This window comes from Paenibacillus sp. FSL H8-0034 (assembly GCF_038000305.1).
In the GTDB taxonomy this organism is placed as follows: Bacteria; Bacillota; Bacilli; order Paenibacillales; family NBRC-103111; genus Paenibacillus_S.
Map to the genome: position 1 here is coordinate 5,399,518 of NZ_JBBOBS010000001.1, position 57,671 is coordinate 5,457,188.

The following is a 57,671-nucleotide window of genomic DNA, read 5'->3' on the forward strand; positions in this document are numbered from 1 at the left end:
CCAGTTTATCGACAAGCTCCTGTGTAATTTCATAATCGGTTTGCTCGCTGCTCCATTCAAGACGTAAAGACATAGCTTTAGCTCCTTTTTTCTTTTTCTTGATTCTGTATCGTTGATGGCTGATTCCCCGCCGGAAGATTGGTTGGATATTCAATTCTTGAATGAAAAATACCTAATAAGGTTTCGTTTAAGGTTTTGGCTATTTGATCCAATTCCTTGGTTGTCAGATCGCAATCATTAAACTGTCCATCATCCAGTCGGCCTTTAATAATTTTGCGTACCATGGAGTCAATCTGTTCCATATTCGGACTGCGAAGGGAGCGTACTGCCGCTTCTACACAATCGGCAATACCAACAATAGCGACTTCCTTGGATTGTGCAAGCGGACCGTCATAGCGGTATTCCTGTTCATCAGGAACGGGCTCACCTGCTGCCTCGGCAATTTTCTTAGCTTTGTGATAAAAGAATTGCAGCAGTGTCGTGCCATGATGCTGCTCGGCGATATCGCGAATCTGCTTTGGAATGTGATATTCCTTCAGCATTTCGACGCCATCTCTCGCATGAGCTACAATGATCGACTTGCTAAGCTCAGGGTCCATCTTGTCGTGCGGATTTTCTATATTTGTCTGATTTTCGATAAAATAAGCAGGCCGCTTCGTTTTCCCGATATCATGATAGTATGCGCCTACTCTGCACAGAAGTCCATCCGCGCCGATCGCTTCCGCCGCTGTTTCTGCCAGATTGCCAACCATAATGCTGTGATGGTACGTTCCCGGAGTTTCCGTCAGCAGCTTTCGCAGCAGTGGATGGTTCGGATTGGACAGCTCCACCAGCTTCAAGGGAGATAAAATACCGAATGCCGTCTCAAAAAAAGGAAGAAGTCCAATGACGAATACAGCTGTAAGCAAGCCGCTGCCCACGATAAACGATAAGGCGAATAGCATATTCCGCTTGCTCTCATGATCTTCAATCAGCAGCAGAGAACCCATAAGCAGCATCCCCATCAAAGCCACGATAACCCCTGCCTTGAGAATGGTGGAACGCTGGCCTGCCCGCTGGATGGAGAAAATAGCCGCAAATGAGGTTGCCATTGTGACCAGTCCATAACGAAAATCAAACGACTGCAGGTGGTCCATGTTAAAAATCATGCTAGCCATCACGGCAAACAGCATAGCCCCCATAAAAGCTAGCTTTTCATCCAACAAAATGACAATAAGCATGACTCCCATTGCCGTTGGAGCCAGAAGTCCAATATAAGGGTAATCCAAATTTTGCACCAAGGAAAACAGCTTCATACCCAGTAAGTTAATGATGATGATAAGAAGCAGCATGACCAACTGCACGTTATTGCTGCTGATGGACAGTGTGCTTTGTTTGACAAACATAAATACAGCCAAGGCTAGCATCAGCACCATAATGATCAGCCCAATACGCGGCCAATAACTGGCTTCATCCTGCAGCATGTCAAGACTGCTCAGCCGTTGGTAAATATCAGCTGTTATCGGTTCACCTTTACTTACAAGCACGTCATTTTTGTTAACAAATACCGGTTTTACGTTATCCCTGGCATGACCCTTTGCGGTTTCGGTCCCTTTTTGGTCGAGAAATTTATTAGGCGTGATTGCAGCACGTACAATTTCCTGCACCATTTCCCTGGACATGCTTTTCGTCAAGGTCGAGCTGTTCACGAGCTCTGCTACCTTGGCCCGTACTGTCTGGGCCTCCATAATCTGATCATTCATCAATCGTGTCACGATCTCTTTAGCGACCGGTTCCATCAACGTGAGATCTTCCTTGGGCAAACGCGGCATCTTGTAAAAGGTTTCTTCCGGAATACGATACTGCTGCTCATTAATATTTTTACGCATTTCTTGTAATAATGCATCGTTATATTGACCGCTGATAGCGAAGCTCTGAATCTGCTTATCCACGTGATCCTGAGCTAGAATGGGGAACACGGATTTAAATATATTTACCTTATCCCCCAGTGTAACCTCCGAGTCGGCGTTGATTTGCTGCAGCTTTTCGAACATCGCTTCGATCAAAACCTCATTCTTTAAAGACACAATTCTGAACACAGGCTGTACGTGCTGTGCAGCATCTTCCTTGGCCTTCTCGGTCGCTATAGCGTTTTCAATGGCGCGTGGAGCCAGAATGTCCTTTTCGGCAGTAGTACCGACTTGAATATCATAGGTTTGCGGGATCATCCTGTTCGTCAGTGATGCATACAGTACGGCTGTAAGCAGAATAAACAGAAGAAAGCGCACCAGGGCGCTATATTTCCAGCCAACAAGCGGGTTTTGAAGTTTTCGTTGAATATTGTTCATTGCGAAAGGTCATCCCTTTCTATACACATCCTGATGGTTAAGTCGTATCAGGTTATTTGTCGTTTTGTTCGTTATAGGCAATAATGATTTTTTGAACCAGAGCATGTCTGACAACATCCGCTTCGGAAAATTGAATGAATCCGATCTCTTCGATTCCTTTCAAAATACGCTGTACCTCGATAAGACCCGAAGATTTGCCGCGCGGCAGGTCAATTTGTGTAACATCTCCGGTAATGACCATTTTCGAGCCAAAACCAAGACGAGTCAAGAACATCTTCATCTGCTCCGGCGTCGTGTTCTGCGCCTCATCCAAAATAATAAACGAATCATCCAGCGTCCGCCCGCGCATATAGGCAAGAGGTGCAATTTCAATCAAACCTCTTTCGAGCGATTTCAGCACCTGCTCAGGCCCGAGGACATCGTTAAGTGCATCATACAATGGGCGAAGATAAGGGTCAACCTTTTCCTGAAGATCTCCCGGTAAAAAGCCCAGACTTTCTCCAGCTTCGACGGCAGGTCTTGTTAACACAATCCGCTTCACTTTACCTTCTTTGAGAGCCGTAACCGCGATTACGACGGCCAGATACGTTTTCCCCGTACCCGCAGGCCCGATGCCAAATACAATATCTTTTTGTTTGATCGTAGACACGTACTGCTTTTGACCGATGGTTTTAACCCGGATAGGCTTTCCCTTATGCGTGGTTGCAATATCACCCTTGAACAAATCCAGAAGCTGATCAGCTTTCATATCCTTGGACAGCTCAATAGCATACAACACATCGCGTTCAGTCAATATGTAATTGTTTCGAACGAGTTCTAGCAGTACGTCAAATAGCTGTTGAAGCGAATCCATCTCACCGGCATTGCCCCTTATGACGATTTCTTCACCACGGGACTGAATGCTGGCACGGGTATGCTGCTCGATCAGCTGCAAGAACTTGTCCTGCGGACCAAAGAGAGCCAGCCCCTCAGCTGTATTCTTCAAAGCTACTTTTATAAAACGTGAGTGATCAGTCAACAGGCCTCTTCTCCTTATTGTTTGCGTAGCAAACTAGCATCGTTAGCATTTTCCTTCAAGCGAATGCGTTATGGTATAATTGCTTGCTCCTGGGCAATCGATTCTTCCACTTCCAAATGCACTTCCATATAAACTTTACCATTGTCCGTCTTTTCATGCAAAATTTTTTCATTTACGACCTTGGCGTCCCCACCAACAGCAGCTATAATTTCCAGCTTGGCCTGCTCCATACCAACTGCTCGTGCCTCCGGCAGCTCCATGGGGCGGTCGACAAGCTGGACCTCCATAATCCGCTCTCGCAGCCAACCAATGGGGAGCACATAATCTCTCCACTGCAGTGTCTTGCGTTCCGGTATCGTTTCATAGTTCTGAAAGCTCAGGGCGCCATAACCCGTAAGCTGCAGCGCTCGACTGCCCAATACCAGATAAGAACGGTTCTGCGTCGTACCTGTATAGGTCTTATACTGCCGCAGGAGAGGCACCTCCACTTGTGGTGTATACCATACAATTCCTTTTACTTGACCGCTTGCAACTACGGTTTGCCGATGCGTTTCATCACCCAATATACCTGATATGAGGATGTCCCCTTTTTTTACATACGTATTGATTTTGGCAACGGGCCTTCCCTTTTCAGCAAAAATGGATGTCACCATGGCACTCTTGGAGGCCACCAGATGACGAGGATTCAACAGCTGTGGCTTGTCAGGCAGAGTTGCTTCCACAACCTTGATTATGACCTGCGTGCCTTGGATTTCAACTCCTACCCACGCCGTTCCCGCAAGCTTTCCTTGCAGGTTTTTGGACATTACATCCGAATCCTTGAGCCGAAATTTCCACTGCAGCTTGTAAATCCCTTCCTGCCTGGCTGTCTGCAAAATATCCTGCGTACTGATCAATTCATTGCCTTCAACCCGCACCTGCCAAACTAGCGAGGACAGCAAATAAAGTCCAATGATAAATCCAATCAGACCCATCGCAAAAAACTTCCGCTTCTCCAGTCTATTTAGCAGAAAAGGGAAACCGAACCGCTCGAGGACATGGACCCGACAGCCTGTCTCTTTTAAAAGCGGGCGAAGCCCGAAAAAGTCTTTCAGTGACACATACAGCTTCGCATGACCCTCATAAAAACAAATATCCCAAGCCAATATTCGCTTTTCGACCAATTGATTAATGAATGACTCCAAGTGCTGTCCACGAACCTCGACCCTGACGTACCCTCTTACCGATAAAAAAATGGATGATTTCAAATCGGTGCACCTCTTTTACGGAATATATTTGAGCTCATGAACGATCCCTTCAATGTATACTTCCTCCGGATAAATAACCCGGATCACTAGCTCCTTCCCATGTACCTCAAGCTTTCCTTGGGATAAGCCAAGCCGCAGCAACTCACTTGAAACATGCTGAACACCGCGGTGATTTTCAATATATAGCTGCACATTGCCAATCATCGTTACACGGGGCAAGTCCGATGTGACATCCTGAGGAAGGTCCAGCATTTGGGAGGTAAGCTTATGAATACTTTTAGTAATACTTCGCATACTGTATCCCCCTTGAGAGCTTTTCGACGGATATTGTACTTCCTGAGAGTCTAGCGACTTATTGCGCTGCCCTTACTTAACCTTACTGAACCCACACATACTGTTTACAACATATGCGAATAAAACGCTGTTTATGAAAGCATGCAAAAGAACCTCTGACTCCACGATCTAGTGGCTTCAAAGGCTCCTCAAGTTCTCTGCATGTTGGGTTTAACTTCAATGAATGATTTCCTGTTGTTCTCGAACTCTTATTAAGGCTCCTTCTACCTGTACCACGACAACCAGCTTGTTCACGGGTATGAATTCGCCATAGGTTACAACATCCACTTGCTCATCAGCCACTGCTATCGTTCCTGAGGGCCGTAAAGGGGTGATAGCCAGGCCCGATTGTCCCAGCAGGTCTGTACGCTGCAAAGAGTAGCTGAGCGCTGAATCGACGTCTGGCTGCCCTTGAAGCGCAATGTCAATTTCTTTGCTGATTCGCTTGAACCGACGAATGGAAATCATCCCTATCATGATTACTGCGATTACAAATAGTAAACCCATCATCCAACGCGGAGACATCAAGATCGCTAAACCTTGTGACCACATGAATGGAATCGGAATCCATGGATGCATATCAGAACCTCCTTAGAGCTTCCAACGGAAGCTGTCTTCGTAAGCACTTTCTTTTCCCGAGCTTCACTAGAAAGCCATTTCTATAACAGTTTCTTCCTATCACAGCTTATGCATTTATGTTAGAGATGGCTATATGTAGTATTTAAAGCATATCGAACCCTGTTCAAACACAAAAAAACACTCCTAAAAGGAGTGTTTTTTTGCTGCTATGATAATAGCTGTTGAACGGCCTGATTGACAATCTTGCCATCGGCACGTCCCTTCACCTTTGGCATCAATGCACCCATGACTTTTCCCATATCCGCTTTAGAAGAGGCACCCACTTCTTGGATGGTCTGCTGTACAATGGATTTCACTTCTTCTTCAGTAAGCTGCTGCGGTAAGTACTCGATCAGAATTTCAATTTCAGCCTTAACGGTTTCCGCCAGATCATCACGACCGGCTTTTTCGAACTCTTGGAGGGAATCCCTACGTTGTTTTATCTCGCGACTTAGAACTTCAAGTACTTCTTGGTCATCTAAGGGTTTACGTTGATCTATCTCGATATTCTTGATAGAGGCACGAACCATACGGATTACGGAGAGTTTAAACTTGGCCTGGCTCTTCATCGCAAGCTTCATATCTTCATTGAGTTTTTCGCTTAAGCTCATCGTTTAAGCCCCCTAGAACTTTCTCTTACGAGCAGCCTCAGACTTTAACTTACGCTTAACGCTTGGTTTTTCATAATGCTTGCGTTTCTTTACCTCCGCTAACACGCCATCTTTTGCGATGGTGCGCTTAAAGCGACGAAGTGCAGCATCTATAGTTTCATTTTTGCGAACTCGAGTTTCTGACACCAGTTTTCCCTCCCTCCGAACAGACCGTCCAAGACAAAAAAAAGCAGTTTATCAACTACAATTATATTGCATACACAAACATAGGTCAACCTAGATGGCAAAAATTTATTTTGCGTTGAGTGCACCAAGCTTTTCACCAGCTAATAAATGGTAATGAATGTGGAAAACCACTTGTCCGGAGTCTGCGCCACAATTGTTAATCAACCTGTAGCCACTGTCGTAAACGCCTTCCTGTTTGGCAATTTCCTGGGCAGCCATATGTAAATCACCGATCAATCCGCGGTCATCCGCCTCGACATCATTCATCGTCGCAATATGCTTTTTCGGTATAATTAAAATATGTACAGGTGCAGCAGGCTGAATGTCGCGAAATGCCAATACTTGCTCATTTTCATACACTTTGCTGGAAGGAATCGATCCTTCTACGATTTTGCAAAATATACAGCTCACAGGTGGAAATCCTCCTTTATACTCAATGATCAGAATTACTTTTCTATCATACCGAATGCAGATCTGAAAATCCAGTCAGCGCTTGATGCTATCCGACAGAAAGTTGGTGGTTTTTTAAAAGCGCTGTCATTTCAAGAGCTGGTAATGGCTTGCTTAATAAATAGCCTTGAGCCTCGTTACAATTTCTGCTTTTCAAAAAGGCCATCTGTTCCTCTGTTTCCACACCCTCAGCCACAACCTCCAAGCCAAGTCTGCGGGCAAGCGCGATAATTGTTTTGGTAATAGCCGTGTCCTTAGGGGCAAGCGGGATATCTTTAACGAAAGAACGGTCAATTTTTAGTATATCAACCGGAAAATATTTTAAATAACTAAGCGATGAAAAACCGGTTCCAAAATCATCGATTGAAATCCGAATACCTTGATCTCTGAGCTGCTTCATCTTGGAGATCGCCTGGGGTACGTTAACCATCACAACACTTTCCGTCAGCTCAAATTCAAGCTTATTCGGATCAAAGTCGGACTCGGCAAGAATATCAGCAATCTCTTGAATAAAGTAGTCGCTCTGAAATTGAACACCTGAAATGTTAACAGCCATATTTACATCTGTTATCCCTTCCGATTGCCATTGGTTACTTTGCCGACAGGCAGTACGAAGCACCCACTCTCCGATAGGTTTAATTAAACCTGTTTCTTCGGCCAAGGGAATAAAAACCGCAGGAGCGACAAGTCCCAGCTCAGGATGATTCCAGCGGATAAGTGCCTCAACAGTCGTATAATGCCCACCCAGCAGCTGAATACGAGGCTGGTAATATAGCGAAAACTCGTTTCTTTCCAGGGCCATACGTAATTCCAATTCCATAGCTTGCTTTCTCTGAGCTTGCTCGTTCAGCAATGGATGATATAATTGGTACCCATTGCTGCCTTGTTTTTTGGCTACATACATGGACATATCCGCATTAGTCAATAGCTCCTGCAAGGTTTGTCCGTCAGAAGGATACACACTGATGCCGATACTTGCGGAAGCTTTCATTTCGTATGTATCGAGGGTAATGGGCTGATCCAATACGGTGAGCATCCGCTCTGCGATCGAAACCGCCTCTTCCTTGGACTCAATAAAGGGAATAATGGCTGTAAATTCATCACCACCCATTCGAAAGAGCTGACAGTTAGCGAACTGCTCGTCCGACAAGCGAACCGCTACGGTTTGAAGCAGCAGATCACCTGCTTTGTGACCCAACGTATCGTTCACGATTTTGAAGCGGTCCAGATCAATAAACAAAATAGCCAGCATTCGGTCTAATCGCTTGCCATCCCCAAGGTGTGCATGTAATTGCTCCTGAAAATTAACTCTGTTGGGTAAGCCCGTAAGCTGATCATGATAAGCACGATACTTCAGCTGCTCCTCATGTGCCTTTCTTTCACTCCATATACTTTCAAAAGCTTCTGCCATATGGTTATAGGCCGTGCCCACGGAAAGCAATTCATCCTGTGAATTCAGCCTAACTCTTGCTGTCAGATCACCTTCAGCCAGTCTGGAAGAGGCATCGTTCAAAGCATGTACAGAATGAATGACAGATCGATACAGTCCGAGAAACAAATAAGCCACAACCAGACAAGCAATCGTTAATATAGCCAAAAACATCATTCTTTGTCTGACCCATGCTTCTATGCGATCTTGAAGAAGATGGTCTATAATCGGGAGGCCGGTATGCTGAAGCTCAAATCCCATTTGAATGGATGAGGTACCTATTTCAAATATAGCTGGTGATGATATCTGTAAGCTGTTAGCATTCATAATTTCAGTATCCAGCCAATAAATGAATTGATTAATTCCTTGCTCAATAGCATCCATTTGCCGCTTAATGGGTTGTTTTAACGATGGGTCCTCCTCATAAATAATATTCAGGCTCCCTTTTACAATATCAAGAGCCGAACGAATCAATCCCCTCAAAACGGTTAATTGTGTCTTGAGATCTATTCCAAACTGCTTATCAGCAGCAATTCCGGAAGCGATACCTCTTGTTTGCCCCAAATGTTCAAGCATGACAAGGAGCTTGCCTATCAGCCCATCAACCAGGTTATAGCTTTCGTTGTGCCGATCCGTCTTCAACCCTGACGTGCTGCTGACATGTTCAGTTAATGCTATGGATTGAGAAATGATTTCACTATGTAAGGAAAAGCTTAAGTTGGCATCTGTCATTGACTTAATATCTTTGATAAGCTCCCAGTCATCCATCATTTGGTTAAAACGTGTCTCCGGCTGCAGTACCCCGCCATAGCGTTGGTTCAGTGCTCTGATTTGTTGAATATCTTTTTCGATATCCACACGCTTGCTTGTCAACTGCTGCTCAAACGAAGGGTCTCCGTGCAAGTAAGCATTTTTCATACCTCTGTGCAATTGTAAATCTTCAATAAAATGGCTGACACCCGTTATATATTCGAGCCCTTGTCTTTCTTTTATTAAGGATCCTATCTCCTTATTGATGTTCCCAATCAGCAAGGTAATAAAAAGTCCGCTTGGCAGTACTAACAGTAGGCCAATTAAAAAAAACTTTTGCATATAATTCAAACGATTCATTAACACCGTGGCCGGAAGCAACCAATTTTTCATTAAAGTCCTCCGTTGCTATATCTGCTGCAAATTGAAAAAACGTAGACAAAAATATTTCTTTTCTGTTAGAAATATACACCTTACTTTATAAATATTCAACAGATGTTTATACAAAATATTATGTTTTTATGGTTATTTCGGGGAAATACTCTATGTTTTTATGTACTTCCCCCGAAAAAACGTATAAAATCTATCGTTTCATTAATTATTGTTCGTTTTTCACGACACAGCCATGATCACATTTTTCCATGTAAGCAGAAAAGCAGCAACCAGCCTGCCAGACAAGCTCGTTGTAACTGTCTCGGATCGTTGATCATGCGGAGTGAGCAGCATCGACGTTGATGAAACCGGAGCCTGGGAGTCATGTAACATGGATGTTGTGGTAGAGGTTTTGATTATAACCTTGCGCGCCTTACTATCCCAATCCAATACACCACCAAAAGCCTCACCGATAAAACGGGCTGGTGCCATTGTGTATCCATTTATGAGCTGCGCTGGCACCTCCAGTTCTATAGTCTGACCATTTTTGATCACTTTACGCTCACCCACACGTAGAGAAACCGAAGTCCCACCCTTTCGACCTGTCGCAGTCTGAGTACTCGCATCCCAATCCACAGTGGCTCCCATGGATTCAAAAATCGCCCGCAGCGGAGCGAGTGTACTGCCCTCACGGATAACAGGAGCTTGTTCGTACTTTTGCAGCTTACCATCAATAGTAACAGATATATCAGCGGACAATGGATACGACTTGCTCGCAACCTGGTATCCAGCACGATTATAAATATTCAGCTGCAGCGTGGAGCCTTCAGGAACCTGGTCTGCATTCAGCTCAATGCCGAATGGCGGATTGCTCTGCGATTCGATGAGCTTACCATTAATGAAATAATCGATTTGATGGATATATAAGTCAGGTATTTTCACCCAAGGCGTGATCTGGGTTTTTCCTTGAAAACTATTCTGTTTATCATTCAGCTTTATATGACCAACGCTATCCGCAGGCTTGGAGCCCTGCTCAACCTTTTTTAAATAAAAAGGTGCAGTGATCATGCTGCTGTACAGATTTTTCATCGCTTCATTGTCACCAAGCAGATAGTTATTGCGGGACTCGCGATCCTTCAAATCGACATTAAAGTAATTGATCGATTTGAGACGCGGGTATTTAAGCGGCATGATTTGGTACAAACGATGCAAATTCAGCAGCCCGTAATCAGTAAACGATTCTTGCGGAATATGAGCAAAATGCGATACAGCCGTTTCACTGATCATAAGTGGCTTGCGATCCGAATAGGTTTTGTATAAATAATCCAGCCGTTCTATCGGACTCGTTGACTGCATATTGGCAGTTGCCGGATTCCCATTCTCATAAGGCTCTGTATACATATTCACTCCAACCCAGTCAACGTAATCATCCCCTGGATAGTATACATCCATCGAATAGGCCGGCACATCACCAGGACTCCAGACCATCGCAACATTGGGCGCTTCCTCCGCCATCACGTCATGCACAAGCCGGAATTTCTCAATATACTTCTGTGGATCTCCATGCCAAACTACCCAGTTGCCATTCATTTCACTGGCATAGCGTAAAAAAATTGGAATACCTGTTGCTTTAGCCGCGCGTGCCCATTCCCTTAAATGTGCATTATCCTGCACGGAATCCAGACCATTACTCGGTTCCCAGGCAATCTGCAGTCCCGCCCCCGCCTGCTTGGCATTAGTCGCATACTGCTTGGGGAACGGTGCATCGTATGGGGTATATGCTAAATAATGCGCGTGCTTGCTGCCATAAACTGATTGCGATTTAACAAAGTTATTGCCCATTGCCGGATCCTGTTCGGAGTACATTCCGATATATATTCCATATTCCGGTTCGTATTTAGCCAGCTTGCCACTCACTGGAGCGCCCTGCTTCTTCAGGACCTCCACGTCAGACGTGGACATGTACACATCCGTAATCGTCCGAATCTGCTCGGCCCGCTGCAAATCGACAGCTCCCCAGTCCTTGCCGTCTTTGAGCCAGTACATATTTTCCAGCTCATAATAATAAATCGCGTTCTCGTAATCCTGGATCTTGTCATAGTACTCATCAAGCCATCCGCAAAATAATGCAGCCCCCTGCCAATCTCCAATTGAAGCATAATGGTCGACAAGAAACTTCCAATCCGGAACAGCAAGCTCCGGGTGACCGTTCTTGTTAGCCTTTTCGGCTGCTTGCCATCGATCCCAAATCGGATCCGCCTGGACAGCAGAAGCTCCCGATAGCAGCATTGAGGCTACCATGCATGTGGCAAGACCTTTTTTGAAATGTGATGTTTTCTTGCCAAATAGTTTCATACTTCTCTCCCCCTACTTCTGAAAAAGACGACTTTAAATGTCATCTGTACCCATTATACAGCAGATATAGTTAGGTCTTGTCAAAAAAATGGTTGCTCGGATCACAGCTCCAGCAATCTTGCACCATCAAATAAAAAGATATATTTCCCCTTCACTGGCCGTTTCCAGATCGTTTCCACTGCGTTCGCATACAATTCGATTTGCTGTCTATGGCGCTCTTTGATCATATCTACAGAAGTACCACTTCCATCTGGAACACGGTCCGTTTTGAAATCAATCAGAACAAGCCCGTCTGCTTCTACAAACAAGCAATCGATCATTCCCTGCAGCAAAACGATGTCCGATGACTGCGAATCGGATGAATCAGAGTCTGCATAGGCCACATTGGCAGGAATTCCATAGCTGAAGGGAACCTCACGATATACCTCGGACGCATGCAAAAGGCGTTGTCCCACATGGCTGCGAAAGAAAGCTGCGATGACTTCAGGCTCCACCACTTGACTCTGCTCGTTTGTGATAAGCTCTCTCTGTACCATATCATCAAGAGCTTCCTGCACATCCTGTATCGAAGGCTCATGGGTAATCGGAATATACTGCATCACAGCATGAAACACGGTACCACGCTCTACTGCATTTATTTTCTTCTGCTCCATAAATCGCGGACGCCTGACAATGACGGGCTGATAGACCGGGCTGCTCGCTTCCGCTGCCTCTGGAAAAAGCGTCTCACCGGATTCTTTTTCCAGCAGGCGGACATGCTCGGACTGCCGTTTTAATTCAGTGACAGAAATTTTTGAAGGCAGTTTGGATGCTTGGGCTTCAGGATATGTCCATGCCAGTTTATGCGCAACTTCATATTCCCAATACTGTCCTTCTTCTACATACTCTAATCCAAACACGGATCGCTTTTGTTGTTCATCAATAGCTGCTGTAACGGCTGCTTGGGCATGCGCGGCAGCATGCTCCGGTCTAATGATCTGCACCTGCCACAGGGAGGTTTCCTTGTTCATAAATTCAGGCGGCTTGCTGCTAATACCCGCTTGATGACGCAGCGATGCCCCGCTCGGATGGCGCATGATCGCGGGTCCGATCCAATCCATATATGAGCGCGCACTTGAGACAGCGGAATCCGGCAGCAGCAGCTTATCATGATCCACATACCGTGACCACTGATGCAGCAGCTTGTCTGCCCCTTTGACCGTAGCCAGGATATACAGCTTCTCTCGTGCACGCGTCAGTGCTACATAAAGCACACGCATCTCTTCAGCGATCATTTCCATACGCTGCTTGCGCCGGATAGCGAGCCATGGCAGTGTGGGATAGCTGATTCTTGCTGCTGCATCGGTATACTTAGGTCCAAATCCAAGATCCTTATGAACCATAAAAGCCTCAGTCAGATCGCGCATATTGAATCTTTTGGACATTGCCGCACAGAAAACAACAGGAAATTCCAAGCCCTTGCTTTTATGGATCGACATGATCCTCACCACGTTTTCCTGTTCACCGAGAGCTCGAGCGGTACCAAGGTCTCCCCCATTGTCCTTCATCCGTTCAACAAAACGCAGAAACCGAAACAACCCGCGAAATGACGTTGCTTCATATTGACGGGCACGATCATACAATGCCCTTAAATTGGCTTGACGCTGCTGACCACCGGGCAGCCCTGCAACAAAATCAAAGAAGCCGGTAACCCGGAAAATATTCCAGATCAAATCTGCCAATGCACCGTGTCGCGCCTCTTCCCTCCAGCCATCCAAAAGAGCCATAAAAACGCGAAGCTTGTTTTGCAAGTCTCTATCGATTGCAAGCTTTCCGCCAGGTCCGGATTCATGTGCTCCCTCAATCGCATACAAGCACATCGCTTCGTAAAAGGAGCCCTGACTGCTGGCAATGCGGATACATGCAAGCTGCTCTGTTGTCAACTGAACGATTGGTGAGCGGAGCACGGAAGCAAGCGGAATATCCTGAAAGGGATTATCGATTAACTTTAACAAGGATAATACGACCTCGACTTCCATCGCGGAAAAATACCCCGTATTCAGCTCTGCATAAGCAGGAATCCCCTGCTGCCGCAGCTCCTCAATCAGAACGGGCGACCACTGCTGGGTCGCTCTTAGCAAAATAACGATGTCGCGATAAGTCACATCTCGCGGACCCTTCTCCGATTTGTCATATACCTGAAAAGTACCCTCGCCCGTCTGTCCAAGCATTTTATGAATTTGAGCCGTAATCATTCTTGCTTCAAGCTGTACCGTCTCCATCTCACGCGCCTCTGCGGCAAGGTCGATTCCAGCATCCGTATCGTACCCCTCAGTCAGACTGTCTGAGCCCTGATCTGACGCCCCCGTCTCCTGATCCGCATCTTCCGTCGCTCTCGATGCTTCAAGCTCCTCAGAGCGGTCTATAAGCAGCAGCTCGATGGCTTCCGAGCCATTCGTCTCAGTGTTCCACTCCGGGTAATAATCAGCTCCATATTTAAGCTCAGCCCGGTCATCATAGTCAATTTCACCAACCGCTTCACCCATGATATGCTTGAATATATAATTGACTCCATTCACAACAGACGTACGACTGCGAAAATTACGGGCCAAGTCAATACGCTGTCCCGGGACGGTATCATCACTTGGATAGTTTTTATACTTCTCCAGAAACAAACCAGGCTCCGCCAGCCGAAAGCGGTAAATACTCTGCTTAACATCTCCGACCATAAACCGATTGCCCGGCAGCTCACGCGATATAAAAGCAACAATCGTTTCCTGCACACGATTCGTATCCTGGTACTCGTCCAGCAGCACCTCGACATAGCGATCCCGATAGCCCTTAGCAATCTCGGACGGTCCCATTTCTCCGCTTACCGGATCTACATCGGACAGCAGCTGTAAACAAAAATGCTCCAGATCCCCAAAGTCAACAAGCCCCTTAGCCTGCTTGGCAGCCTGATAGCGATTGCCAAATTCGATAACCAGTTCCACCAAGGCACTCATTAAAGGTGCCAGCACCAGCAGCTCTTCCTCATATTGCTCGGTTGTTCGGCCAAAAAGCTCCTCTGTCAAATCGGACAGCTGATCCTTGGCTTTGCTTCGTAAATCCTTGACCTGCTCCTGCAGTTGCTTGTCGTAATCGGAGCCCTTGCAGGGCTTGAGCTTCCCAAAGGAAGCGCCTTGAAAAGACTCGTAAAGGTGTTCCCACGAGTAATCGGCGACCTGCTGCAAATAAGCTATGGCTTCCAGATCCTCATGCAAATTAAATAAATATGGTGAGGGCCCCCCAGGCTGCTCAGCCAAATGGATTGCTTCCTGCAGCAGTGCGGATATTCCCTCCAGCTCCATTCGAACCGAAGCCAGCAGCCCTGGAATCCAGGGATTAGGTGTATCGGCATCCCGATTGAACATAGCTGCAGTTTCCCTCAACCATCGCTCAGGCCAAGGATGACTACGCGAATCATCGTAAAGCTTTTGTACGAGTCGATAAAGTGCATCATCCGTTTTCTCACCGCTAAACCATTCAGCCAGCTTCCAAAAATCACTATCCTCTGTCGAGCTGCCATATTGCTCCTCGAATAATTCCTCTATCAAATCCTGACGCATCAGGTCACTTTCAGTTTCATTGGCAATACGAAAGCCCGGGTCCAGTCCGACCTTCTGGTAATGAGTGCGAATCACCTCCAGGCAAAAGGAATGAAGTGTCGTTATCGACGCTCTTCCCATTAACGCTAACTGTCTGCGCACATGATCGGAGCCGGGGTTACGCTCCAGCTCCTTTTCCAGCGCTTCGCTGATCCGATGTCTCATTTCAGCAGCAGCAGCATTGGTGAATGTCGCTACCAGCAGCCTGTCTACATCAACCGGCTCTTGCTCCGCTGAAATGCGGCGGATGATCCGTTCAACCAATACCGCTGTTTTACCTGAACCGGCAGCTGCTGCAACGAGCATGTCATGCCCGTGTATCGAAATGGCATCCCATTGATCCTCCGTCCACGAGGTTCCTTCTGGTTTTACGGTTCTATTGATCATCGTTCACACCTTCTTTTCCTTGTAGAGCTTCAGGCTGCTTCATAAACGGCTCAGCTCCGACCTCTTCCTGCTCCTGTATATCGATCACTTGCTTGGCTTTCGTCCGCCGGAAGGGTACTACATGCAGATCACCTTTTGCCTCCAGCCTTTCGTTCATCAGCTCCAAGGCACGATCTTTAGCGACAGGCAGCAGGAGCTTGTACTCATTGGCTTCGAATTGAGTATCGAATTGACATACCGATTTATAGGAGCAATGCGTACAGGCCTTGTCCACACCCATACGATACGGCTCAATTCCGACATCACCGCCAGTCATGGCGCTGCCAATCCCTTCAATCGTATGGCGCACATAATCACGGAGTGTATTCCACTGCGCATCGTCGGCAACAGAGGAAGATTTATAAAAGCTGCCATCCTTTTTGAGTGCGACTGGAATGAGCTGGGAGTGCCCGCTGGCTTCAATCAACCCACCGTCCATCAGCGTTGCAGTTTCGGGATCAGCGCGAAGCAGCCCCTTCATTTTATAACGTTTGCGGAGCTCTTCATCGGCTTTTTCGGTTGATATTCTGTTCTTCATCTGCAGCAGCGGGTTATGTACGTGAAAATACAGCACGCCTGCCGGCTTGGCTTCTATACCCAGCCATGCTTTGGAATGGGTAAGAATAACGTCCAGATAAGTCAGCATTTGCAGCGATAGGCCATAATACACCTCAGAGAGCAGCAGTGCGGTTGGACTCGATTTATAATCTATGACACGTAGCAGCGTTCCCTGCTCCGTGTCTGCGCGGTCTACTCGGTCTATGCGGCCCCGTACCTCCATACGTATACCATTGGCAAGCTGATATGATAAAGGGGGTATGGTCTGCCCCGTTCCGAATCCAATTTCCAGACCCACCGGCTGAAACTTTCCACGTCGTGCGTGCTCACCCAGCATCATGGCAGCCCGACCCACAACCTGCTTAAGCTTGCGGGCTATATAATGATGTCTATTGGAGCTGAGCAGAATTTCACTTTGTAATCGAGGAGCCAACAAATCCACCACATTGCCAGCCAGATTCATGCAATCCTGCGAGCTAAGCTCCCCCCAATCGCTGCCTTGGTTCGACACCTCTACGGCAAACGAGCTGAGCGCAGCATGAAACAGCTGTCCGATATCCGGTGCTTCCAGCCGATGAATACGGCGCTCCTGAAGCTTCAGGCCATGCGATGAAAATTGTGAGAAAGGACAGGCAACAAAACGCTCCATTCGGGACACACTCGACAAAATATGCTCCCCATACAACAGTCTGCTTGTAGTCGGGCTTAATGTCTTTGCCTCGTTAGTAAACTGCAGCGACTGCATCAACGCTTTTAACCGCCCGCCCCATTCCGGCTGCTCAATAAGCCAATTGTAGACGGCCCACCAAACCGGCGGCATCGGCTCTCCGTTCAGCCAGGACTTAAGCTTGGCAAGCAAATAGCTGAGAGCTTTGGATGGATGCTCCACATATTCCAATTGTTCCTTCATGCTCATAGTCCCGGTCGGCTCCATCACAAGCAAACGCTCCCCTACAAAGGGAAACATTCGCTTCATCTGCCTAATAATTTCTGAGGGCAGCAATGTTTTCCCTTCCTCGTCAGCCAGTGGATAACTGAGCCACAAGCAGCTTGAAGGCGTGCAAAATGTACTGTAAATCATGAACATTTCATCGAGCAGTCGACGACGTGCACCATCTGCCATCATCAAGCCCTGATCGGACAAGGACTCGCGTTCGTGCTCGGACAGCACCCCGTTCTCACTGATTTTGGCTGGAATAATTCCTTCGTTAACACCCAGTACAAATACATGCTTTACGGCTCCTGTTCGGGTACGATCCATGCTTCCGATCAGCACCTGATCCAGAGAGGGCGGAACATGTCCCAACCGGATGCTTTCCATACCCGCCTCCAGCAAGCTTGCGAACGTTTCCGCAGATAGTTCCTCCTCTTTCAGAAGCTCAACCATCTGATCCAGCATTTCAATAATCCGTTCCCATATTTGGGCGTGTTCCCGCGCCTTCTCAGGATTTCCCTCCTGCAATGCAGCCTGACTCCAGCTCTCCAGCCTTTCAGGTACATGCAAATCGATTAAAAGCTGGTATAAGGCGGTTACCTTATCCGTAATCCGTACTGTTTTCTTCATCCGCTCTTGAAAAGCATGCAGCGGTTGGGCGACGAGGCTGCGACATGCATTGATTTTGCGCAGGTGAACGGTTTCTCGCTCCGTTGTTATTACATCGGGCTGCTCTACGCTTGCGCGAAGTGAATAGGTCCAAGGCTTCCCATCAAACCACCTGGCACCTTGAATGCCAAAGGCAAGCACATAATTTTCTAATTGATCGAGTTCGTGGCTGCCCGGCTGCTCAGTGCTTGTTTCACCCTCTACAGGCAAAAAGAAGCCGGTTTTCACACAACGAAACACAGCATCGTATTTCCAGTAATGCAGAATAACGTCCATCGAAGAACGTATCAGCTCTACCAGCGGGTGATGCATGATGGTTCTCTTGGAATCAAAAAAGTGCGGAATGCTGCAATCGTTAAAGGTACCAGCCAATAGCTCGCCGTATGCTTCAGTATTACGCAGTGTAACGGCAATATCACGATACCGCAGTCCTTCTTCACGAACCAGCTTCAGAATATCACGGGCAACCCCTTCCACCTCGGCTCTGCGATTAACGGCCGCTGATAATTGGAGCTGCTGCTTTGGCGTTTCAGCACTCTTAATATCGCCGCGATTCATCTCTCCAGACGGGACGTAAGGCCGCTTCAGACGCTGCTCAAAGGATTGTTCCATATAAGCGAGCATCGGACTGCTCACGTAACGAAACGGCGGCTGCGAGGGTAACAGAATCGTCTCCTGCTCAGCCAGTCCCAAATGATCCAAACGTTCCTTTAGCTTTAACATTGTTCGTGCTGTACGATGAAATAAGTTCAGCTCATGCAGCTTATCGCCCAGCTTATAGGCTTTATCCAGGGTCAATGTAATCTTAACGTCGCTGCAAGCGGCAGCCAGGCCTTCGATCGCCGCCATTTCCTGTGGCGTGAAGCCATGAAACCCATCAATCCAGCACACGGCGTCCTTAACATATTGAGACTTGGGGAGCTGCTCGGCCAGCAGTGTCAAATAATCTTCACCATCGAGATAGGCTCGGGAAAGCTCTGCTTCGAACTCGCCATAAACCAGCTGCAGGTCATGCAGCTTGTCAGCCAGCATTGGAGATGCCTGACCCTCACCTGATGTCCCTGATACGAACACGGCAAGGCCTTCCGAGGTGACACAATGGCGCTTGAACTCATTAAACAAATCAGCCAATTTATCAATAAAACCCATCTGATCAGCCGAGGACTGAAACAGCTTAAGCCGTTTACGATGTTTATGTAGGATATGGTGCAACAGAAGCCTTTTCCCAATATCATCAATGGGCAATCTCGCTATTCCGCCTACTTCCTGCATAATACGCAGAGCAAGCCTGCGAAAGCTAAGCACCTGAGCACGCATCGTTCCTCCAAGCTCTGGAGAAGATGCCAATGCATACTCGGCTTGAAAGGTAGCCTGTTCCGGTACTAATAAAATAAGCGGCCTTCCGCCGGGGGATTCAATTAATTGATCGGTCATGCTGCGCAAGCAATATGTACTTTTGCCAGTGCCAGCTCTGCCCAGTATAAATTGCACAGCCATGTACTTCTCCTCCTAAACCTCTACATCCTCTGAAAGTGCACTATTCCTGTTATCTGTACATTGTTGCCGTTCTGTTCATTGTATCAAAATTTGGTGTCATACCAAAAGGAATGTAATGGATGTATTATACCACATAAGCACAAATAAGAACATTTGTTCTTATTTTATAAAATATAAAAGCCCCGCTATCCTTTTCAAAGGACACGGAGCTATATATTCTGCTTTATTTTCCAACTTACAAATCTTTTCTTTGAAATATCCACATCCCAAGCACCAGTGCAGCCAAGGTATAACAAGCGGTGTATAATAAAAAAAGGTTTGTTGGCTCCTGACCAAACCCGAATGGTCCCAGCGATTGATTAATATTCATCAAACCCGTTATATCCGATAAAGAAAACATTTCAGACAGCATTCGCTGTTGAATGGAATCCGCCGGCATAATCAAGGACATCAGCCCCGCTATCGTTTTGAGAGGCTGTAGAGAAGCATCTCTACGCAATAAGCTTCCGGATACCTTCTCAATCATGCCGCCCAACCACCCTGCACCAAACAGCATCGTCATAAATACACCATTACCCAGTGCCGAAAATAGACAAGAGCCAAGCATAGATACCGATACCAGCAACGGTACTACCCATGCAAAAAGCACAAATGATTTCACGAGCAGCAGCCAATCCAAAGGAATTGCCGCGTGGTAACGCGCTACGAGCATGATAGAAACAAATAGCAGAAGGGCGTAGCCAATTCCCAGTGTAACGTAACCGATCCATCTGCCTGCATACCAGCGCCATCTGGCTAATGGCCGCGGCAGCAGTGCAAGGAGCACACCTTGCTCTGCTTCTCCTGCTACTGAAGAGAAAGAGCTGAATATCGATAGAAAAGCAGTTACGAAGGAGCCAAAGAAAAATCCAAGCGCAAGAATCATCGAGCCCAGCTTGAAGCGTTCGATCAGATAAGAGACCGATTGCTCAGAACCGCCTCCATTTGTCCGCAAATCTGCGCCAATCGTTTGCGCTACGAACCAAAAAGCTACCATGAATACCGTAGTCATCAGTAAAGTTAATAGCATCACACGCTTGCGCAGCATTTCTTTCCAGGTCATGGCAATAATCGTTGTCATATGTGCTCCCCCCTATGACTGATTCCGGTGAGCGCACCGACAAACCACTCGTCCAAACGTGCTTTCACTTTATGCACTTCATATAAGGTAAGCCCTTGTTCGACGACCAGACTGTTCAGCCAGCCGATCTGCTCGTCATCTTCGAGCTCTGCTTCCAACCACACGATATCACCCTCTGAATCCGAAGGGTTGTCCACCTTCACGATAGACAATCCGGTGTTCTCCACAAGCCACGATAAAAAAAACGGCGTAAATCCGCCGACGCGAAAGCGCCAACGGATCGATTCCTGAAGAACCTCTGCTACCGTACCTGTCTGCAAAATGTCACCATTATTTAATAAGGCAACCCGGTCACACAACAACTCGACATCCTCAAGTAAATGCGAGTTGAGAAAGATTGTTTTCCCCTGACTGCGCAGCCGCTGCAGCATCACCCTTACTTCGTTGCGGCCTATCGGATCCAGTGCCGAAGAAGGCTCATCCAGAAAAATAATCTGCGGATCATTAATCATGGCACATGCCAAGCCGAGCCGCTGCTGCATGCCTTTGGAATAATGTTTCACACGGTCCCGTCCACGGAGACCAATTCCCACTTCATCAAGCAATCGTTTGATAGCAGGCTTGGATTCCGAATCCTTCATACCGCATAGTCGGGCATGAAGCTGCAGTACTTCCTCCCCGCTCAGCCATTCCTGATAGCGGTACAGCTCCGGCAAATAACCGATATGCCTGCGTGCCTCCAGAGAGCCAATAGGCTCTCCGAGAATAAATGCACGACCACCACTTGGACGAATTAATCCAACCAGCATTTTAACAAATGTACTTTTACCTGCTCCATTCGGACCGAGGAAGCCGAATGCCTCACCCTGACCGATCTGAATCGTAATCTCGCGGCAGCCGCGACCGTTGCCGTAGTCCTTCGTCAGCCCTCTTGCATCCACGACCGCATTTTTCATAATTGAGTCAGCTCGGTTAGTTGATCAGTAAAGGCTTGACGGTTTGCAAATACTTCTTGCCCGCCACTCAATGTGAATAATTGTCCATTTTTCACCCAGGTGGCCATATAATGAACATACTTACCTGAGCTGCTTGTCGTCATAATGATATCCAGGTTGTTCAGCTTTAGCTTCTCCGATTGACCATTTGTCACGACTGGCAACGGAACTGCGCCTCCACTTAATACATTCGTTTGCTGCAGGCTTTGCTTCAGACTATCCGGCAAAAGCGGGAACTGAAGCAATGCATCATAGGCCTCGGCAATAGGAATTGTCGGATCTACGGTGATAACAGGCACTGGCTGTTGCGAGAAGGAATAGCCTGGCTTATCTTTTATACTTGTATAAATATGCACCGATTCACCGATTTCAAGCGTGATCGGCTTACCATCAATCGATTGTGGAAGCAGCTTTTTCGCTCCGAGACGAAGCATCGTTTTGTTTACTTCATCTACCTTCAGCTTGAGTGTAATGGCATTGGATGGCGAGATATACAGCTTTTGCTCCTTGGCATTCCACTCCTTTGGAACCACGATACTGCGTCCGAGCAGCTTGGAAGCTTCAACAGCAGTCAGCTCACCCGATTTATTGCCAGATACCTGTGTGAAATCACCAAACTTATTGGCGGATTCACGTGTTTCCCCATTCGTAGCGTTATAAAACAGCTGCTGCAGATCATTTTCATTAACAACGGTAACCTGCTGCATACGAAACTTGTTCAAAATGGATGCGAGTGCCTCATTTCCTATAGGTGTAGCTATAACGCCAACCAACAGGCATGCTGCAGTTGCGATGCAAATTCGCTTGTTATTGCGGCGTATCCAGCTGCTGAAGACTCCTGCACGATTGTGTTTCTTCCGTTCCTCCGGCGTTAGCTTGGCATCTGAATCATTCCATGCAGGTTGGCTCGATTGAAGTGGCGGTTGAATCATGTAGTCTGCTCCCAGTGCCTGAGTCTGTTGTATGTCCAGCTCACTCACCGCTGCAGCTTCCTCATTACGATCAGCCATAGCTCTTTGCCCTAACAGCAGCCATTGCGGTTGATCGCCCTCTTCTTGAAGGGAGGCTTGCAGCCTCTCCCAGGCAGCGCTTGTAAGTTTCTCTTCGTTCTTCGGATCATTCGCTATAGTTGGTTTCAATCTTGTCAACAGTTTTCGCCTCCTTGGCAGTTCACATTTCCAGATCCTTGCTTGTATCTATCCATGTTTTTCGATGATCTTGCAGCCTTATGTCAGGTATGCGTTCGTGCTTCAGCATGTCGTTTTAGCTTGGCGGTTGCCCGGTTTAACAATGTTCCGACGAGCGGTGGGTTCACCTGGAGCTGCTCGGCTATTTCAGCATAGCTGTATCCGGAATAACGAAGCAGCAGTGCATTGCGGTCACGCTCAGGCAGCTGGTCCAGCCAATCACGAACTTCCTCCTGATCCAACTGTCGAATAAATGTCTGCTCATTGGATGCACCCAGTTGTTCGGCAGTCTGCATATATTGCTCCTGTTTTTCCTGAAGCTTCCGCTCACGCGCTTGTTTATTCAGATGATCGTAACCAATACGAGTCAGCACCCGATGCAGCCAGGCGCCAATAACTTGCGGCTCCTCCGGTGGATTGCGATATAATCTGAGAAAAACCTCCTGTGCCAAATCCTCTGCTATAGCTTCATCACGCACGAGCGCCACCAGCTTTCGACGCACTGACGGATAATGTGTATGAAAAACTTCTTTAAAGTAATCGTTTGTAGGATGTTGCAATCGATTATCCTCCTTTCAGCTGCAGCTATATATAAGACGAGTACCAGGCTTATTTTGTATCAAACTTCAAAAAATAATAGAAATAATGTCACCTAACGACAAAAAGACCCCTCTGTCAAAGAGAAGTCTGCTTCGAAATTATAGTCATTTATCGTTACTATTTACTCATGTGAGATCCATACGGTTTTCGTCTCATAAGGCACTCTTTTACCAGTAAGCTGAGGCATATCCGGGTAGCCAATATAAATAAGACCTACCAATTCCTCCGACTCCGCAAGTCCAAACGCCTGCTTCATACGCTGATGATACATGGGATCGCCTGAACGCCAAATGGTGCCTAAACCCAAAGCATGAGCAGTAAGCAGCATATTCTGAGCGGCTGAATGGGCAGCAGCATATTCCTCGATCCGGCTAACCTTCGGATCTGTTGAAGGAGAGACGGCGATGGCAATTACAAGGGGAGCACGAAAAGCTTTCGCTCTCGATTTGCTGCGAATAGATTCCAGTTCCTCCGGTCCGAGCCCTTGAGCTGCCTCTGCAGCAATATCCGCATAAGCCTGACCGAGTACACCTCTTCCTTCACCTGTTAGTACAAAAAAACGCCAAGGCTCAGTAGCGTGATGACTGGGTGCCCAGGAGGCTGCTTCAAGTAATAATTCGATCTTTTCCCGTTCAACCGGATCCTGCTTAACCCTACCGATACTGCGCCGTTCTCGAATGGCTTCCCATATATTCATCGAAATATGTACGGATTGATTCACAATAAAACCTCCCTTAATAGGTAAACTGCACTTGACAAGCCCTTGACTGGCTCCATAAAAGACATCAGCCAACTTCATTTGAGAATGATTATCAATATTATCTATTATATAAGCCCTATCCATACAATTCAACCGTTATCTCCATTTACTAGCTGGCGAGAACGGGCTTACCTATTTTGACAGGCAAAAAACCGCCGCTTTTCTGAAAGAAAGCGACGGCTTGTTGGTGGAGCTTATCTACTTCTCACTTCAAAGATCGCAAATTTCAAATAATGACCTTCATCCACGCCTAAAATCCTTGGGTGATCCTTGCCTGCTGCCCGGAATTCGATCAGCCTGAGTATCTTCTTGGCATCAACTGCCGCGGCATGTATAGCTTCAAGAAACAAATCGGGCTTCATATGATAAGAGCAGCTGGCTGTAACTAGATAACCGCCTTCATTTACTAGCTTCATCCCATGCAGGTTAATATCCTTATATCCCCTGATTGCACCTTCGACTGCAGTTCTTGTCTTGGCAAACGCCGGTGGATCGAGAATGACTACATCCCAGGTTCTACCCCCAGACTGCAGCGGCTGGGAGGTATCAAGCTTCTTGCGATCTGCAAGAGCTCTTTCCTGTCGCTCATCCAATCCCTTAGTCTGTGTACGCAAATATTCGAATGCATCCGCGACCACGAACTCTACGCGATCCTCAAAGCCATTAAGTCTGACATTGTTTCTGGCGCTTTCAATCGCATGCTCGGAAATGTCGAGGCAGGTTACTTTCTTGGCACCATATTTGCAGGCATTCAAGGTAAAGCTGCCCGTATGAGAAAAGCACTCCAATACGGTTGCTCCATCCCAGAGCGGGAAGGTTACAGCCTTGCCATTTGCATTAACTGGCGTTTTCACAAATGCTCCCGAACCATCAGGATCGGGCAAGTCCTTCAATTCGATCCCGCTGCGCTTACCCCAACCGACCATAAGTGGAGCAATTGCGGCTCTGTTTTCACGCTGGTCAAAGAAATAGCCGGTTTTCTGACCTTCCATAATGTCGATCTCCAAGCTCAGCCCATTTTCCATGATCCGAACATGCCTTGGACATTCGCCATATAATAAGCCCTTTTGCTGCTTCAAGCCCTCCAGTTCGCGAACAGACACATCGCTGCGTTCATATATTCCCGAAGGCTGAACAACTTCGACAAGAGCTGAAATAATCGCTTCGCGTGCACTATCCATTCCCAGTGTTAGCAGCTGCACGACAAGCACATCCTCGAAACGATCCACGATCAGCCCTGGCAGTCGGTCCGCTTCTCCATAAACAAGCCTGTAAGAGCGTGCTTCCGGCACAAAACGTTCTCGATGCTCCAGACAAATTTTAATTTTCTCAACAAAAAAATCATGCGTCATGGCCTCCAACGGCTCATAGGAAACAATCCGTACCACAATTTGCGAAGTCGGGTTCCAGTAGCCCGTGGCTAAATATTGTCCATTATGCGTATGTACCGAAAGCAATTGACCAGCAACAGGTTCGCCTTCTGTTCGTTCCACTTCGGATTGAAAAATCCACGGATGTCCCGCTTCAAGCCGTCTTTTACGTTTTTTATCCAAATATACGGCAGCCATTCGGGGCCTCCTCATTTTAATATTAATAAGACGATGAGCTCGAAGTACCTTTCATAATTGCAACACCAGAGCTCGTTCCCAGACGGGTTGCTCCAGCTTCAATCATGCTCAGAGCTGTAGCTAGATCACGAACAGCGCCAGAAGCCTTCACCCCGATGGACGCAGATACATTCGCCCGCATCAAGCGTATATCCTCAGCGGAAGCACCACCAGGTCCAAATCCGGTCGATGTCTTTACATAATGCGCTCCAGCTTCTTCAGAGAGTCGGCAGGCTGTGATTTTTTGCTGCTCATTCAAATAACCGGTTTCAAAAATAACTTTCACAATAGCACGGTCTTCTACTGCCTTTACCACACCGCGAATGTCCTCACGCACAGCATCCTCATTACCTTCCAGCAGTTGTCCTACCTGCAGCACCATATCGATTTCTGACGCTCCGGCCTCAACCGCTTGAGCAGCTTCGTAAGCCTTGACTGCCGGATTAGTGGCGCCTAACGGAAAGCCGCATACCACACTGATGCGCACATCGCTGCCTTCTAGTAGCTTTTTACACAAAGGCACCCAAACCCCGTTCACACAAACACTGTAAAAACCATACTCCATTGCTTCCTCGCACAGCTTTTGTATAGCTGCTGATGTAGCTTCCGCCTTTAGAAGCGTATGATCGATATATGATGGCAGCTGCCTCAGATCCAATTTCAGCCCTTCCATTTCACTCATTCCATCCACCCCGATTTCTATTCAATTAAAAAGAAAGATTTCACTCTTATATCAGAATGAAATCCCCCATTCATACTGCACTTCAATTTAAACGATAGCCCGTGCAATTTCCGGTATAAGTATTTGTTCCCCGCGGCATTCATTAACACCAGCTTCAACAATCTTAACCTGACAAATACGCCCGATTGAATCCTTGCTGCCTTCAAATACGACCTGCAAATAGTTGTCCGTGTAGCCCATAATGATGGAATCTGCCCGGCCTTTATTGCCATTCTCCGGTATCACTTCCAGCACGTGACCGACGAATTTTTGCGCATAGGTTAATTGCATCTGCTCCGACAAATCGATCAGCTCGTGTACACGCGTGTTTTTCAATTCCTCATCAACCTGGTCCTCCATGCGAGCAGCAGGTGTTCCTGTTCTTTGGGAATAAGGAAACACATGCATTTCGGAGAACTGCATCTGCTCCATAAACCTTTTCCCATTCATGAACATCTCGTCTGTCTCACCTGGGAAGCCGACAATCACATCCGTGGTTATGGCGACATCCGGCATAATTTCACGAATTCGCTTGATCTTCTCGCCAAACTCGGCCGTCGTGTATTTGCGGCGCATTCTGGCCAACACCTGATCGTCACCAGCTTGAAGCGGAATATGCAGATGACGGCACATTTTGTCTGAATGCTTCAGCACATCCAGTACCTCATCCGTGATTTGACTGGCTTCAATGGAAGAGATACGAATGCGTTTAAGACCCTGCACCTTGTCCAAATCCCAGAGCAGCTTGGCCAGACTGTAGTTCTCGATATCCTCGCCATAGCCGCCCGTATGAATCCCTGTCAGCACAATCTCCTGATAGCCTGCATCCACCAGCATTCTCGCCTGCTTTAGTACACTCTGAGGCTCCCTGCTGCGCATAAGTCCACGGGACCAAGGAATGATACAGAACGTACAGAAGTTGTTGCAGCCCTCCTGAATTTTCAGAAAGGCTCTTGTGTGATCTGCAAAATCCGGTACATCCAGTTCTTCGAACTGGCGGGTTTTCATAATATTGCGGACCGCATTAATCGGCTGACGCTCCTGAACCAACTGCTGCACATACGGAATGATTTTATCCCGGTCCTGTGTCCCAATAACCAGGTCAACACCCGGTATCGCCAAAATTTCCGCTGGAGAGGTTTGCGCATAACAGCCTGTAACCGCAACAATGGCTTCCGGATTACGGCGAATCGCGCGTCGGATCATCTGTCTGCTTTTTTTATCGCCCGTGTTGGTTACCGTACAGGTATTGATTACATATATGTCAGCGGACGCTTCAAAATCTATCTGCTCATAGCCTTCGTGCTTGAATAGCTGCCAGATCGCTTCCGTATCATAAAAATTCACTTTACAGCCTAATGTATGAAATGCTACTGTAGGCATTCTAATTTCCTCCCATCTCGCCGGATTCGTACAAAATACAGGTTAATCCGACCATAGCTGCCGTTTCTGTTCGTAAAATACGTTTGCCCAGGCTGATCGATCGACACCCCGCCGCTTCCGCTGCTTCCACTTCTCGTTCACTAAAGCCACCCTCTGGTCCTACGATGAGCATCAGCTTTATTTTATTAGTGGAAGTCTCTGTTACCTGCCTGCTGGCCAAAGCCGCTTGAATTTGCTGCCTAAGCTGCAAGCCATTTTCCTTCTCATAACAGATCCAGGCCGCATCCGCTAAGCCAACCTGCTGAAGTAAAGCTTTCCAGGTTAAAGGTGTGTCCACCACAGGTACACGGTTGCGATGGGCTTGCTCGGCCGCTTCCTTGGCAATTTTTTGCCAGCGTTCAACACGCTTGCCTTCTTTCTTCGCATCAAGCTGGACCACAGTTCTCTCCGATATAAAAGGAATGAACCGGGCAGCGCCGATTTCCGTCCCCTTCTGGATAACGGTTTCCATCTTGTCGCCCTTGGGCAAGCTCTGAGCGATCCATACCTCTACGTTCGCCTCATGATTCATCGATAATAGTTCTACAATATCGGCTGTTACCTGATCTTTATCCAACTCGCGAATACGCACCAGTGCCTCACGGCTCTCACCATCGCTGACAATGACCTGCTCGCCTTCTTTTGCACGCATCACTCTAACCAAATGATGAGCGTCATCGCCGGAAATCGTAACCATGGCTTCAGTAAATTGCTCAGGTGCAATAAAATAACGCTGCATGTTCTTCTCTACTTTCTATTATTCAAAATATCAACCTACATCATACTATGATTGTCCGCAAAAATCTACACACTTCACACTGCTGATCACGGACGGAAGCTACATGCGCAGCACGCCGCCCCCAAAGATATGTACGGCAACCCAATTAAAAGCAGCAAGTATAGTCCATTGAAATTCAAAAATCGGTCCAATCGTTACATTCCGAATCGGTGGTATGAAGAACATAAGCAGAATTGCGTAAAACAACCATTGCTGATAGGATCTCATTTTTTCCGCCCAGGCACGCGGCAGCAAATCCTCCAAAATCCGGTAACCGTCAAGCGGCGGGAAAGGAATTAAATTCAGGATAAACAGAAAAATATTTTGCATGATCATCAAACTAAAAAATAACTTAATTGCTTTTACCGTACCGACTGAAAAACCGTCAATGACATGACCCTGCAGCAGCGCATAAAAAATAATCAAGCTGATGAAGGCCAACACCAAATTGCTTAACGGACCAACGAGAGACACAATGATACCCATCACGCGCGGACTTTTGAAACGAGCCCGATTTACAAGCACTGGCTTCGCCCAGCCTACACCGATAACCAGGAAAAAAATCATCCCCAGCCAATCGATATGTGACCGCGGGTTCAGAGTTACCCTGCCCATAGAACGTGGAGTTTCATCTCCAAAACGGTCAGCAACTATCGCATGGGAAAATTCATGAATTGTAAAACCAATTAATAAAACGAGAAACACAAACGGCATTTGCTCAACAGGAAACGCTAAAAAAGAACTGAAATCCATACATTCACCTACAGCTTTCTAGCTATAATAACGACCCAAGCCTGATCCTCAATCTGTTCTGTAACTGTAAAACCAACGGCTCTAAGTCCTTCCTCTACAAGCTCCGCTTTACTGCTAATCACACCGGAAACGACATACACGCCACCAGCCTCCAAAACATCATACACTTCCTGAACGAACAACAAAATAATTTCAGCCAAAATATTCGCAACAACGACCTGTACTGGCACACGTACACCAAGCGCAGAGGCTTTCTCGCTATCTCCAGAAGCACTTTCATTCAGCACCTGAAGTAAATCGCTTTGCTTGACCGAAATCAGACTTGTCAGTCCATTCAGCGCTGTATTGTCCAGAGCACTTTCGACTGCAACCGGGTCCAAATCTACAGCAAGTACATGACGAGCGCCCAGCTTGGCCGCAGCTATCGCCAATATGCCTGAGCCGGTACCGACATCAATCACATCGTCGCCTTCTTTAATCACGGTCTCCAATGCACGCAGGCACAGAGAGGTTGTTGCATGAGTCCCTGTTCCAAAGGCCATTCCCGGGTCAAGCTCAATGATCAACTCATCCGTTTCTGGCGTATATTCCTCCCAGGTCGGCTTAATCGTCAGCCGCTCGGAGATCCGTACCGGCTTAAAATATTGCTTCCACGCATTCGCCCAATCCTCATCATCAACTTCCTTCAATCCAAAGGTCGGATTACCCGTATCGATATCATACTCGCTTAGTTGGGCCACAGACTCTTGCAGCCTTTCCATGACGTCAGCCATATCAACATCCTTGGAGAAATACCCTTGAATCACCGCAAAACCTTCGGGAATATCATTCAAAGGCCGATCATACAGCTGTCCGAACGACGTATCCCGTTCCTTGTTCAACGTCCCCGACTCTTCAATCGATACGCCACCAGCACCCAATTCATGAATAAAATTTGAAACCATTTCAATTGCCTCTTCGGTTGTATACACCGTTACCTCATGCCATCGCATGTTTGAATCCTCCCTAGAGCTTTGCATAGCAAAGCTTTCTTCGTAAGCGTTACTAAGTTTTTGCTTCAGCAAAAACTAGCATCGTTAGCATATATGTGAGCTTTGCACAGCAAAACGCTCGAATGCACATTGTTCCCAGTATACAACACTTCGGCACAACAAAAAAGCTTCCGTCGAGGAAGCTTCTGCTAATTCCTATACCTAGATCACGCCACCGCCATCGCGAACCACTCGTACTGCCTGCTCATAGCTTTCCTCATCAATAAGTGCCGTAAGTGCCGTTAAAAGGGTATCCAGCCTGCCACCCGCGTCAGAAGCCGTATCCTCACCTTCAAAGCCGACTGAACTTGTCATGGCGGTATCTGCATTTCCTTCTTGCAGCATGTCCCATCCCGCATCTTGATTAGATAAAGAGTTCGAGCCCACCTGATTGATTTGAACGTCCTTCACCCGTAGTGCCTTCAGCTTTGTAATGATACTTTGTGCTTCTGCTGACGAATGAAAATATGCATGCATGCTTTTTTCAGCCAACGCTGCCTCCTCCTTTCACAGAGCAATCAGTATCAGGATTCCTGACGTTGATCAGCCTCGGACGCACGTTCTGATGCAATCCTGTCATTTTCATCGGCAAATTCAGCGTTATAGTCTACATCTTCTTTTTTGGCGATCGGTAACTGATTTCTGGATGTTTTTACACTTTTTTGCTTATTTTCCATTAGTATGGCCTCGCTTTCTTCTTTCGAATGGGTTAACTGCATACCTCAGTATTGTTTACCAAGTGAGGCTGGCTATACAAAAAAACAAAATACAAAAAAGCACATCAAGCTTCAATCAGCCTGATATGCCTACGATTACTGCAGATTACCAATTTTCAAATCAATTTATGGTTATCATTCACCTAAAATAGCTTTTTTCACTTTTTCAAAAAAAGATTGATTCTGCTCGTGTGTATGCTCACCGCTTTGTCGTGAAAATTCACGAAGCAGCTCTCTTTGCTCTTCATTCAAGCTGGTCGGCGTTACAATAATCACCTTGACATGCTGATCACCTTGACCATAGCCGCGTAAACGGGGAACACCCTTGCCTTTTAAACGGAAGTAAGTATCCGTTTGGGTACCAGCAGGAATTTTCAGCTTCACTTTTTCGGTAAGCGTCGGAATCTCGATTTCGTCGCCAAGTGCAGCTTGAGTAAACGTCAACGGAATCTCGCAATAAATATCATCATTCTCACGCTCAAAGAAGTCATGAGGCTTGACGCGAATCACAACATACAGATCACCTGAAGGACCGCCCTTGGAACCAGCTTCACCTTCTCCAGTAACACGCAGCTGAGCACCATCATCAACACCAGCAGGAATGTTCAAATGAATGGTACGTTGTTTCTTCACTTTACCTGCACCATGGCAAGTTGTACATTTGTCCTTGATGGTTTGACCCTGACCATTACAAGCCGAGCAAACGCGACGGTTGACGATTCTGCCGAACGCCGTATTTTGTACGACCTCCTGCTGCCCGCTGCCTTTACAAACTGTACATGTATCCGGCTTCGTGCCCGGCTTCGCTCCATTGCCATGACACGTATCACAAGTTTCCGTACGCGGGATTTGAATATCCATTTCCTTGCCAAATACGGCTTCCTTGAACTCGATCGTCATCGTATACTGCAGATCGTTACCGCGCTGCGGCGCATTCGGATTCCGTCTTTGTCCTCCACCTTGACCACCAAAAAACATATCGAATAAGTCGCCGAAGCCGCCGCCAAAATCAGCACCGCCTGCGCCGCCCATTCCCTGATTGGGATCTACATGGCCGAAGCGATCGTACTGCGCCTTTTTCTGATCATCGCCCAAGACGTCGTAAGCTTCTTTTGCTTCCTTGAACTTGGTTTCCGCATCAGCGGCTTTGTTCACATCAGGGTGATATTGGCGAGCCATTTGACGATATGCTTTTTTGATCTCGTCCTGCGAGGCGTTCTTGCTCAGACCAAGAACCTCGTAATAATCACGTTTACTCATCGTTCCACTCCTATTCTTCTAACCACAAACGGAAAGTCAAAGCCTGTAAACGGCTTTGACCTTCATCTTGCCTATGTTTTTCAAGAATAAATTAAGACTTTTTGTTCTCGTCAACAACCTCGTAGTCAGCATCAACAACGTTATCTTTTTTTGCTGAATCGGCTTCGCCTTGAGCACCCGGTTGACCCGCTTGCTCTTGTTGGGCAGCTTGCTCATACAGTTTCACAGACAGTTGTTGAACGATCTCTGTCAATTCGTCAGTTGCTGCTTTGATTTCGTCCAGGTTGTCGCCTTCCAGCGCCTTTTTAACTTTTTCCTTACCTTCGTTCGCTTTGTCGATTTCGGCCTGATCTACCTTGTCGCCAAGATCCTTGATTGTTTTATCAACCGAATATACCAATTGATCTGCTGTGTTGCGTGCTTCAACAAGCTCTTTACGCTTACGATCTTCGTCAGCGTTAGCTTCGGCATCTTTCATCATACGATCAATTTCTTCATCCGACAACCCACTGGAAGAAGTTATTGTGATTTTGTGACTTTTGCCAGTTCCTTTATCCGTTGCATTAACATTAACAATACCATTGGAGTCAATGTCAAAGGTAACTTCAATTTGCGGAATACCGCGCGGAGCCGGAGGAATATCACCAAGCATGAAGCGTCCCAGTGTTTTATTGTCATTAGCCATTGCGCGTTCACCTTGAAGCACATGAATTTCTACGCTTGGCTGATTATCGGCATAGGTTGTGTAGACTTGAGATTTGGTAGTAGGAATTGTTGTATTCCGATCAATCATCTTCGTAAATACGCCACCAGCTGTTTCAATACCCAAAGACAATGGAGTTACATCCAACAATACGATATCTTTCACATCACCAGTCAATACGCCTGCTTGGATAGCTGCGCCAAGAGCTACGACTTCATCCGGGTTAACGCCTTTGGAAGGCTCTTTACCGATCAAACGTTTTACAGCTTCCTGAACGGCAGGAATACGTGTGGAACCACCAACGAGAACGACTTTATCAATTTGGTTAGCTGTCAGACCCGCATCACTCAAAGCTTGACGTGTCGGTCCTAATGTTCTTTCTACCAAAGCAGATGTAATTTCATCAAATTTGGCACGAGTCAGGTTGATCTCCAAATGCTGAGGAACTCCGTCTACTACCGTAATAAACGGCAGGGAAATCGTAGTTGTCAATACACCGGAAAGTTCTTTCTTCGCTTTTTCTGCTGCATCCTTCAAACGCTGTACAGCTGCCTTGTCTTTGCTCAGGTCGATGCCTTGCTCTTTTTTAAATTCAGCTACCAAATGATTGATTACCAATTGGTCAAAGTCGTCACCGCCCAAACGGTTGTCACCACTGGTTGCTTTTACTTCAAAGATACCATCGCCCAATTCCAGAATCGAAACGTCAAAGGTACCGCCGCCAAGGTCATAAACCAGAATCGTATGGTCTTCGGATTTCTCGATACCGTATGCCAGTGCGGAAGCAGTTGGCTCATTAACGATACGCAGAACTTCAAGACCTGCGATTTTACCAGCATCCTTGGTTGCTTGACGTTGGCTATCATTAAAGTATGCAGGAACGGTAATAACGGCTTGTGAAACCGAAGTACCCAGATAAGCTTCAGCATCAGCTTTCAGCTTTTGCAGGATAATTGCGGAAATTTCTTGAGGCGTGTAGTCGGTGCCGTCAATAGATTCCTTATGATTCGTACCAATGTGACGTTTGATTGAGCTGATAGTACGGTCCGGGTTCGTAATTGCTTGACGTTTGGCAGTTTCGCCAACGATCCGCTCGCCGTCCTTCTTGAAGCCTACAACTGATGGAGTTGTACGGTTACCTTCTGCGTTAGGAATAACAACGGCTTCGCCGCCTTCCATTACCGCTACGCAAGAGTTGGTTGTTCCTAAGTCAATACCGATTACTTTACTCATTATAGTAAACCTCCTAATAGTTTTTATGCCAGTAAAACACGAACACAATGACTATACAAACAGTCCGCATGCCTGCGGTTGTACTTATTATCATTGGAGGAGCTAATCCATGTAATATAAATCCTAAGAGCTTACTTGAACCATTGCCGGGCGCAGCACCCGATCTTTGAGCAGGTAGCCTTTTTGAATTTCACTGACAATCATACCTTCTTCATATTCATCTGATTCAACTTGCATAATGGCTTGATGGAATTCTGGATTAAATGGCTGTCCAACTGATTCCATCTGCTTCAGGCCTTCACCTGCGAGAGCCTGGTCAAGCTGACGGTAGATCATATCCACACCCTTCAAAAGTGCTTCATAATCATTACTTTCCCTGCCTGCAGCCAATGCACGTTCAAAATTATCAATAATAGGTAAAAGCTGCTCAATCACCTTTTGGGAGGCGTATTTCGCAAACTCTTCTTTCTCTTGACGGGTTCTTCTTCTAAAGTTGTCGAAATCAGCTTGTGTCCGTAAAGAACGTTGGTAATTTTCTTCCGATTGTTGGCGGAGCTGCAGCAGCTCCTGTTCTTGAGGATCAGCTTGCTCGGATTGAGCCGCTTCATTTTCAAAGGAAGTGTTAACTGCTTCTTCGGTATATTTAGCATCAGCTTGTTCAGCTTCTGCGTTACCATCAAAATTTTTGTTATTTTCTGTACTCAATGTCTGTCACCTCCTTAATCAAATCTACATGACTCTATATTAACCATGCATGTGAGCTTTAAGCAAGTTTGAGCTTCCACTCAACCTGCTGACGGGTTATTACTCTTCCGCACGCGGCTTCATCTTGATGACTGTATGTATGCGCAGAATCGCAGCAGCAACCTCACCAGCAGCATGCAGCGCATGCAATTTTACATCAGCCGGATCGACAATGCCATATTCAAGCATATCAATGACTGTGCCATTATCGCAGTTCACACCCAATGAGTCGGACCCAGAAGCAATTTGCGCCGCTTTGACTTCCTCCACCTTTTCCAGTGGATTATAACCCGCATTGACAACGATTTGGGCAAGGGGCTTACGCAAGGCCTGGGCAACGGCTGTGATCCCGAAGCCCTCCATCCCCTGCACGGTCTCACGCAAACGGTCCAGTTCATACGCGGCAGACAGCTCTGCAGCGCCGCCGCCAGGCAAGCATCCGCCGCGCAGCGCAGCCTGCATGGCAGCCGCAGCGTCCTTGGCAATACGCAGACGCTCGCCAACAACCTCGCTCGTGCTTGCACCAACAATGACGGTCACCTGTGCGCGTCCTCTGCCTTCGGATATGCGGACGCATTCCAGACGCTCATCGTATGACACACGACCGGCGAAGCCCAGATAGCCTGCCAGCTCATTAGCCGGCTTATACAGCCCGCTTCGGCGTATCGGACGTGCTCCGGTATACTCGCTTACAAGACGGAGCTCACGGCGCGGAACCCGCTGTACGACCATGATTCCGTGATCGGTGCAGAACTGCTCCGCTTCGGCGTTAACTCCGCGATCTGCGAGTATAAGCCCAACCTTCAGCTCGAGAAGCTTATTGAGCGACTGACGAAATTGCTCCTTCAGCTGCATCTGCTTCTGAAAGCCAGCTTCAGTCATCAGCGCTTCTTCATCGATCACTTCCGGCTCAAATGCATCCTGTATGATCAGGACCGAGGCTGGGGCGGTTGGGAAATCCGTTTGCGCATTAGCAGGTATCTTTTGTATAAGCAGCCCGGGCCATACCTCGCTAACCGCTTTTTTATGTGAAATCACCACATCGGCAAAACGAAAGCTGTCTTCTTGAAGCTTATTTGTACCCAATTGGTGAGCACCTTCAAGAATAAGCTTCGCCAAATCCGTATGCTCACGCCCTGCTATATAAGCAATCCGGTACAGGAGCGGGTCATCCAGTCCATTAATCATTCGACTGCGCCGCGCAAGAAGTTTGATCGCAGCAGCAATTCCTTCTTGAATCCCTTTGACGATTTTGGCTACCGGTACGCCCCTTGTCACCTGCGCTACACCTTCTGCCACCAGGGCTCCGGCAAGCACAGTCGCGGTAGTTGTACCATCGCCAACATGCTCTTGCTGTGAACGTGCAACCTGAATCAATAAACGCGCAGCAGGGTGGGTCACATCCATCTTTTCCAAAATGGTTACACCGTCATTCGTAATGATGACTTCGCCCTGTGCGCCCACGAGCATCGTATCTAGTCCTTTGGGACCCAGCGTTCCCTCAACTGCAGAGCAAATGGCCCGAATCGCCCCTGCGTTGTTGAGTATAGTAGCAAACGTGTCATCGCCTTCACTTGAGATCGGCTTTACCGGATTCATTTGTACCATCGCTCCAGAACTAACGTCATATCTTTGGATAAATGAGTCAGAAGATTCATAACCTTGCCATAATCCATACGAGTCGGTCCAAGAATACCTATCGTACCGAGATTCTTGCCTTCTATCGTATAAGAAGCAGTAATCAAGCTGCAGTCATTAATCGCAGCCACTGTATTCTCGCTGCCTATTCTCACCTGGATGCCTGCTCCGGTACCTGTAAACAGCTTCACCAAAGCGGGTGTCTCAGCCAGCAGATCGAGAATGCTTTTAACCTTTTCCATATCCCTAAATTCAGGCTGTGTCAACATATTCGTTGTACCACCGAGAAATATCCGGTCTTCCTCACCTTGATCAAGGACGCTGTTAAGCATTGTAAGCAGTTCCTCATAGCCTGACACGTAGCTGCGCATTTCCTCGCCGATCTCAGTGTACAGCTTGGATTTAAACTGCAGTAAAGGCACGTTCTGCATACGTGCATTTAATAGATTGACGAACTTTTCAATCTCTGACATCGGTATACCTTCAGGGATTGTCACGGTTTTGTTCTCGACCTGTCCACTGTTCGTAACGATAATCGCCACAGCCGTCCGTTCACTTAAGGGAACGATCTGTAAGTGCCGTAGCGTTGTATTGAACATCTCGGGACCCATCACAATGGAGGTATAGTTGGTCAAATTCGACAATATGGAAGCCACATGTTGAATGACTTGCTCCATTTCCTGCATTTTTTCCGCAAAAAACAGCTTTAAGACATCGACCTCTTGGTTGGCAATTCCGTACGGAATCAGATGATCCACATAATAACGGTAGCCTTTATGAGAAGGAATACGGCCTGCCGATGTATGTGGCTGCTCCAGAAATCCCATTTCTTCCAAATCGGACATTTCATTACGTATCGTAGCAGGGCTGAATCCTACATTTCCTCGTTTGGAAATGCTTCTGGAGCCAACCGGTTCTGCCGAACGGATATAGTCGTCTACAATGGCACTAAGTATTTGGCGTTGGCGTTCGGTTAGCATGTTCAACCCTCCAAAGTTATTCATAATAATGGATCCGGTTAAGATCTTGTTCTATTCATATGTTAGCACTCATATCTGTCGAGTGCTAATTCATAATACAAAAATAACAGACCCGGAGGTCTGTGTCAAGTCAATCCAGCCGCTTCAAAACGGCAATTTCATCACAGCAGTGCTGCTTTTTACAATGAATACAGTCTCGCCATACTTTCTCGGGGAAAATTTCTTTCTCCACGACGGTAAAGCCGTTTCTTTCGAAGAACCGCACTTCATACGTCAATGCCATAATCTTTGGGATATGTTGGGCTCTTGCCTCTTCTGTCAGAAAGTCAACCAGTGCATTCCCGATGCCCTTACCCTTGTAGCCCTGCGTTACCCCAAGCGAGCGTATCTCCACCAAATCCTGACCCAGTCGTGTAAGAGAACCGCAGCCAACCAACCGTTCCTCTATGAAAGCTACAACAAAGGTATCAATCTGTGCAATAAGCACCTCTCGCGACCTCGGCAGCATAATTCCTTGTTCCGCATAACCTTGAATAATATCAAATAAAATATCAACGTCCTCAGGCGTTGCCTTTCTGCACACAACAGTCATTGAAAAAACCACCATTCACAAAAAAATTATTATGAATAAATATACAACAAAACGTATAAAATATCCATTAAAAATTTTTCCGCAAACTTGCTATTCGACCGAAACGCTTAAAAATTCACCGAATACTTCGTTGCCAAGTAACACACCCTGCTCGGTTAATCGATATCCGTCATCTGTAGCGGCCAGCAGCTTTTGATCCATTAATTTATTCAAATGACTGCCAAATACAGCTTCCAGCTCCAGACCAAATTGACGTCTGAAGTCCGCTCGCTTCACCCCATTCAACAACCGCAGGCCCACCATCATAAAATCCTCTATCGCTTCCTGCTCGCTGATCGCATACTCCTCCAACAACGGACGGCCTTGCTGCGTTGCATCTATATACGCCTGAACGCCTCTGATGTTCACATGACGATTACCATGCATATAGCCATGCGCACCAGCTCCCAGACCGTAATAGCTGCGATTCAGCCAGTACATGCTGTTATGACGGCTTTCCTTACCAGGCTTGGCAAAATTACTGATTTCGTATTGTGCATAACCTGCCTCCTTCAAACGTTTCATAATCAGCAGAAACATATCGAGCTCATCATCTTCATCAGGAAGAGGCAGCAGGTTTTTTTGATACAAATTGTGGAACAACGTATTTTCCTCAACCTTTAGACCATAAATCGAGTAATGCGGCAGCCCCAGCGCAAGTGCTTTATCAAGGGAATCATTCATAGCGGCAACGGTCTGGTTGGGCAGCCCGAACATTAAATCAATCGACATATTCGTGAAGCCGACCTGCCGTGCATTCTCAATACTGCGATATACATCATCTGTATTATGAATTCGACCGATTCCTTCCAACAGCGCATTGTCAAAAGATTGCACACCAAAGCTGATCCGGTTCACGCCGCCTTCCTTCATGGCCTGCAGCTTTTCCTTATCCGTCGTTCCGGGATTGGCCTCCATAGAAAATTCAAGCTCAGCAGACTTATTAGGAAAATAAGTATGTACCCTTTTCAGAAAGCTTTCCATTTGATCAGGCAGCAAAACGGTCGGCGTACCCCCTCCAACGAAAATCGTTTGAATCTCACCCGGCGGAATCAGTTTCACCGTCTGCTCCATTTCCCGCTCCAACGCATCCAGGTAGTCCATCACAGGCTGACCCTTCAATATATAGGAATTAAAATCGCAATAGTGGCATTTATTGGTGCAAAATGGAATGTGTAAATACAATGCTTGTGGTGTTTCCTCACGCTGAATCATCAGAATTCCCCTTTCCGTTACCACGCTTTAGCCAGCTGCTTCTATGACGCCAAAAGCAGGTGCTAAGAAGCACCTGCTCTCTCATCGACTTACCTGCTATTCATCCAGTCTTAGCACGGCCATAAACGCTTCCTGCGGCACCTCAACGTTACCAACCTGCTTCATCCGCTTTTTACCTTCTTTTTGCTTGTCCAGCAGCTTACGCTTACGGGAAATATCGCCCCCGTAGCATTTGGCAAGTACGTTTTTACGCATCGCTTTAACGGTTTCACGTGAAATGATTTTTTGTCCAATCGCAGCCTGAATCGGCACCTCAAACATTTGCCGCGGAATAAGCTCCTTCAGCTTTTCACAAATGACGCGCCCACGATTGAAGGCGCGGTCCCTATGTACAATGAACGAGAGGGCATCCACCTGTTCACCATTCAGCATGATGTCCATTTTGACCAGATTGGATTGCTTGTACCCTGACACGACATAGTCAAACGAAGCATAACCTTTTGTGCTTGATTTCAGCTGATCAAAAAAGTCATAGACAATTTCGGACAACGGAATGTTATAGGAAAGCGTAACACGCGTCGTATCCAAATATTCCATATTAATGAATTCGCCGCGTTTATTTTGACACAGCTCCATAATCGCGCCCACATAATCATTCGGTACAATGACTGATGCAACGACGTAAGGCTCTTCCACGTAATCGATTTTACCTGTTTCCGGGAACATCGATGGGTTGTCGATCGTTAATACTTCACCGTTCGTTTGTGTCACTTTGAATATAACGCTTGGCGCTGTCGTAATCAGCGGAATGTTGAACTCACGCTCAATCCGCTCCTGAATAACGTCCATATGCAGCAAGCCCAGGAAACCACAGCGGAAGCCGAAACCAAGTGCCGTCGAGCTTTCAGGCTCAAAGCTTAACGAAGCATCATTCAGCTGCAGCTTGCCAAGCGCTTCACGAAGATCGTTATATTCCGTGCTTTCAATCGGATACAAGCCGCAGAATACCATTGGATTGATCTTCCGGTAACCGGGAAGTGCCTCTGGTGCCGGATTTTTGGCATCTGTTACGGTATCCCCGACACGTGTGTCGCCAACATGCTTAATCCCTGCAACGATGAAACCAACATCGCCTATATTCAATGTATCGACAATCGTCATTCTTGGCATAAAAGCTCCAACCTCAATGACCTCGAACACTTTTTCCGTAGCCATAAACTTGATCTTCGAGCCTGCTTTAATTGCTCCGTCCATAACACGAACATACACGATAACACCTTTATACGGATCATAGTGGGAGTCGAAAATAAGTGCCTTGAGCGGACGTTCCGTATCACCCGTAGGCGCTGGAACCTTTTTGACCACCTGCTCCAAAATTTCCTTGATCCCGATCCCCGCTTTGGCCGATGCTAATACCGCCTCGCTTGCGTCCAGTCCGATCACTTCTTCGATTTCCTGCTTGACCCGTTCTGGGTCTGCGCTCGGCAGATCGATTTTATTAATAACAGGTAAGATTTCAAGGTTATTGTCCAATGCCAGATACACATTTGCGAGCGTTTGCGCCTCTATCCCCTGTGCGGCATCGACTACCAACAATGCACCCTCACAGGCTGCCAGGCTCCGTGATACCTCGTACGTAAAGTCGACATGTCCTGGTGTATCGATCAAATTCAAAATATAGGTTTCCCCGTCATCAGCTCGGTACTCCAAACGAACGGCTTGCAGCTTAATGGTAATACCCCGTTCACGCTCCAGATCCATCTGATCCAGAACCTGTTCCTGCATTTCTCTTGATGAAAGAGCACCCGTATATTCCAATATCCGGTCGGCCAATGTCGATTTCCCATGGTCGATGTGGGCAATTATTGAAAAGTTTCTAATCATTTTCTGTCTGGCATGAATATCCATGTAAGTTGACCCTCACTAACCTGCAAATTTAACAATTCTTCTAATTATAGCAGGTGTGTGGTTTTGCGGCAATGGAGTCACCTTCGTAATCATTTCCCTTAAGCGGTAATCGCCTCAAACAAAGCGACAATTCCCTGTATCCCATAATGCGCCAGTATTTGCAGCAGCCCGCCAATCTTGTTGCCCAATCGACCAACACCCGTTGCTTTGCTGATCACAGTCCGCGGCTCCTCGACTTCTACTTTTTCTTTAACTGCCGTTTCTTTGGATGCCTCACGCACATTCACCGGATCAGGCTCGGCTTTTACCTGTGGCTTTGACTCTGCAAGCGCAGGTTCCATCTGCTGAATTGTTTCTGCAACCACTGGCTCGCGACTGCCCTCAAACGAGCGATTGACCAGCATCAGTCCCACAAAAATGCAAAAGCCCACCACAAACCCGATTACCATCAGCCTGACATATAGATTGTCCATGCTCCTGCTCCCCCATTACTTCACTACTTCGGCTGTGTACTAGGTCCATCAACCTTCTTCACGTTCAGCACGACCTCGGCTATTGCTGCTGCCAGTGCATCTGCAGTCCGGTAGCACTCCTCCAGAGAATTATCTACCCCACCAACCTCGATAAGTACACTGTTCGCTGAGAAGTTTTGATTATATACGCCATTGCCTTCCGCAGCTTTGGCAAACGAGCCTTTGGAGATCCCTGGAAACTTGGCTTCGATAGCTTGATGAATTTGTGAAGCAAACTGTTCATTTTCTTTCCAGTTCGGATTTTTGCCTCCAATAATAAAATAAAGCTGTGCATAATCCTTCCCGTTGATCCGAACTGTCGTTTTTTCCCGCCGCTGTGAATCCCTATGGATGTCAAAATAATATTTCAGATCCGGATGAGAGGCGCTTGCTTCCTGCAAGGTTTTCAAAGAATATTTATAGGAAAAATAATAATTAAAGCCTTTTTCTATAGCAGGATAATTTTTGTCAGAATGGACGGCTCCGATGCCTTCTTGCTCCAGCTTTTGCGCTAATCGTAAACCAACCTTGGTCACATTAGTTTGAGGATCATAGGCTTTGTCAGGATCCTTTACACCATTTAATTCAGGCAAATACGATTCCTGGTTATGGGACTGATAAATGAATGCGACATTTCTGCCTGCAGTTCGTGGGGGCTGCGCGGTCGGCGGAATAACCTTGGTCTCTCCCTCTGTCGTTTCACCCACCTCCGGAAGAGGTGACGGATTAGCAGTAATCGAGCCCTCACCGCCCTCACCATTTTTGGGAATGACGTCTGCCTTGGGTCCATAATCTTCAGGCCCGTCGTCTCCTGTTTGTACCCCCTTGCGCAGCACAACTGAACGATCCTGAGACATACCGGGCATTTCACGGGAAATAAAGGTTTTAGGATCCTTCCAATTCAAATCCGTAACGAGTGTAAACAAAAATCCGGAAACGTTGGATTGCGAAAATGTAAATGTTTGACGATCTGTCTGCATATGCGGCATTTCCATCCCGAGCATGTCCAAAAAAAATCGACTTGAAACCGACGATGCCAAACCTTTCATCGATGAATTTGGCGTCGTATTCGTCAGCTTGGCCTGAGCAAATCCCAAAAGACCAAGCGCCACAAAAAACATTACACACCCCATTAGAAGTGTGGCCATAATGCGGAAATATACAGCTAGACCTTGTCCTATTTTACGATGTTTGTTTACATCCACAGTAACCTCTGTCCACTTCAATTCTGCATCCTCCTCCACCCTGAAACCCGTCATGGATTTGTAGTTTGTTGTACACTGCTCTCTAGTAACAAATCTATGAGCTGTTGGTAGGATCTAGAACGAAAAGATTTCATTTCCCCTCTATCAAAACCTGAATTACCTCTAATCTATTCGTGATATAATAGCGGTAGTTTCCAATTTAGCTGTGTCAGAAGAAAGGGGCTTGCCATGAAAAACTTACCGTTAAAGTGGAAAATGCTTATGGGATTCGGGGTGTTGATCTTATTTTTGGGAGGCGTCATTGCATTTAATTACTTCATGCTTAGCCAGATCAAGCAGAATACCCAGAACCAGTTAAGTTCGGTGAATGCCTCCAAGCTGGCGCTGCAATTTAAAAATATGATCGGTCAGTTGTACAGCAGCCAGGCTGACCTGATTATTAATGAAAATGAAGGCTCAATAGCTGTGTACAAGCAGGACACCCAAACGATCAATGACCAATTAGCGGAAATCCAAAAAAATGTCAGAAGCGATCAGGAGAAGCTGTGGGCAGTGGAAATGGCTACTGAAACCTCTGCTTATCTTTCTACCTTTGATAGAGTAAAAGCGGCCTATGATCAAAGAAAAGCAATGAATGGCGATACATTAAAAGCGACTTATAAGACGCTTGATGACGAGACCGACATACATAAACAAAAGCTGTACACAACGATAGACCAGATGATCGAATACCATGATCAGGAGTTATCCAATCAAAGTCAGCTGCTCCAGAATCACATCGATCAGGACATACGAATCTCCTTAATCACTCTTCCCGTGGCCATTATTGTCGGACTGCTGTTCGCATTATTGCTAGCGCGTATATTGACCAAACCTATGGACCGATTGATTGAAGCAACGAAAAAAGTAGCACAGGGTGACTTGACCGTCCATATTGAGGCTGATTCCACGGATGAAATAGGCAGATTGACCGGCTCCTTTGCTGAAATGGTAACGGATCTGCAGCATATTATTCGCGAGGTTGATGACCACGCCATTCAAGTATCCGCTTCAACAGAGCAGTTGACTGCCAGCGCTGGACAAACTAGTCAAGCCACCGAGCATATCGCCCAAACGATTCAGGTTATGGCCGTGGATAGCGATAGACAGGTACGCAGTGTTAATGAAACCTCGGATGCCGTTACCACGATGAACGCAGGGATTCAACAAATTACAGAGCATACGAATCAGGCAGCGGCCTCCTCAGAGCTTGCTTCCACAAATGCCCATTCAGGTACTCAAACGATTCAATCAGCGGTCCGGCAAATACAATCAATACACGAAACAGTTGGACACATGAACAGTGTCGTGCAGCGGTTGGCACTGCGTGCCAGTGAAATTGGTGATATGAACAAAGCGATCAATAATATTGCTGTACAAACAAATCTGCTTGCCTTAAATGCCGGGATAGAGGCGGCAAGAGCCGGAGAGCATGGAAAAGGTTTTGCGGTTGTTGCTGCAGAAGTACGCAAGCTCGCTGAGCAAAGCGCCAACTCTTCGAAGAAAATTGAGGAAATGATTGAAACGATACAGGAGGATACCGCAGCAACGGTTCAAAGCATGAATCTGGTAACGTCGGAAATGGCGGAAGGTTTAGCTGCTGTACAGTTTGCCGGCAGCTCCTTTGATGAAATTACCCAAGCTGTTGGTGAGGTTAATAATCGTATCCACCATGTACATCAATCGCTGAAAGCCATATCTACCAACACCGAGCAAATGGTAATCGCCATAAATGGGATTGTCTCGACTACAGAAGAAACAGCAGCAGGTGCACAAAATGTTTCTGCTGCGACTGAGCAGCAGTTGGCGTCAATGGAAGAAGTTGCTCTCTCGTCCTTAAATCTCTCCAAAATGGCCGAGAATTTGAGCAGCCTGGTCAAACGTTTCAAGATCGTTTGATTTGGTCAGCAGTAAATCCCCATGTATACCTAAAAACGCCAAGCTATGCGGTATGCCGGCCGCAGGCTTGGCGTTTTGTCATGTTAGTTTAAACAATCAAAATAGACTAATGTGTATAGGCCGCTACATTATTCATCCCTACGACTTCATGCAGAGCGGCATTCAGGCCGCTGGCAATAATATTGGCAATATCCTCAATAAATTCGTCTATCTCCTTTGGGGTGACCAACAGATCGTGTCCCAATGGACTTAATACTTCCTTGACCAGCAGCAGCCGCTCATCTTCCTTCATTTGATCCAGAATTCCGAGAATTTCACCGGTATGGGCGGTCTGCTGTTGAAAATGTTTGTGCATCAGCTCAAACGCATTATTCACAATGGTCGAGGCGTAGACGACAGTTGGCACTCCCACTGCAATGACTGGAACTCCAAGTGTATCCAATGTCAAGCCTTTACGTTTGTTGCCAATCCCTGAGCCCGGATGTATGCCTGTATCGGCGATCTGGATGGTTGTATTCACTCTCTCCAGGGAACGCGAGGCTAGTGCATCGATGGCAATGACCAGATCCGGCTTTGATTTTTCGACGATTCCCTGAATGATTTCACCGGTTTCAATTCCAGTCGTGCCCAGAACTCCAGGTGCTATCGCGCTCACAGGACGGTAACCCGGACTCACCTCTCCTGGCATCAGCTCAAAATAGTGGCGGGTGACCATCACATTCTCTACAACTAACGGTCCCAGAGCATCTGGAGTGACGTTCCAGTTCCCCAAGCCTACAATCAGTACCTTTGACATCGACTCGATCTGGAGCTTAGCCATAAAGGATTCGAACTCCTTGGCAAAGACGGCTGCAACACGATCCTGGAGCGCACTGTCCTTTTTTCTTAATTGGGGCACTTCTATGGTAATATAATGTCCAGGCAGCTTGCCTAATGCAGCGGAACCCTCCTGAGACGTAATATCGGTGGTACTGACCGTGATTCCTTCATTTGTTTCTGATGACATATAAACACCGGGAATTGCCTGACCTGAATTTGAAGCCATATCATGTGCCTCCAAAGCCAGGTCCGTACGAATTGTATAAGCACTTAGATCCATGCTAACATCTCCTTTTACATAGCTATGCCCGTAGTGTGTGAATGTACAGGCAGCCTTATGCAACAATTGTCGGAATCGTTGCGGATTGATCTATTGCATTTTAATATGGGCCGTGTTAGAATATCTAGAGTTGTCAACAAAAGGATCTTTCAAACAAGCACTATGGTTGATGCAAGTTGTATTAGGAGGTGAACGTCAATGCCGAACATTAAATCCGCGATTAAAAGAGTGAAAGTCAATGAGAAGCGTCGTCTACGCAACGCATCCCAGAAATCCAACCTTCGCACAGCAGTAAAGAGCTTTGAAACAGCTGCTGCTAGCAGCAATGTGGAAACAGCAACTGCAGCCCTGGTCACTGCCAGCCAAAAGCTGGATAAAGCAGCGTCCAAAGGCTTAATCCATAAAAATGCCGCAGCCCGTAAAAAGTCCCGCTTAGCGAAAAGACTTAACGCGCTTTCAGCACAAGCTTAATTAACCAATGCGAACAAATAAAAACGACCGCTCCTTCGGGGGCAGGTCGTTTTTTTGAAGCAATAAGAATTTATATGTTTTCAGCGAAGCTGAACGATTCTTATCTCGCAAGAAAAGCTACATTTATAACACGGATGTATCTTCACCGAATAGGCTTCGATCAGAAGCTTTTCTTATGGATCCGGCTCTCGTTCAGGCAACGAGCTTTAACAAGAAAAGCTCCAGACCGAGTGCTTTATCGATTTTACCACTTTTCATTTGGTAGTCTAGATCAGATAATTGATCTAAAATATGTAACAGCTGGCTGACCTCAAAACGGTTGCTCTGTCCGGCAGCAATCTTGACTGCATAAGGATGCAGACTGATTTGTGATGCGATTTGCTGCTGTGAATAACCTTGCTGCTGCAAATCCTTTACCTGGTACATGATACGAAACTGTCTAGCTATCAAAGCCATGATCTTAATAGGCTCTTCCTTGCGCCGCAGAAGCTCAGCCAACATCGTAAAGGCCTTGTCCAATTTAAGCTGTACAATATGCTCAATCAGCAGAAAAATATTTTGTTCAATGCTACGTGTCACCAACTGATCTAATACATCACTCGTGATCGTGCCACCGCGCCCTATAAACATTGCGCATTTATCCAACTCACTCGATAAAGCCTGCAGATTCGTTCCCGTGTACATAATAAACTGATCCTGAACACCAGGTGCAAAAGAAATGCCAGCCTTCTCAGCCTCTCCCTTCAGCCACTGTCCCAGGTCGTCCGCCGATAAAGCAGCGCATGATATCAAGTAATCTTTTTCCTTCAGTGATTTCACGAGCTTCTTGCGTTCATCAAGCTTTTCAGCACTCACAGTCAATACGATAACGGAAAAATCAGCAGGGGATTTTAAATATTCCAGCAGCCGCTCCGGACTGTGTTCTACCTTTGAGCTATCCTTGGCCCCCGTCAGAAACAGCGCATTTGTCGCTACGATCAACTTTCTTGGTCCAATAAAAGGTAACTCCTCAGCTTCTTCTATAACCCTATCTATCGAAGTTTCCGTCAAATCGTAACGGGATACAGCAAACGCTGCATCCTGTGGATCAATAAGACGGCTCGTCAGCTTTTGTAAAAATTCCTGAATTAAATAACCCTCTGTACCGTAACACACATACAGCGGCGCAAATGCACCTTTTTGAATACTCCTTAACGCGGTCTTGAAATCCATTGCTGCTCACCCATTTCCCTCTAAACCTGTTTATATGAGCATTGTAACAACAACAAAGGGATTCCGTCAAAACCTTACGGTTCAGACATCATCCCTTTGCTGCCAAGCCCATCTATATAAACAACCGGGTTAAGGCTCTAGAAACCGTTCCCCGAGTGGTCATACGACGTTATGATTCCATTTCCAACCTAACCTATCATACGCAAGTGAAGCATAATGTGTGTTGGCTCGAATACGAAATATTTGTAAATGGTCACTTTGCTGCTTCCGACCGACTTACGGCATTGATGATGAAAGTCCTTGTGCTTGTTGGACCGCTTATCTGATAGGTCAGCTTGTAATCAGCCGTCCATTCCAGCAATGTAATTTGTTCGGTAACCGCGGCTACATTCATCGATGTAAAGATACTTTTACCATTCTTGTCACTTATAACGACTCGCTTCTCGCTAATGGCTGCCGTGTATGTCTTGTCAGCAGCAGCAAGACTGCTGGCTGCTTGAGTTTGCATGAACGAGAAGCTTTGATCTGCAGTTGGCGCTTCGCCTATTTTGGATTTGGCAGCATTACTATCATTGGCTGAAGCTGTGTTGCCGGTGCTTGGCTGGGCAATCTCTCCTGACCCAGCGTTAGAGTTTTTATCGGAAGCAGCCGAAGATGCTGCATTACCACCGAATAAACCTGGCGCTGCCAAGCTGCTGCGCGGCGTCTCTGCCTGTGGAACAATAGCCTTGGCAGTTGGGTTATCTGCTTTAGCCGCTGGCTGCTGCGCACCAAAGGTTAGAGGTTCTTTCAGTTGTCCGTCACCTGTGCCCGCTTGCAGCGGAGTGGACGAAGAATTCGGAGAAGTGCTCTCAACTGTGCTTGGCGGAGTCATGATCTGACTGTCGGCTGCCGAGCTCTTTGGGCTGGATGCCTGTGGCACAGCCCCGCCTATCTTATTGGAGCCCATATTTGGTGCTGGCGTTGAGTTATTAGCAGGCGTACTCGCAGTCGGAGCCTCCGGAGGCGAAACCAAATCTTTAGAAGACTGGGACGCATTGCTTTCTTCCTGTTTCAGTGCAGGCATATTGCCGTTAACATCCGGTGAGGTATCCGCAGTTGCATTGCTGTTGGACTCGCTCATGCCAGAGGCAGCGGGAGCTGCAGATTTTTCTCTGGAGCTTGCACTGCTCGTTGAGGCGGACTTAGGAGCCATTAGAGCGCCATCTGCATTTTGCATATTGCTCTGTTCTTGCTGATTGAAAACAAAGAAACCGAGTATCAAACCAGCGGCAACCACACCGCCAACGATTTTAGCTGAAACAAAGCTACGTGTCCGACTACGCCAATCTGTAGCTCGGCTTACAGGTACGGTATCTTTACGCAAAGTCTGTGCAGATGAGGTTGTCAGCTTTGTTGGAACAGAGGACGAGATATCACGAGATGCATATGCAGCGTGATCCTCCATGCTCAAAGGAGTTGACACCATATCCATTTGCTGCAGCTTAGGCAGAATCGCATCTACCAGGCTAAACGAAGGCGTGACCTTAGGCAAGCTTTCCAATTGCTCGGATACATTCAATAATCGCTCAAACAACTCTGAGCACTCCGGGCAATCCTGTATATGATCCAGCATTTGATTATATTCTATTTTATCGAGATCTTGATCGAGATATCTCTGCATCAGTTCGATCACCTCTTGGCAATTCATCCCGCACACTACCTTTCTAAAAGATTCACAACTGATATGTGACAGTGCACAACGCTATGCAGTAAACCGACTGAGCATGAGAACCAAGCCTGTTATCTGCTCATCCCCGGGTCGATTCAGTTGATGTTTTTTTGTAATCCTGCAACAACGTTTGCAACTGCTGCCTAGCCCTAAATAAATAGGATTTAACCGTGTTGATGGGCAAATCAAGTGATTCGGCAATTTCATTGTAGGAGAAATCCTGCAAATACCTAAGCACGACGACTGATCGATGATGTTCCGGCAGTTTATCAATGGCCTCTTTAATATCTTCGGCAATATATGCGGACATAACCTCTTGTTCAACTGTCTTTGTTTCTGTAAAGGTCAAATCAAACTGCTCAATGGAAACAGTAGGCTTGTTTTTCCTGAATTTATCTATACATAAATTGGTAACAATGCGCTGGACCCACGTCTTGAATTGCGCCTTTTCTTCATAAGAATTAATTTTTGTATAAATCCGTATTAAAGCTTCCTGCGCGGCATCCAAAGCGTCCTGCTCGTTACCCAAAATGTAATATGCGGTTCGGTAAACATGATTTTCAATCTCACGCAGCAGGGTAATTAGAGCGTCGCGATCGCCCGACTGGGCAGCCTTGATCAAATCTGGCGCTACCACTGGGATCCCCCTCTCTTGCAACTATATAAACGAAACTATAATTAATAATGTTGCACAACAAAAATATAATTAGCTGTATTAAGAATATCAAATTTAAGGGCTAAGGTATACTCCGGCAGTTATTGGCTGAAATGGAAGCTTTCATTTCAGGTCATCAGTTGTCTGCAACATACAAACTATACATGTTCAGCAGGCTGCCTGCCAACAGCTAATATATAGATTTATACACTTTCTCCCTTAAAAAGCTTATCCATAACACCCTAGTCTTCCAATAATTGTGCTAGAAAATGATACTATATAATATTTACACAAAGATAATTGTCATGTTCACCAATGACCCATGTATTTATTTGTTATAAAATAATCAAAAGAGAACTTAATTGTCGAAACTATGTTGGAGGGAATCTCACCATGCCGGAAGCTCAGGAAGATCGAATTTATTGGATAGATACTTTAAGTCGAATTGCACAACCCGTGCTGTATCATTTGACCAACCGTCAGCTAAAAGAAAAAATGCCCGTCGAAGGAAAAATCGATGACAGGCCTATGTATACGCATTTGGAAGCATTGGCTCGCCTATTAACAGGAATGGCACCTTGGCTTGAAACTGGCAGTCATGAAGGTGAAGAAGGACGCTTGAGACAGCATTACGCCGATCTCGCCAGACAAGCCATTGATGCCGGTACAGATCCCTCATCTCCTGATTTCATGAATTTTTCCGAAGGTTATCAACCCATCGTAGACGCGGCCTTTCTGGCTCATGCCATTCTTAGGGCACCCAAAGAACTGTGGGAAAAGCTAGAGCCGCGGGTACAGCAGCAAGTGGTAGCGGCTCTAAAAGCAACCCGGACACGCAAGCCAGGGTTTAACAACTGGCTCTTGTTCGCGGCGATGATCGAAACCGCTCTTTTCCGCGCTGGTGAAGAATGGGATCGGATGCGTGTTGATTATGCAATCAGGCAGCATGAGCAATGGTATAAAGGAGACGGTATCTACGGCGATGGGCCGGAGTATCATGCGGATTATTACAACAGCTTCGTTATCCAACCTATGTTGGTTGATATTATTGAAGCTGTTGCCAACGAAGAAGAGGCTTGGGGAGCACTACAGGAGCGGATCGTGAAGCGGGCCCAACGTTATGCTGTACAGCAGGAGCGCCTGATATCACCTGAAGGCACATTCCCAGCACACGGTCGCTCACTAGCCTATCGCTTTGGCGCTTTCCAGGTTTTGAGTCAAGTCGCGCTGCGCAATGAACTGGATGCCACTATCGAACCAGCTCAAGTCCGCTGCGCTCTAACTGCAGTTATTCGACGGATGATTGAAGCTCCTGGCACATTTGATGAGAACGGCTGGTTAACTATCGGATTCTGCGGCCACCAACCGGAGGTTGGCGAGACGTATATATCTACGGGCAGCTTGTATTTATGTTCTGCCGTGTTTTTACCGCTGGGATTAAGTGCATCTGATCCTTTCTGGCAGGGCCAAGCGGATTGGTCAGGAAAGAAGGCGTGGAGCGGGCAAGGATTCCCGATTGACAAGGCATTAAAAGATTAATAATGATGGACTCGTTCAAAATCTGAGCGAGTTTATTTTTGTTTATGTAAATAACTCATACGCAGCTAATTATCGGTCCATTTTAAGCTTTGTCCTCACCTTTATCTCACCGTTATTAACCGTCATTTGCACTTCTCCCATCCAATCCGTACGCATAATCTGAATGCCGTGCTGCTGTAAACGCTCTATAACTGTAGGATGCGGGTGACCATAAACATTGCTTGCACCTACAGATATAACCGCCATTCGAGGCTGATAGGCTTGGAGCCAGGTGTTCGATGTAGAAGTCTTGCTTCCGTGGTGTGCAATCTTCAGCACATCAATGGGTCCTTGCTGCATAAGTTCAGGCAAATTAAGCGGCTTATCCTTAGCATCAAAGAGGCTACTTGTATGCGTATTGTCAATGGACTTGGAAGCAGCTGTCATTTGTGCTACAGCCGTTTCGGCAGCTTGATCCATATCTCCGGTAAATAGCCATCTTGTATTTGCCATACGCATCATGAACACAACCGATTGGCCATTTTGCTCTTTTTCTATACGCAGCCCCTCTGCAGCTTCACCCGGAATTGGGTGCAGCACCAATAGCTCTGTAGACGTATCTACCTTTAGCGTGCTTCCGGCACTGGCTTTAACAAGCTTCACCTGCTTATCCAAGGCAGTCTGGAACAATTTTTCTACGGCTGGGCCTGGTTTGAAGGTACCATTATACACCAGCTGCTTTACCGGAATTTGCTCCAATACAGCTTGCAAGCCACCGATATGATCGGCGTCCTCATGAGAGATGACTAAATAATCAATCTGCTGTATGCCGCGTTTTTTTAATAGCGGTACTAGCAGCTTGCTTCCCACTTCATACGGATTTTTGCGCAGCTTCCATTCCTCTCCCGGTTTATGAAAGCTCACTGTTCCACCACCATCAATCAAGATTACACTACGACTTATCGGTGAACGTATTAAAATACTATCCCCCTGGCCCACATCGATAAAATCCACATGTCCCTCCCCTGCTGAATGCCAACGGTCAGGAACATAGGCATATACCAATAGGGCGATCAAGCTTATGCCTGCCAGTGGCAGAGGCAAGTTTTTCTTCATCCAATTCCATTTCATTTGGCCATTTCTTTCAAGCTGCCAGCCGGGTCGAACAGCCTTTAGCATAGGTTCAGCTGCTTTATGATGTTCGTTTTTCAAACGAATAAGCAAAGCTACCAGAAATGCGAGAACCAGATAGTAACCAACCATCCAACCTATACTGGGGCTTGGCCAAATTGTTTGAAAGCCATCCCATTTACTGGAGATCGAAACGACCATGAACACCCAATCGTTGACCTTGGCGACAAGCCAGGCTAATGCCTGCCCTGCAGGAACGTAGATAAAGCCGATAACCAAAGCTGCAGTGCCTCCCGGCATCGTGACCATACTAAACACAGGGACCAGACACAAATTGGCTGCCAGCGACAGCAGTGATAATTGATTAAAATAATAAATCGATACCGGAAAAGAAATCAATTGAGCCACTAACGAGATCGAAAGTGTATTTTTCCATAGCTGTGAACGGATCGGCATGATAGTGTTAACAGGCGGTACTCCGACAATTAACCCTATGGTTACCAAAAATGAGAGCTGAAAGCTGACATCCAGTAAGTAATAGGGGTCCCATAACAGCATGACAAAACCTACGAATAGAACGGAGTGCAAGCCGTCCTTTAATGTATGACGATACGCCGCATATAAACCGATCATCGCCATTAATCCTGCCCGAACAATAGACGGTGAGCCCCCTGTTAGAGCAATGTATAGCGGCATCAGTGCAATAGCTGTAAGGATACAGGTCTCTCTCGTAAAACGTAATTTACGCAATACCCATAGCAAACAAGCAAGAAATACCGCAACATTCAGTCCGGACACCGCTAAAATATGTGTTAATCCAAGCTGTGAAAATTGCTGAAATTGTACAGGGTCCATATCGTCAGTTAAACCGATCAGCATGCTTTGCATAAATCCTCCCTGAGCAGCAGGAAATATGTCTGAAATTCGTTGCGCGAGAATCATTCTAAATTGATCATTCCAGCGTAATAGAGAATCCAGAGTCCATGTTTGTGGCTGTGTAACCTGCATGGATGCAATCCCTTTAACGCTCACAATCCAATGAATATGCTGCAGCCTCAAGTAGTCGCGATAATCAAACCCGTCAAAATTCCGCGCTTCGGCTGGGAGCTTGACTATCCCTTGGAGAACGACTCGATCTGCCCTCTGCCAGGAATAGGCACGCTGCTGCTCCTCGCGGGTTAACAGCTTTACATTTACTGCTATCGGCTCTTTTACAAACTTGGGCTTTGCGCCGAGCTTGCTGGACTCATCTTCCTGTTTCTCCTGCTGTTGGCTTTCAACCATTAAAGTAAAGGATGCCTTATCCCCGTCAACCTCTACCCGTGATGCAATGAAGCCTGCCAGAACCATGCTGGCTTCTCCAACTCCTTCTGCATCACGCGGCAGTGAAATATCACTGCGATTGGATTGGTCATAGTTCTCATAATAGCCTGCTCCAATCAACACGAGTAGTACCGCGCATACGCCTATTCTGAATTTTAAGCCCAACCCCCAATATATAACCATTACTATTGCCAATAATAAACTTACATATAGAGATAACCAGTCCAGATTGAATAAATACGCCAACGCATAACCGCTAATCCACAGCAGCGTGCATACTACGAGAGGTCGATTCATCCAGCAGCCTCCTTTACATCATTCATATAATAACGGATACAACGCAAAAAAACCTCTTGCACCTGAGGGTGCATGAAGAGGTTCTTCCCCATAATAGCTATTGATTATCCTTGTAAATACCCGCTGTCTACATATTTACATATTTGCGAATCTCAGCTTCACTTTGCTTGAGAACTTTAGCTATTGTTTCAATTGACATACCACCAGCATACATTTCTTTAACAACCTCAATCCTGCCTTCTTGTTTAGCATAGTTAATAGAAGTTATGCTATCCATCAATTCTTTTTGTCTAGCATCGATTTCGTGCATTTTAGCTTCATCTGCAAATGCTTTAATTCGTTCCAGGTATGCATCTGAAAGCAGTGAATCTTTATCTGAAATCATTTTCAATTCCTCCTCAGATTCAGCATTTAAAAACTTCAACCATAGCTCAAGCCTATTTACAGGCTCCTTTGATTCAGTTAGCTTGGGAAGCTCCAAAAAATGAAGCCTTCAGGAATTTGTCTTCCATACAGCTTACTCCAATAATAAAGAGATCTCTCACTAAACATATTGTGACTGCTCTTTGGCAAGCTCATTATTGATGATCTCTTCAACTTCCACTTTGCTGCCAAATACCATCTTGAATAAAATATCCAATTTCATAGGAATGAATTTTCGCGGTATATGGTCCACAGATCTCCTGTCCATTACTCCGCTCCATCCTTGATAGGATCACTAGTTCCTGAAGGCGGTACATAGGACTCCAAACTGCGAAAAATAATTCCTTTTTGCTCCATCAATGCCGTCACCTTGGCACTGTCCTTGTTGTATGGACGATGGTACACGATTTCGGTAACTCCACTGTTGGCCAGCATGTTCGAGCAGGTCCAGCACGGCTGATCGGTTACATAAACAACAGAATTCTCACGATCCTTCGGATCTGTAAACAGCAACAGATTTTGCTCGGCATGGATGGTGCGGATGCAGCGTTGTTTTTTTAGAACCTGCTCAGAGCCTTCAAGATTTAAAAGCTCATATTCTTCTACAAGCATGCAGCCGGCTTCCGAACAATCCGGTACCCCCATAGGCGCACCATTATAAGCAGCACCCAGAAGTTTTTTTCCTTGCACCAGTACAGCTCCAACATGTCTGCGGTTACAGCGGGAACGGGTGGAAGCCATATAAGCCATATCCAAAAAGTAAGTATCCCAATCTTTGCGGGTTGTCATTAGTAGGTTCTCCATAAGTTATAATAGAATAGGTATTGATACTATTTTCTCATACTTTTCCTCAAAACAAAAGACATCATCAAGGTTCCAGCACCAGATAGGGCTTCATTTTCTCCAGCAGCTTCGTTCCGATCCCTTTCACATCCAACAGCTGATCGATTCTCTGAAAACCTCCAATTTGCTTGCGATGGGCAATAATTGCTTTGGCTTTGGCTTCACCGATGCCAGGTATGGTAATCAACTGAGCTTGCGTGGCTTTGTTAAGATTCAGCGTGCCTTTAGTTGATTCTGGCTTGGCAGCTGGGTCAGGTAACACTGGATCGGGCTTATTCACGGCAGGTGCGGCCTCTACCGCTAGTGGGTCTGGATTCGTTTGGGCGGTGGCTGCTGTGTCCTTGGAAACATTTTTATCTGTGCTAGCTTTTGCGGGTTTTGAGGCATTTTTTTCCTGTTCACCGGTTACTTCTGCCTTCTTCAGCTTTTCTTCCGACTGCTTGAGCAAAAACGTCTGCATCTCTTCATTAGCATTGTGCCATCCGGTCGACTGGGACAAACTACGCCCATACCAAGAGTAGCCCCACCATACCATGACCAAAATAATAGCAGCAGTTACAAGCCACACTACCCATTTGATGTTCCATCCACTGTTAAGGTTCAAAAGCAAATTCCCTCCGTTCTGGTGAGAGTAAATTTGAATAAGATTCATCATTACGTTCCATTTAGATCGTTTACTGTACCATTCCCTCTCATGAACACAGTTCAATTACTGGTATAATCCCAACCTCATCCGCATACGCATAAAGGAAGGTCTACTGATCCAAGGGGGGATGGCTATGCAAGTTGGATTCATCGGTACGGGCAGCATGGGCAGCATATTAATCGAAGCGTTCATTCAAGCGGGTGCGCTCCTACCGGAGCAAATTACGATCACAAACCGCACCCTGTCCAAAGCAGAACGATTAGCAGTTGCCTATCCCGGTATCCGAGTTTCCCACTCCAGCATTGATGTTTTACATCATTCAGAAATTACGTTTATATGCGTTAAACCATTAGAGTATAAAGCAGTCATTGATGATCTGAAGGACGAGATAGATGGTTCACATATATTCGTGTCCATAACTAGCCCCGTGCTTATTAGTCATTTGGAAGGACAGCTCAACTGCAAGATTGCTAAAATAATACCCAGCATCACCAACTATGTATCCAGCGGTGCGACACTATGCATGTATAGTGATCGCATGTCTGAGCAAGATATTGAGCTGCTCGAGAATTTATTTGCCTTCATCAGTACACCGATACGTGTATCCGAGGAATATACGCGTATCTCATCTGACCTGACAAGTTGTGGACCCGCATTTATAGCTTATTTCTTACAAAAATTTGTCGATGCCGCTGTTGAGGAAACTGGAATTTCCGAACCTGAAGCGACACGACTGGCATGCGAAATGCTGCTTGGAACCGGCAAGCTGCTGACCGTTGGCGGGTTCACACCTCTGTCCTTGCAAAAGCAAGTTGCAGTGCCAGGTGGAATTACGGCCGAAGGGCTCCGTATAATGGAAAATGAGCTGCACGGGATGTTTAATAAACTAATCCGCACAACTCATTCCAAATATGAAGAAGATGTGGAAAAAGTGAAAGCACGGTTTTTCGGCGCAAGTGCCGACTAACGCGATGCTTTCACGTTTTTCCTCGTATGAACCGTCCGTGCAACCGGACGGTTATTTAAAATTGACAAGTAATCAGGATTTGATTAGCAGCCAGCCTCGATTAGCCAACTACGATGTTAACAAGCTTTCCTTTTACCGCGATTACTTTCCTTACGGTTTTGCCAGCCATAGCTTCCTGTACCTTCTCAGAGCCCAACGCCAATTCTTGCAGAGCCGCTTCATCTGCGTCCTTGGAAACAAGTGCACGCTCCACGATTTTTCCATTCACCTGTA

The 57,671-nt window shown here is 46.5% G+C and carries 50 protein-coding genes (2 of these 50 only partly in view); 4 read left to right on the top strand and 46 right to left on the bottom strand.

The window, feature by feature from the left end; genetic code table 11:
* From ybeY to NST47_RS24640, 36 genes are all read right to left on the bottom strand, one after another.
* A protein-coding gene (ybeY, locus tag NST47_RS24465; protein ID WP_341157466.1) for an rRNA maturation RNase YbeY crosses the window boundary here: on the bottom strand, positions 1-73 show its 5' portion. It extends 557 nt beyond the left edge of the window; 73 of the gene's 630 nt are visible here — the first part of the coding sequence; its start codon is at positions 71-73; its stop codon lies beyond the left edge, outside the window.
* A gap of 4 nt (positions 74-77) precedes the next feature.
* Entirely contained in the window at positions 78-2,327 is a 2,250-nt protein-coding gene (locus tag NST47_RS24470) for an HD family phosphohydrolase (RefSeq protein ID WP_341157467.1), read from the bottom strand.
* 52 nt (positions 2,328-2,379) lie between these two features.
* A complete protein-coding gene (locus NST47_RS24475; RefSeq protein WP_341157468.1) occupies positions 2,380-3,345 on the bottom strand; it encodes a PhoH family protein in 966 nt (321 codons plus the stop codon).
* A gap of 68 nt (positions 3,346-3,413) precedes the next feature.
* Positions 3,414-4,592: a sporulation protein YqfD gene (gene yqfD / locus NST47_RS24480; RefSeq protein ID WP_341157469.1), complete on the bottom strand. Its 1,179-nt coding sequence runs from the start codon at positions 4,590-4,592 to the stop codon at positions 3,414-3,416.
* Between the two features lie 15 nt (positions 4,593-4,607).
* Complete coding sequence (gene yqfC / locus NST47_RS24485; protein ID WP_076230119.1) at positions 4,608-4,886, bottom strand: sporulation protein YqfC; 279 nt, start codon at positions 4,884-4,886, stop codon at positions 4,608-4,610.
* A 216-nt stretch (positions 4,887-5,102) separates the two neighbouring features.
* The gene (locus NST47_RS24490; protein ID WP_341157470.1) at positions 5,103-5,504 is read right to left on the bottom strand and encodes an NfeD family protein; all 402 of its coding nucleotides are present in this window, start codon (positions 5,502-5,504) and stop codon (positions 5,103-5,105) included.
* A 206-nt stretch (positions 5,505-5,710) separates the two neighbouring features.
* Positions 5,711-6,154, bottom strand: coding sequence for a GatB/YqeY domain-containing protein (locus NST47_RS24495; RefSeq protein ID WP_076230117.1), 444 nt, complete (start codon positions 6,152-6,154; stop codon positions 5,711-5,713).
* Positions 6,155-6,166: 12 nt separating this feature from the next.
* The gene (rpsU, locus tag NST47_RS24500; RefSeq protein ID WP_076230116.1) at positions 6,167-6,340 is read right to left on the bottom strand and encodes a 30S ribosomal protein S21; all 174 of its coding nucleotides are present in this window, start codon (positions 6,338-6,340) and stop codon (positions 6,167-6,169) included.
* 105 nt (positions 6,341-6,445) lie between these two features.
* The gene (locus tag NST47_RS24505; protein ID WP_076230115.1) at positions 6,446-6,790 is read right to left on the bottom strand and encodes a histidine triad nucleotide-binding protein; all 345 of its coding nucleotides are present in this window, start codon (positions 6,788-6,790) and stop codon (positions 6,446-6,448) included.
* Between the two features lie 88 nt (positions 6,791-6,878).
* Positions 6,879-9,401: an EAL domain-containing protein gene (locus tag NST47_RS24510; protein ID WP_341157471.1), complete on the bottom strand. Its 2,523-nt coding sequence runs from the start codon at positions 9,399-9,401 to the stop codon at positions 6,879-6,881.
* Between the two features lie 219 nt (positions 9,402-9,620).
* The gene (locus NST47_RS24515; RefSeq protein ID WP_341157472.1) at positions 9,621-11,735 is read right to left on the bottom strand and encodes a stalk domain-containing protein; all 2,115 of its coding nucleotides are present in this window, start codon (positions 11,733-11,735) and stop codon (positions 9,621-9,623) included.
* Positions 11,736-11,836: 101 nt separating this feature from the next.
* Positions 11,837-15,748 carry a helicase-exonuclease AddAB subunit AddA gene (gene addA, locus NST47_RS24520; RefSeq protein WP_341157473.1) on the bottom strand — a complete coding sequence of 1,304 codons (3,912 nt, stop codon included), beginning with the start codon at positions 15,746-15,748 and terminating at the stop codon, positions 11,837-11,839.
* The gene (gene addB / locus NST47_RS24525) at positions 15,738-19,445 is read right to left on the bottom strand and encodes a helicase-exonuclease AddAB subunit AddB (RefSeq protein ID WP_341157474.1); all 3,708 of its coding nucleotides are present in this window, start codon (positions 19,443-19,445) and stop codon (positions 15,738-15,740) included. Before addB ends, addA begins: the two co-directional genes overlap by 11 nt.
* Positions 19,446-19,680: 235 nt before the next feature.
* Entirely contained in the window at positions 19,681-20,565 is an 885-nt protein-coding gene (locus NST47_RS24530; protein WP_341157475.1) for an ABC transporter permease subunit, read from the bottom strand.
* Positions 20,562-21,521: an ABC transporter ATP-binding protein gene (locus tag NST47_RS24535; protein ID WP_341157476.1), complete on the bottom strand. Its 960-nt coding sequence runs from the start codon at positions 21,519-21,521 to the stop codon at positions 20,562-20,564. The genes NST47_RS24530 and NST47_RS24535 overlap by 4 nt, the downstream gene beginning before the upstream one ends.
* Positions 21,518-22,708, bottom strand: a complete 1,191-nt coding sequence (locus tag NST47_RS24540; protein ID WP_341157477.1) for a hypothetical protein — start codon at positions 22,706-22,708, stop codon at positions 21,518-21,520. Before NST47_RS24540 ends, NST47_RS24535 begins: the two co-directional genes overlap by 4 nt.
* Before the next feature lie 83 nt (positions 22,709-22,791).
* Complete coding sequence (locus NST47_RS24545) at positions 22,792-23,307, bottom strand: sigma-70 family RNA polymerase sigma factor (RefSeq protein WP_240416947.1); 516 nt, start codon at positions 23,305-23,307, stop codon at positions 22,792-22,794.
* 161 nt (positions 23,308-23,468) lie between these two features.
* Positions 23,469-24,044, bottom strand: coding sequence for a nitroreductase family protein (locus NST47_RS24550; RefSeq protein ID WP_341159745.1), 576 nt, complete (start codon positions 24,042-24,044; stop codon positions 23,469-23,471).
* Between the two features lie 257 nt (positions 24,045-24,301).
* A complete protein-coding gene (locus NST47_RS24555; RefSeq protein ID WP_341157478.1) occupies positions 24,302-25,675 on the bottom strand; it encodes a class I SAM-dependent rRNA methyltransferase in 1,374 nt (457 codons plus the stop codon).
* Positions 25,676-25,697: 22 nt separating this feature from the next.
* A complete protein-coding gene (deoC, locus tag NST47_RS24560) occupies positions 25,698-26,396 on the bottom strand; it encodes a deoxyribose-phosphate aldolase (protein WP_341157479.1) in 699 nt (232 codons plus the stop codon).
* Positions 26,397-26,483: 87 nt separating this feature from the next.
* Positions 26,484-27,818 (bottom strand): tRNA (N(6)-L-threonylcarbamoyladenosine(37)-C(2))-methylthiotransferase MtaB, encoded by a 1,335-nt coding sequence (mtaB, locus tag NST47_RS24565; protein WP_341157480.1) that lies wholly within the window; start codon positions 27,816-27,818, stop codon positions 26,484-26,486.
* A gap of 1 nt (position 27,819) precedes the next feature.
* The gene (locus NST47_RS24570; protein ID WP_341157481.1) at positions 27,820-28,596 is read right to left on the bottom strand and encodes a 16S rRNA (uracil(1498)-N(3))-methyltransferase; all 777 of its coding nucleotides are present in this window, start codon (positions 28,594-28,596) and stop codon (positions 27,820-27,822) included.
* A 99-nt stretch (positions 28,597-28,695) separates the two neighbouring features.
* Entirely contained in the window at positions 28,696-29,388 is a 693-nt protein-coding gene (locus NST47_RS24575; RefSeq protein WP_341157482.1) for a site-2 protease family protein, read from the bottom strand.
* Positions 29,389-29,396: 8 nt separating this feature from the next.
* A complete protein-coding gene (prmA, locus tag NST47_RS24580) occupies positions 29,397-30,380 on the bottom strand; it encodes a 50S ribosomal protein L11 methyltransferase (RefSeq protein WP_341157483.1) in 984 nt (327 codons plus the stop codon).
* Between the two features lie 201 nt (positions 30,381-30,581).
* Entirely contained in the window at positions 30,582-30,911 is a 330-nt protein-coding gene (locus tag NST47_RS24585; protein WP_341157484.1) for a hypothetical protein, read from the bottom strand.
* Positions 30,912-30,943: 32 nt separating this feature from the next.
* Entirely contained in the window at positions 30,944-31,096 is a 153-nt protein-coding gene (locus NST47_RS24590; protein ID WP_341157485.1) for a YfhD family protein, read from the bottom strand.
* Between the two features lie 174 nt (positions 31,097-31,270).
* A complete protein-coding gene (gene dnaJ, locus NST47_RS24595; RefSeq protein WP_076230099.1) occupies positions 31,271-32,395 on the bottom strand; it encodes a molecular chaperone DnaJ in 1,125 nt (374 codons plus the stop codon).
* 91 nt (positions 32,396-32,486) lie between these two features.
* Positions 32,487-34,331 (bottom strand): molecular chaperone DnaK, encoded by a 1,845-nt coding sequence (gene dnaK, locus NST47_RS24600; protein ID WP_076230098.1) that lies wholly within the window; start codon positions 34,329-34,331, stop codon positions 32,487-32,489.
* 123 nt (positions 34,332-34,454) lie between these two features.
* The gene (grpE, locus tag NST47_RS24605; protein WP_341157486.1) at positions 34,455-35,036 is read right to left on the bottom strand and encodes a nucleotide exchange factor GrpE; all 582 of its coding nucleotides are present in this window, start codon (positions 35,034-35,036) and stop codon (positions 34,455-34,457) included.
* 99 nt (positions 35,037-35,135) lie between these two features.
* On the bottom strand, positions 35,136-36,674 hold the full coding sequence (locus tag NST47_RS24610) for a TCP-1/cpn60 chaperonin family protein (protein WP_341157487.1): 1,539 nt from the start codon (positions 36,672-36,674) through the stop codon (positions 35,136-35,138).
* Entirely contained in the window at positions 36,671-37,693 is a 1,023-nt protein-coding gene (hrcA, locus tag NST47_RS24615; RefSeq protein WP_076230095.1) for a heat-inducible transcriptional repressor HrcA, read from the bottom strand. The genes NST47_RS24610 and hrcA overlap by 4 nt, the downstream gene beginning before the upstream one ends.
* Positions 37,694-37,823: 130 nt before the next feature.
* A complete protein-coding gene (locus NST47_RS24620; RefSeq protein ID WP_341157488.1) occupies positions 37,824-38,285 on the bottom strand; it encodes an N-acetyltransferase in 462 nt (153 codons plus the stop codon).
* 90 nt (positions 38,286-38,375) lie between these two features.
* Positions 38,376-39,539, bottom strand: a complete 1,164-nt coding sequence (hemW, locus tag NST47_RS24625) for a radical SAM family heme chaperone HemW (protein WP_341159746.1) — start codon at positions 39,537-39,539, stop codon at positions 38,376-38,378.
* 96 nt (positions 39,540-39,635) lie between these two features.
* Positions 39,636-41,447, bottom strand: coding sequence for a translation elongation factor 4 (lepA, locus tag NST47_RS24630; protein WP_341157489.1), 1,812 nt, complete (start codon positions 41,445-41,447; stop codon positions 39,636-39,638).
* A 98-nt stretch (positions 41,448-41,545) separates the two neighbouring features.
* The gene (locus NST47_RS24635; RefSeq protein ID WP_341157490.1) at positions 41,546-41,920 is read right to left on the bottom strand and encodes a hypothetical protein; all 375 of its coding nucleotides are present in this window, start codon (positions 41,918-41,920) and stop codon (positions 41,546-41,548) included.
* A 23-nt stretch (positions 41,921-41,943) separates the two neighbouring features.
* Positions 41,944-43,218, bottom strand: coding sequence for a stage II sporulation protein P (locus NST47_RS24640; RefSeq protein WP_341157491.1), 1,275 nt, complete (start codon positions 43,216-43,218; stop codon positions 41,944-41,946).
* A 174-nt stretch (positions 43,219-43,392) separates the two neighbouring features.
* Between NST47_RS24640 and NST47_RS24645 the strand changes: the two genes are divergently transcribed.
* The gene (locus NST47_RS24645) at positions 43,393-45,102 is read left to right on the top strand and encodes a methyl-accepting chemotaxis protein (RefSeq protein WP_341157492.1); all 1,710 of its coding nucleotides are present in this window, start codon (positions 43,393-43,395) and stop codon (positions 45,100-45,102) included.
* 106 nt (positions 45,103-45,208) lie between these two features.
* On the opposite strand, the gene gpr is transcribed toward NST47_RS24645, so the two are convergent.
* The gene (gpr, locus tag NST47_RS24650; RefSeq protein ID WP_341157493.1) at positions 45,209-46,201 is read right to left on the bottom strand and encodes a GPR endopeptidase; all 993 of its coding nucleotides are present in this window, start codon (positions 46,199-46,201) and stop codon (positions 45,209-45,211) included.
* Between the two features lie 198 nt (positions 46,202-46,399).
* Between gpr and rpsT the strand changes: the two genes are divergently transcribed.
* A complete protein-coding gene (gene rpsT / locus NST47_RS24655) occupies positions 46,400-46,672 on the top strand; it encodes a 30S ribosomal protein S20 (RefSeq protein WP_076230087.1) in 273 nt (90 codons plus the stop codon).
* Positions 46,673-46,864: 192 nt separating this feature from the next.
* Here the strand turns inward: rpsT and holA are convergent, their stop codons facing one another.
* From holA to NST47_RS24670, 3 genes are all read right to left on the bottom strand, one after another.
* Complete coding sequence (gene holA / locus NST47_RS24660; RefSeq protein WP_341157494.1) at positions 46,865-47,884, bottom strand: DNA polymerase III subunit delta; 1,020 nt, start codon at positions 47,882-47,884, stop codon at positions 46,865-46,867.
* Positions 47,885-48,137: 253 nt separating this feature from the next.
* On the bottom strand, positions 48,138-49,574 hold the full coding sequence (locus tag NST47_RS24665) for a zf-HC2 domain-containing protein (RefSeq protein WP_341157495.1): 1,437 nt from the start codon (positions 49,572-49,574) through the stop codon (positions 48,138-48,140).
* Between the two features lie 100 nt (positions 49,575-49,674).
* Positions 49,675-50,232 carry an RNA polymerase sigma factor gene (locus NST47_RS24670; protein WP_076230084.1) on the bottom strand — a complete coding sequence of 186 codons (558 nt, stop codon included), beginning with the start codon at positions 50,230-50,232 and terminating at the stop codon, positions 49,675-49,677.
* A gap of 411 nt (positions 50,233-50,643) precedes the next feature.
* Between NST47_RS24670 and NST47_RS24675 the strand changes: the two genes are divergently transcribed.
* A complete protein-coding gene (locus tag NST47_RS24675) occupies positions 50,644-51,789 on the top strand; it encodes a DUF2264 domain-containing protein (RefSeq protein WP_341157496.1) in 1,146 nt (381 codons plus the stop codon).
* A gap of 69 nt (positions 51,790-51,858) precedes the next feature.
* Here the strand turns inward: NST47_RS24675 and NST47_RS24680 are convergent, their stop codons facing one another.
* From NST47_RS24680 to NST47_RS24700, 5 genes are all read right to left on the bottom strand, one after another.
* Positions 51,859-54,519: a DNA internalization-related competence protein ComEC/Rec2 gene (locus tag NST47_RS24680; protein ID WP_341157497.1), complete on the bottom strand. Its 2,661-nt coding sequence runs from the start codon at positions 54,517-54,519 to the stop codon at positions 51,859-51,861.
* 127 nt (positions 54,520-54,646) lie between these two features.
* Positions 54,647-55,000 carry a hypothetical protein gene (locus NST47_RS24685; protein ID WP_341157498.1) on the bottom strand — a complete coding sequence of 118 codons (354 nt, stop codon included), beginning with the start codon at positions 54,998-55,000 and terminating at the stop codon, positions 54,647-54,649.
* 63 nt (positions 55,001-55,063) lie between these two features.
* The gene (locus NST47_RS24690; protein WP_341157499.1) at positions 55,064-55,210 is read right to left on the bottom strand and encodes a hypothetical protein; all 147 of its coding nucleotides are present in this window, start codon (positions 55,208-55,210) and stop codon (positions 55,064-55,066) included.
* On the bottom strand, positions 55,210-55,731 hold the full coding sequence (locus NST47_RS24695) for a deoxycytidylate deaminase (RefSeq protein WP_341157500.1): 522 nt from the start codon (positions 55,729-55,731) through the stop codon (positions 55,210-55,212). The genes NST47_RS24690 and NST47_RS24695 overlap by 1 nt, the downstream gene beginning before the upstream one ends.
* A gap of 79 nt (positions 55,732-55,810) precedes the next feature.
* Positions 55,811-56,440, bottom strand: coding sequence for a ComEA family DNA-binding protein (locus NST47_RS24700; RefSeq protein WP_341157501.1), 630 nt, complete (start codon positions 56,438-56,440; stop codon positions 55,811-55,813).
* Positions 56,441-56,564: 124 nt separating this feature from the next.
* On the opposite strand from NST47_RS24700, the gene comER reads away from it, so the two are divergent.
* Positions 56,565-57,398: a late competence protein ComER gene (comER, locus tag NST47_RS24705; RefSeq protein WP_341157502.1), complete on the top strand. Its 834-nt coding sequence runs from the start codon at positions 56,565-56,567 to the stop codon at positions 57,396-57,398.
* Positions 57,399-57,498: 100 nt separating this feature from the next.
* Here the strand turns inward: comER and leuS are convergent, their stop codons facing one another.
* On the bottom strand, positions 57,499-57,671 hold the 3' end of the coding sequence (gene leuS, locus NST47_RS24710; protein WP_341157503.1) for a leucine--tRNA ligase. It continues 2,278 nt past the right edge of the window; only the last 173 of its 2,451 coding nucleotides appear in the window; its start codon lies off the right edge, out of view — the gene reads right to left on this strand; its stop codon occupies positions 57,499-57,501.

Coding starts and splice junctions, on each gene's coding strand:
- rpsT (WP_076230087.1), top strand. CDS start 46,400: ATGCCGAACATTAAATCCGCGATTAAAAGAGTGAAAGTCAATGAGAAG.
- NST47_RS24515 (WP_341157472.1), bottom strand. CDS start 11,735: ATGAAACTATTTGGCAAGAAAACATCACATTTCAAAAAAGGTCTTGCC.
- NST47_RS24590 (WP_341157485.1), bottom strand. CDS start 31,096: ATGGAAAATAAGCAAAAAAGTGTAAAAACATCCAGAAATCAGTTACCG.
- NST47_RS24570 (WP_341157481.1), bottom strand. CDS start 28,596: ATGCAGCGTTATTTTATTGCACCTGAGCAATTTACTGAAGCCATGGTT.
- deoC (WP_341157479.1), bottom strand. CDS start 26,396: ATGAGTGAAATGGAAGGGCTGAAATTGGATCTGAGGCAGCTGCCATCA.
- comER (WP_341157502.1), top strand. CDS start 56,565: ATGCAAGTTGGATTCATCGGTACGGGCAGCATGGGCAGCATATTAATC.
- NST47_RS24510 (WP_341157471.1), bottom strand. CDS start 9,401: ATGAAAAATTGGTTGCTTCCGGCCACGGTGTTAATGAATCGTTTGAAT.
- NST47_RS24555 (WP_341157478.1), bottom strand. CDS start 25,675: ATGGCTGCCGTATATTTGGATAAAAAACGTAAAAGACGGCTTGAAGCG.
- holA (WP_341157494.1), bottom strand. CDS start 47,884: ATGGATTTCAAGACCGCGTTAAGGAGTATTCAAAAAGGTGCATTTGCG.
- NST47_RS24575 (WP_341157482.1), bottom strand. CDS start 29,388: ATGGATTTCAGTTCTTTTTTAGCGTTTCCTGTTGAGCAAATGCCGTTT.
- dnaK (WP_076230098.1), bottom strand. CDS start 34,331: ATGAGTAAAGTAATCGGTATTGACTTAGGAACAACCAACTCTTGCGTA.
- NST47_RS24535 (WP_341157476.1), bottom strand. CDS start 21,521: ATGAAAAATGCGGTCGTGGATGCAAGAGGGCTGACGAAGGACTACGGC.
- addB (WP_341157474.1), bottom strand. CDS start 19,445: ATGGCTGTGCAATTTATACTGGGCAGAGCTGGCACTGGCAAAAGTACA.
- NST47_RS24675 (WP_341157496.1), top strand. CDS start 50,644: ATGCCGGAAGCTCAGGAAGATCGAATTTATTGGATAGATACTTTAAGT.
- dnaJ (WP_076230099.1), bottom strand. CDS start 32,395: ATGAGTAAACGTGATTATTACGAGGTTCTTGGTCTGAGCAAGAACGCC.
- yqfC (WP_076230119.1), bottom strand. CDS start 4,886: ATGCGAAGTATTACTAAAAGTATTCATAAGCTTACCTCCCAAATGCTG.
- NST47_RS24550 (WP_341159745.1), bottom strand. CDS start 24,044: ATGAATATATGGGAAGCCATTCGAGAACGGCGCAGTATCGGTAGGGTT.
- addA (WP_341157473.1), bottom strand. CDS start 15,748: ATGATCAATAGAACCGTAAAACCAGAAGGAACCTCGTGGACGGAGGAT.
- NST47_RS24665 (WP_341157495.1), bottom strand. CDS start 49,574: ATGAATTGCCAAGAGGTGATCGAACTGATGCAGAGATATCTCGATCAA.
- NST47_RS24530 (WP_341157475.1), bottom strand. CDS start 20,565: ATGACAACGATTATTGCCATGACCTGGAAAGAAATGCTGCGCAAGCGT.
- NST47_RS24620 (WP_341157488.1), bottom strand. CDS start 38,285: ATGACTGTTGTGTGCAGAAAGGCAACGCCTGAGGACGTTGATATTTTA.
- lepA (WP_341157489.1), bottom strand. CDS start 41,447: ATGGATATTCATGCCAGACAGAAAATGATTAGAAACTTTTCAATAATT.
- NST47_RS24700 (WP_341157501.1), bottom strand. CDS start 56,440: ATGATGAATCTTATTCAAATTTACTCTCACCAGAACGGAGGGAATTTG.
- NST47_RS24470 (WP_341157467.1), bottom strand. CDS start 2,327: ATGAACAATATTCAACGAAAACTTCAAAACCCGCTTGTTGGCTGGAAA.
- NST47_RS24635 (WP_341157490.1), bottom strand. CDS start 41,920: ATGGACAATCTATATGTCAGGCTGATGGTAATCGGGTTTGTGGTGGGC.
- hemW (WP_341159746.1), bottom strand. CDS start 39,539: ATGATTCAGCGTGAGGAAACACCACAAGCATTGTATTTACACATTCCA.
- gpr (WP_341157493.1), bottom strand. CDS start 46,201: ATGGATCTAAGTGCTTATACAATTCGTACGGACCTGGCTTTGGAGGCA.
- hrcA (WP_076230095.1), bottom strand. CDS start 37,693: ATGCTAACCGAACGCCAACGCCAAATACTTAGTGCCATTGTAGACGAC.
- NST47_RS24490 (WP_341157470.1), bottom strand. CDS start 5,504: ATGCATCCATGGATTCCGATTCCATTCATGTGGTCACAAGGTTTAGCG.
- mtaB (WP_341157480.1), bottom strand. CDS start 27,818: ATGCCTACAGTAGCATTTCATACATTAGGCTGTAAAGTGAATTTTTAT.
- NST47_RS24690 (WP_341157499.1), bottom strand. CDS start 55,210: ATGGACAGGAGATCTGTGGACCATATACCGCGAAAATTCATTCCTATG.
- NST47_RS24640 (WP_341157491.1), bottom strand. CDS start 43,218: ATGACGGGTTTCAGGGTGGAGGAGGATGCAGAATTGAAGTGGACAGAG.
- NST47_RS24680 (WP_341157497.1), bottom strand. CDS start 54,519: ATGAATCGACCTCTCGTAGTATGCACGCTGCTGTGGATTAGCGGTTAT.
- NST47_RS24645 (WP_341157492.1), top strand. CDS start 43,393: ATGAAAAACTTACCGTTAAAGTGGAAAATGCTTATGGGATTCGGGGTG.
- NST47_RS24695 (WP_341157500.1), bottom strand. CDS start 55,731: ATGACAACCCGCAAAGATTGGGATACTTACTTTTTGGATATGGCTTAT.
- prmA (WP_341157483.1), bottom strand. CDS start 30,380: ATGCGATGGCATGAGGTAACGGTGTATACAACCGAAGAGGCAATTGAA.
- NST47_RS24610 (WP_341157487.1), bottom strand. CDS start 36,674: ATGAATCCGGTAAAGCCGATCTCAAGTGAAGGCGATGACACGTTTGCT.
- NST47_RS24495 (WP_076230117.1), bottom strand. CDS start 6,154: ATGAGCTTAAGCGAAAAACTCAATGAAGATATGAAGCTTGCGATGAAG.